General features: G+C 63.3%; 51 protein-coding genes (2 of these 51 running past the window's edge). 28 read left to right on the top strand and 23 right to left on the bottom strand.

Translation table 11 applies throughout. The features are described from left to right. The 4 genes from AC0KWY_RS05510 to AC0KWY_RS05495 form a co-directional block, all read left to right on the top strand. Positions 1-481: the final stretch of a methyl-accepting chemotaxis protein gene (locus AC0KWY_RS05510; protein WP_474028638.1), read on the top strand. It extends 1148 nt beyond the left edge of the window; 481 of the gene's 1629 nt are visible here — the last part of the coding sequence; its start codon lies off the left edge, out of view; it ends in the stop codon at positions 479-481. 87 nt (positions 482-568) lie between these two features. Then, positions 569-1309: a DUF4124 domain-containing protein gene (locus AC0KWY_RS05505; protein ID WP_474028637.1), complete on the top strand. Its 741-nt coding sequence runs from the start codon at positions 569-571 to the stop codon at positions 1307-1309. Between the two features lie 73 nt (positions 1310-1382). Continuing rightward, the gene (locus tag AC0KWY_RS05500) at positions 1383-1949 is read left to right on the top strand and encodes a putative metalloprotease CJM1_0395 family protein (protein ID WP_474028636.1); all 567 of its coding nucleotides are present in this window, start codon (positions 1383-1385) and stop codon (positions 1947-1949) included. Positions 1950-1969: 20 nt separating this feature from the next. Further along, entirely contained in the window at positions 1970-2722 is a 753-nt protein-coding gene (locus AC0KWY_RS05495; protein ID WP_474028635.1) for an SIR2 family NAD-dependent protein deacylase, read from the top strand. Between the two features lie 45 nt (positions 2723-2767). Here AC0KWY_RS05495 and AC0KWY_RS05490 read toward each other — a convergent pair whose 3' ends face one another. Beyond that, positions 2768-3580, bottom strand: a complete 813-nt coding sequence (locus AC0KWY_RS05490) for an inositol monophosphatase family protein (RefSeq protein WP_474028634.1) — start codon at positions 3578-3580, stop codon at positions 2768-2770. Between the two features lie 78 nt (positions 3581-3658). On the opposite strand from AC0KWY_RS05490, the gene AC0KWY_RS05485 reads away from it, so the two are divergent. Continuing rightward, a complete protein-coding gene (locus AC0KWY_RS05485) occupies positions 3659-4420 on the top strand; it encodes an RNA methyltransferase (RefSeq protein ID WP_474028633.1) in 762 nt (253 codons plus the stop codon). Positions 4421-4534: 114 nt separating this feature from the next. Here AC0KWY_RS05485 and AC0KWY_RS05480 read toward each other — a convergent pair whose 3' ends face one another. Genes AC0KWY_RS05480 through mnmH form a run of 3 tightly spaced genes read right to left on the bottom strand, consistent with a single transcriptional unit; the run spans position 4535 to position 6385 of the window. Further along, positions 4535-4984: a YaiI/YqxD family protein gene (locus AC0KWY_RS05480; protein ID WP_465221447.1), complete on the bottom strand. Its 450-nt coding sequence runs from the start codon at positions 4982-4984 to the stop codon at positions 4535-4537. A 1-nt stretch (position 4985) separates the two neighbouring features. Continuing rightward, positions 4986-5285: a hypothetical protein gene (locus AC0KWY_RS05475; protein WP_474028632.1), complete on the bottom strand. Its 300-nt coding sequence runs from the start codon at positions 5283-5285 to the stop codon at positions 4986-4988. Next, complete coding sequence (mnmH, locus tag AC0KWY_RS05470; protein ID WP_474028631.1) at positions 5282-6385, bottom strand: tRNA 2-selenouridine(34) synthase MnmH; 1104 nt, start codon at positions 6383-6385, stop codon at positions 5282-5284. The genes AC0KWY_RS05475 and mnmH overlap by 4 nt, the downstream gene beginning before the upstream one ends. Before the next feature lie 62 nt (positions 6386-6447). Between mnmH and selD the strand changes: the two genes are divergently transcribed. Next, entirely contained in the window at positions 6448-7503 is a 1056-nt protein-coding gene (selD, locus tag AC0KWY_RS05465; RefSeq protein ID WP_474028630.1) for a selenide, water dikinase SelD, read from the top strand. Positions 7504-7521: 18 nt separating this feature from the next. Here the strand turns inward: selD and asd are convergent, their stop codons facing one another. The 11 genes from asd to rlmF all read right to left on the bottom strand — a co-directional run bounded on the left by asd (position 7522) and on the right by rlmF (position 19280). Beyond that, the gene (gene asd / locus AC0KWY_RS05460; RefSeq protein ID WP_474028629.1) at positions 7522-8376 is read right to left on the bottom strand and encodes an archaetidylserine decarboxylase; all 855 of its coding nucleotides are present in this window, start codon (positions 8374-8376) and stop codon (positions 7522-7524) included. Positions 8377-8464: 88 nt separating this feature from the next. Then, entirely contained in the window at positions 8465-9499 is a 1035-nt protein-coding gene (locus tag AC0KWY_RS05455) for an LLM class flavin-dependent oxidoreductase (protein ID WP_474028628.1), read from the bottom strand. Further along, on the bottom strand, positions 9463-10194 hold the full coding sequence (locus tag AC0KWY_RS05450) for a class I SAM-dependent methyltransferase (protein WP_474028627.1): 732 nt from the start codon (positions 10192-10194) through the stop codon (positions 9463-9465). The genes AC0KWY_RS05455 and AC0KWY_RS05450 overlap by 37 nt, the downstream gene beginning before the upstream one ends. Positions 10195-10458: 264 nt before the next feature. Continuing rightward, on the bottom strand, positions 10459-11730 hold the full coding sequence (locus AC0KWY_RS05445) for a three-Cys-motif partner protein TcmP (RefSeq protein WP_474028626.1): 1272 nt from the start codon (positions 11728-11730) through the stop codon (positions 10459-10461). A gap of 33 nt (positions 11731-11763) precedes the next feature. Continuing rightward, positions 11764-12501 carry a DUF5131 family protein gene (locus AC0KWY_RS05440; protein WP_474028625.1) on the bottom strand — a complete coding sequence of 246 codons (738 nt, stop codon included), beginning with the start codon at positions 12499-12501 and terminating at the stop codon, positions 11764-11766. Between the two features lie 12 nt (positions 12502-12513). Next, on the bottom strand, positions 12514-13089 hold the full coding sequence (locus tag AC0KWY_RS05435) for a LexA family protein (protein WP_474028624.1): 576 nt from the start codon (positions 13087-13089) through the stop codon (positions 12514-12516). Positions 13090-13406: 317 nt separating this feature from the next. Then, positions 13407-14978, bottom strand: a complete 1572-nt coding sequence (locus tag AC0KWY_RS05430) for a Fic family protein (RefSeq protein WP_474028623.1) — start codon at positions 14976-14978, stop codon at positions 13407-13409. 208 nt (positions 14979-15186) lie between these two features. Next, the gene (locus tag AC0KWY_RS05425; protein WP_474028622.1) at positions 15187-16674 is read right to left on the bottom strand and encodes an amidase; all 1488 of its coding nucleotides are present in this window, start codon (positions 16672-16674) and stop codon (positions 15187-15189) included. 41 nt (positions 16675-16715) lie between these two features. Then, positions 16716-17201, bottom strand: a complete 486-nt coding sequence (locus AC0KWY_RS05420; protein WP_474028621.1) for a DUF2867 domain-containing protein — start codon at positions 17199-17201, stop codon at positions 16716-16718. A gap of 94 nt (positions 17202-17295) precedes the next feature. Next, a complete protein-coding gene (locus tag AC0KWY_RS05415; RefSeq protein ID WP_474028620.1) occupies positions 17296-18129 on the bottom strand; it encodes a helix-turn-helix domain-containing protein in 834 nt (277 codons plus the stop codon). Positions 18130-18290: 161 nt separating this feature from the next. After that, positions 18291-19280: a 23S rRNA (adenine(1618)-N(6))-methyltransferase RlmF gene (gene rlmF / locus AC0KWY_RS05410; RefSeq protein WP_474028619.1), complete on the bottom strand. Its 990-nt coding sequence runs from the start codon at positions 19278-19280 to the stop codon at positions 18291-18293. Positions 19281-19440: 160 nt separating this feature from the next. On the opposite strand from rlmF, the gene AC0KWY_RS05405 reads away from it, so the two are divergent. Next, the gene (locus tag AC0KWY_RS05405; protein ID WP_474028618.1) at positions 19441-21138 is read left to right on the top strand and encodes an AAA family ATPase; all 1698 of its coding nucleotides are present in this window, start codon (positions 19441-19443) and stop codon (positions 21136-21138) included. Between the two features lie 16 nt (positions 21139-21154). Here the strand turns inward: AC0KWY_RS05405 and AC0KWY_RS05400 are convergent, their stop codons facing one another. After that, positions 21155-23659, bottom strand: a complete 2505-nt coding sequence (locus AC0KWY_RS05400; protein ID WP_474028617.1) for a cache domain-containing protein — start codon at positions 23657-23659, stop codon at positions 21155-21157. A gap of 250 nt (positions 23660-23909) precedes the next feature. On the opposite strand from AC0KWY_RS05400, the gene hmuQ reads away from it, so the two are divergent. Beyond that, complete coding sequence (gene hmuQ / locus AC0KWY_RS05395) at positions 23910-24215, top strand: heme-degrading protein HmuQ (protein ID WP_416692335.1); 306 nt, start codon at positions 23910-23912, stop codon at positions 24213-24215. Positions 24216-24260: 45 nt separating this feature from the next. On the opposite strand, the gene AC0KWY_RS05390 is transcribed toward hmuQ, so the two are convergent. Then, positions 24261-25418 carry an NnrS family protein gene (locus AC0KWY_RS05390; RefSeq protein WP_474028616.1) on the bottom strand — a complete coding sequence of 386 codons (1158 nt, stop codon included), beginning with the start codon at positions 25416-25418 and terminating at the stop codon, positions 24261-24263. 167 nt (positions 25419-25585) lie between these two features. On the opposite strand from AC0KWY_RS05390, the gene AC0KWY_RS05385 reads away from it, so the two are divergent. The 4 genes from AC0KWY_RS05385 to AC0KWY_RS05370 all read left to right on the top strand — a co-directional run bounded on the left by AC0KWY_RS05385 (position 25586) and on the right by AC0KWY_RS05370 (position 29125). Continuing rightward, entirely contained in the window at positions 25586-26842 is a 1257-nt protein-coding gene (locus AC0KWY_RS05385) for a nitronate monooxygenase (protein WP_474028615.1), read from the top strand. Positions 26843-26921: 79 nt separating this feature from the next. Further along, positions 26922-28136, top strand: a complete 1215-nt coding sequence (locus AC0KWY_RS05380) for a hypothetical protein (protein WP_474028614.1) — start codon at positions 26922-26924, stop codon at positions 28134-28136. Positions 28137-28140: 4 nt separating this feature from the next. Next, positions 28141-28572, top strand: a complete 432-nt coding sequence (locus AC0KWY_RS05375) for a hypothetical protein (RefSeq protein ID WP_474028613.1) — start codon at positions 28141-28143, stop codon at positions 28570-28572. A 112-nt stretch (positions 28573-28684) separates the two neighbouring features. Beyond that, the gene (locus AC0KWY_RS05370; protein WP_474028612.1) at positions 28685-29125 is read left to right on the top strand and encodes a CBS domain-containing protein; all 441 of its coding nucleotides are present in this window, start codon (positions 28685-28687) and stop codon (positions 29123-29125) included. Here AC0KWY_RS05370 and AC0KWY_RS05365 read toward each other — a convergent pair. The 3 genes from AC0KWY_RS05365 to AC0KWY_RS05355 all read right to left on the bottom strand — a co-directional run bounded on the left by AC0KWY_RS05365 (position 29119) and on the right by AC0KWY_RS05355 (position 31896). Beyond that, the gene (locus AC0KWY_RS05365; RefSeq protein WP_474028611.1) at positions 29119-29859 is read right to left on the bottom strand and encodes a tRNA pseudouridine(65) synthase TruC; all 741 of its coding nucleotides are present in this window, start codon (positions 29857-29859) and stop codon (positions 29119-29121) included. The two genes, AC0KWY_RS05370 and AC0KWY_RS05365, sit on opposite strands and share 7 nt — an antisense overlap. After that, a complete protein-coding gene (locus AC0KWY_RS05360; protein WP_474028610.1) occupies positions 29852-30835 on the bottom strand; it encodes an HpcH/HpaI aldolase/citrate lyase family protein in 984 nt (327 codons plus the stop codon). Before AC0KWY_RS05360 ends, AC0KWY_RS05365 begins: the two co-directional genes overlap by 8 nt. A gap of 68 nt (positions 30836-30903) precedes the next feature. Beyond that, on the bottom strand, positions 30904-31896 hold the full coding sequence (locus tag AC0KWY_RS05355) for a malate dehydrogenase (RefSeq protein ID WP_474028609.1): 993 nt from the start codon (positions 31894-31896) through the stop codon (positions 30904-30906). Positions 31897-32093: 197 nt separating this feature from the next. Between AC0KWY_RS05355 and AC0KWY_RS05350 the strand changes: the two genes are divergently transcribed. The 10 genes from AC0KWY_RS05350 to lpdA all read left to right on the top strand — a co-directional run bounded on the left by AC0KWY_RS05350 (position 32094) and on the right by lpdA (position 43582). Further along, positions 32094-32849: a GntR family transcriptional regulator gene (locus tag AC0KWY_RS05350; RefSeq protein WP_474028608.1), complete on the top strand. Its 756-nt coding sequence runs from the start codon at positions 32094-32096 to the stop codon at positions 32847-32849. Between the two features lie 120 nt (positions 32850-32969). Then, the gene (sdhC, locus tag AC0KWY_RS05345; protein WP_474028607.1) at positions 32970-33368 is read left to right on the top strand and encodes a succinate dehydrogenase, cytochrome b556 subunit; all 399 of its coding nucleotides are present in this window, start codon (positions 32970-32972) and stop codon (positions 33366-33368) included. Then, a complete protein-coding gene (sdhD, locus tag AC0KWY_RS05340; protein ID WP_474028606.1) occupies positions 33365-33712 on the top strand; it encodes a succinate dehydrogenase, hydrophobic membrane anchor protein in 348 nt (115 codons plus the stop codon). Before sdhC ends, sdhD begins: the two co-directional genes overlap by 4 nt. A gap of 2 nt (positions 33713-33714) precedes the next feature. Continuing rightward, entirely contained in the window at positions 33715-35499 is a 1785-nt protein-coding gene (gene sdhA, locus AC0KWY_RS05335) for a succinate dehydrogenase flavoprotein subunit (RefSeq protein WP_474028605.1), read from the top strand. An 11-nt stretch (positions 35500-35510) separates the two neighbouring features. Beyond that, positions 35511-36221: a succinate dehydrogenase iron-sulfur subunit gene (locus AC0KWY_RS05330; RefSeq protein WP_474028604.1), complete on the top strand. Its 711-nt coding sequence runs from the start codon at positions 35511-35513 to the stop codon at positions 36219-36221. Continuing rightward, a complete protein-coding gene (locus tag AC0KWY_RS05325; protein ID WP_474028603.1) occupies positions 36221-36463 on the top strand; it encodes an FAD assembly factor SdhE in 243 nt (80 codons plus the stop codon). Before AC0KWY_RS05330 ends, AC0KWY_RS05325 begins: the two co-directional genes overlap by 1 nt. A 113-nt stretch (positions 36464-36576) precedes the next feature. Beyond that, positions 36577-37875: a citrate synthase gene (gene gltA / locus AC0KWY_RS05320; protein WP_474028602.1), complete on the top strand. Its 1299-nt coding sequence runs from the start codon at positions 36577-36579 to the stop codon at positions 37873-37875. A gap of 105 nt (positions 37876-37980) precedes the next feature. Continuing rightward, positions 37981-40821, top strand: coding sequence for a 2-oxoglutarate dehydrogenase E1 component (locus AC0KWY_RS05315; RefSeq protein ID WP_474028601.1), 2841 nt, complete (start codon positions 37981-37983; stop codon positions 40819-40821). Between the two features lie 25 nt (positions 40822-40846). Next, a complete protein-coding gene (gene odhB / locus AC0KWY_RS05310) occupies positions 40847-42085 on the top strand; it encodes a 2-oxoglutarate dehydrogenase complex dihydrolipoyllysine-residue succinyltransferase (RefSeq protein ID WP_474028600.1) in 1239 nt (412 codons plus the stop codon). A 75-nt stretch (positions 42086-42160) separates the two neighbouring features. Next, entirely contained in the window at positions 42161-43582 is a 1422-nt protein-coding gene (gene lpdA, locus AC0KWY_RS05305) for a dihydrolipoyl dehydrogenase (RefSeq protein WP_474028599.1), read from the top strand. Between the two features lie 112 nt (positions 43583-43694). Here the strand turns inward: lpdA and AC0KWY_RS05300 are convergent, their stop codons facing one another. Further along, positions 43695-44195, bottom strand: a complete 501-nt coding sequence (locus tag AC0KWY_RS05300) for a hypothetical protein (protein WP_474028598.1) — start codon at positions 44193-44195, stop codon at positions 43695-43697. Between the two features lie 571 nt (positions 44196-44766). Here AC0KWY_RS05300 and AC0KWY_RS05295 point away from each other — a divergent pair. The 3 genes from AC0KWY_RS05295 (at position 44767) to AC0KWY_RS05285 (ending at position 49913) form a co-directional block, all read left to right on the top strand. Beyond that, positions 44767-47538: an SUMF1/EgtB/PvdO family nonheme iron enzyme gene (locus AC0KWY_RS05295; RefSeq protein WP_474028597.1), complete on the top strand. Its 2772-nt coding sequence runs from the start codon at positions 44767-44769 to the stop codon at positions 47536-47538. A 445-nt stretch (positions 47539-47983) separates the two neighbouring features. After that, the gene (zapE, locus tag AC0KWY_RS05290) at positions 47984-49102 is read left to right on the top strand and encodes a cell division protein ZapE (protein ID WP_474028596.1); all 1119 of its coding nucleotides are present in this window, start codon (positions 47984-47986) and stop codon (positions 49100-49102) included. Between the two features lie 10 nt (positions 49103-49112). Further along, positions 49113-49913: a secretin N-terminal domain-containing protein gene (locus tag AC0KWY_RS05285; protein WP_474028595.1), complete on the top strand. Its 801-nt coding sequence runs from the start codon at positions 49113-49115 to the stop codon at positions 49911-49913. Between the two features lie 48 nt (positions 49914-49961). Here AC0KWY_RS05285 and AC0KWY_RS05280 read toward each other — a convergent pair whose 3' ends face one another. Next, entirely contained in the window at positions 49962-50618 is a 657-nt protein-coding gene (locus AC0KWY_RS05280) for an acetate uptake transporter (protein ID WP_474028594.1), read from the bottom strand. Between the two features lie 367 nt (positions 50619-50985). On the opposite strand from AC0KWY_RS05280, the gene AC0KWY_RS05275 reads away from it, so the two are divergent. From AC0KWY_RS05275 to AC0KWY_RS05265, 3 genes are read left to right on the top strand one after another with little or no spacing between them, the layout of a single operon-like run. Beyond that, the gene (locus AC0KWY_RS05275) at positions 50986-52974 is read left to right on the top strand and encodes a TonB-dependent receptor plug domain-containing protein (protein ID WP_474028593.1); all 1989 of its coding nucleotides are present in this window, start codon (positions 50986-50988) and stop codon (positions 52972-52974) included. Beyond that, complete coding sequence (locus AC0KWY_RS05270; RefSeq protein WP_474028592.1) at positions 52974-53492, top strand: YfiR family protein; 519 nt, start codon at positions 52974-52976, stop codon at positions 53490-53492. The genes AC0KWY_RS05275 and AC0KWY_RS05270 overlap by 1 nt, the downstream gene beginning before the upstream one ends. Next, a complete protein-coding gene (locus AC0KWY_RS05265) occupies positions 53489-55849 on the top strand; it encodes an ATP-binding protein (protein WP_474028591.1) in 2361 nt (786 codons plus the stop codon). Before AC0KWY_RS05270 ends, AC0KWY_RS05265 begins: the two co-directional genes overlap by 4 nt. Positions 55850-55895: 46 nt before the next feature. On the opposite strand, the gene AC0KWY_RS05260 is transcribed toward AC0KWY_RS05265, so the two are convergent. Then, positions 55896-57101, bottom strand: the 3' portion of a protein-coding gene (locus AC0KWY_RS05260; RefSeq protein ID WP_474028590.1) for an O-acetylhomoserine aminocarboxypropyltransferase/cysteine synthase family protein. 78 nt of this gene lie beyond the right edge of the window; only the last 1206 of its 1284 coding nucleotides appear in the window; the start codon falls outside the window, past its right edge; its stop codon occupies positions 55896-55898.

Genomic DNA, 57101 nt, shown 5'->3' with positions numbered 1-57101 from the left:
CGATCAGACCAACCTGCTTGCCCTCAACGCCGCCATCGAGGCGGCGCGGGCCGGCGAGCAGGGGCGGGGCTTCGCCGTCGTCGCCGACGAAGTGCGCAAGCTGGCCGAACGGACGGCGACGGCGACGCGCGAGATTGAAGGCAAGATCAATTCGATCAAGAAAAACGCCGAGTTCGCCGCGCAGCAGATGCAGGTGGCGCTGCGCGACGCCGATCAGGGCACCGGACTGGGCGGCCAGGCCGGCGAGGCGATCGACACCATCCGCGACGCCGCCAAGGAAGCCGCCGTCGTCTTCGCCGACGTGGCGGGCGGCATTGCCGAACAGTCGGCCGCCGGGCAGACCATCGCCAGTGGCGTCGAGCAGGTGGCGCACACCGCGGAAGCCGGCTCGGCGGTGGCCAACGCCACCCTGGCCGCAACCCGCAGCCTGGAGGCCTGCTCGGCCGGGATGCGGCAGCGGATCGAACAGTTCCGGGTCTGAGCGCGCGACTATAATATTTCGCATCCGTGGGCCCGTCCGTTGTCATGCCGGACGTGGCTGCTCAACACCACCGATCCGGAGCGACCGATGCTGCGCGAAACCCGCCTCTCCTTGCTGCTGCTATCCCTTCTGCTGGCCAGCCCGCTCGCCGCTGCCCAGGCCTACAAGTGCCGGACGGCGGACGGTCGCACGGTGTTCTACGAGCGCCCCTGCGAAGGGGCCGAACGCACGCTGAAGGCGGTGCCCGGCGAAACGATCAGCGAGGAGCGCCAGGCCCAGGCGCGCGAGGCGCACCAGCGGCGCCAGCTTGAACTGCAGCGACTCGAGGAAGAAGCCGCCGCCAAGCCGCCGCTGACGGCGAACGCCGTGCCGCCGGCAACGGGGGAGGGGGCGAGCGCCGAGCAGCGCAAGGAATGCGGCGAACTGGCCCGCAATGCCCGCCTGACGGCCGCCCAGCAGGCCGCGCTGGGAGAAATCTGCGCCCGGCCGCCGCGCGATGCTGGCGGTTTCGCGTCCTGTCGCAAGCAGATTCTCGACACCATCGACGCCGACCGCAATGCGTTGATCGCCTCGACCTGCACCGGCGACCCCGAAGCCGGGCAACGCGTGCTGGCGGCGGCCCGCCCGGCGGGGCGCCAAAGCTCGCGTCCGTTGATCGTCTCGCCGCCGCCGCATCGGCCGCCGCAGAATCACCAGAACCCGCGCGACTGCAGCAAGGGCGGTTGCGGCGAGCCACCGGCCAAGCCGGCCGCGGCGCCGGCAATCAATCTCGGCGCGGGTGGGGGCAAGAACTGCCGCATGCAGGGCAACCAGATTCTCTGCAACTGAACGAAAGCTTTGGTTTTTGCCCTTGGCTGGCCTATCATGAAAACAGCCAGTTGTATTCCATCGTGTTGATTTTATGACGATTTCAGGGGTTTCTTCCGCTGTTTCGAGTTATCCGACCTACGGCGAACGCCCTGGCCGGGAAGAGACGCGGGCGATCGGCAAGGCGCGTGCCGACGAGGCCGCCGGCCAGTTGAGCACGGAAGACCTGGCGCTGGTCGATGAACTGAAGCAGACCGACCGCAAGGTGCGCCAGCACGAGATGGCGCACATGGCGGCCGGCGGCGGGATGATCACCTCCGGTGCCAGCTACACCTACGAACGCGGGCCCGACGGCCAGAGCTATGCGGTGGCCGGCGAGGTTGGTATCGACACCTCGACGGGCAAGACGCCGCAGGAAACCATCGAGCGGGCGCGGCGCATCCGCGCCGCGGCGATGGCGCCGGCCGACCCCTCCGGACAGGACCGGGCGGTGGCGGCGCAGGCCTCGCAGATGGAGCAGCAGGCCCGGGCAGAGCTGGCGCAGCAGCAGTTTTCCGGCAACGAAAATGGCGAGCCGGACAGTCAGCGGCAGCGTCTGCAGGCGGCTTATGGCAATCCGTCATCGACAGACCGCGGGCCGCGGCTGGATACTTACGCCTGAATCGCTTTCAGGGAGTTGTCATGATCGAAGCAATCGCCGCCCAGCTGGCGCGGGCGCGGCGCGTCCTGTTCATCACCGGCGCCGGCATTTCCGCCGATTCCGGCCTGCCCACCTATCGCGGCACCGGCGGCCTCTACGACGGTCGCCATACCGAGGAAGGCATCTCGATCGAGCGCGCGCTGTCCGGGCCGATGTTCCGCAGCCGCCCGGAAATCACCTGGAAATACCTGGCGCAGATCGAGGAAACCTGCCGCGGCGCGCAACCGAACGCGGCGCACGCCGCCATCGTTTACCTCGAACGCCGTCTGCCCTACGTGCTGACGCTGACCCAGAACGTCGACGGGCTGCACCGGGCGGCGGGCAGCGAGGAGGTGATCGAGATCCACGGCGGCCTGCACGAACTGTATTGCCCGCGCTGCGGTTTCGCCGAGGCGATCGAGACGCTGGCCGGTCGCCAGTTGCCGCCGCCCTGTCCGGATTGCGGGGCGATCCTGCGCCCGGCGGTGGTGCTGTTCGACGAGGCGCTGCCGGTGGCCGCGCTGGAACGGCTCGACGCGGCGCTCGACGAAGGCTTCGACATGGTGTTCACGATCGGCACCTCGGCGACCTTTCCCTACATCGTGCAGCCGGTGGTGATGGCCTTGCAGGACGGCGTGCCGACCGTCGAGATCAACCCGGTGCGCACGCCTTTGAGCGAGCACGTCGATTTCTACCTGCCGCTGGGCGCGGCGGCGGCGATGTCGGCGATCGTCGACGCCTTCGAGCGGACATGAAAAAAGCGCCCGGCGGGCGCTTTTTTCGGGGATGTCGGCGGGGAATCAGCCGCGCACCGATTCCGGCAGCTTTTCCTCGATCAGCTTGAGCAGCGGCAGGAAAACCTTGGGCGTGCCGGCGATGACGTTGCCGGTTTCCAGGTAGTTGGCTTCGCCGCGCAGGTCGCTGACCAGGCCGCCGGCTTCGGAAATCAGCAGGGCGCCGGCCGCCATGTCCCACGGTGCGAGGCCGAATTCCCAGAAGCCGTCGTAACGGCCGCAGGCGACGTAGGCGAGGTCGAGCGAGGCGGCGCCGGGGCGGCGCTGGCCTGCGGTCTTCTGCGCCAGCTCCTTGAAGATCGAGAGGTAGAGGTCGATCTTGTCGAATTCGCGGTAGGGGAAGCCGGTGCCGATCAGCGCTTCGCCGAGGCGGATGCGCTTGGAGACGCGGATGCGACGCTCGTTGAGGAAGGCGCCGCTGCCCTTGGAGGCGGTGAACAGCTCGTTGCGGTTGGGGTCGAAGATGACCGCGTGTTCCAGCACGTTGCCGCGCGCCAGCGCGATCGATACCGCGTATTGCGGCAGGCCGTGGATGAAGTTGGTGGTGCCGTCGAGCGGATCGATGATCCACTGGTATTCGCTGTCGCCGCCAGCCTTGGCCGGGGAGACGCCGGACTCCTCTGCTAGAATCCCGTACGCCGGATAGGCATCCACCAGGGTTTCGATGATCGCGGCTTCGGCGGCCTTGTCGACTTCGGTGACGAAATCGTTCGGTTGCTTGCTGGCGACCTTGAGCGAATCGAGGTCGTTGGAAGCGCGGTTGATGATCTGGCCGGCGCGACGCGCGGCCTTGACGGCGATATTGATGGCTGGATGCATGGCTTTGAAAGAGCGATCGGGCGTTCCGCGGCTGGTCGGCCGTCCGATTCAAATTTAGGAAAGCGCGAATTTTACACCATGAAACCGGAAGTCCTGCTGTCCCGTATCCGCATCGTGCTCTGTCGTCCCAGCCACCCGGGCAATATCGGCGCGGCGGCACGGGCGATGAAGACGATGGGCTTGTCCGACCTGCGCCTGGTGACGCCGAAGCAGTTTCCCGACCCGGAAGCCGACACCCGGGCGACGGGTGCCGTCGATCTGCTGCAGCAGGCTCGCGTCGTCGATACGCTGGCCGAGGCGCTGCAGGGGACGGTGCTGGCGGTGGCGCTGTCGGCGCGCCGGCGCGATCTCGGGCCGCCGGTCGGCACGCCGCGCGAGACCGTTGCCCGCTTGCTCGCCGCCGCGGCCGGGGGCGACGTCGCGCTGGTCTTCGGTAACGAGACCTCCGGCCTGGCCAACGAAGAAGTCCTGCAATGCCAGGCGGCGGTGACCATCCCGACCAACCCGGAATTCAGTTCGCTCAACCTCGGCGCCGCCGTCCAGCTCCTTTGCTACGAATGTCGCATGGCCGCCTTTGCCGGCGCCGCGCCGTTGACCGGCGACGGGGCAACGCCGTTCGCCTCGCCGCCGGCAACGCACGACGAGGTCGAAGGCTTCTACGGCCACCTGGAAGCGGTGATGACCGCCAGCGGCTTCTTCAACCCGCAGCAGCCGGGCCGCCTGCTGCCCAAGCTGCGCCGCCTGTTCGGCCGCGTCGGGCTGGAAAAGGACGAAGTCAACATCCTGCGGGGCATCCTGTCGGCAACGCAGAAGCCGACCGGGCACGGGCGCAAGGACTGAGTCCGGCGTGGCGGACGGTCGAGGAAGCGTCCGCTGACATTTGACGCAACGGGCTGGACCTGGCGTGTAACTGGCGCCAGTTTCCCGTCCGTCAACGCGGGCGGGCCGCGGCGCTCAACCCGGAATCTTCGCCAGGAAACGGTCGAGCTGGTTGGCGAAGGCCTGCCGGTCGGCCTGGCTGAAGGCCGCCGGGCCACCGGTTTCGATGCCGGCGGCGCGCAGGCCTTCCATGAAGTCGCGCATGTTCAGGCGTTCGCGGATGGTCGCCGTGGTGTACAACTCGCCACGCGGATTGAGTGCCTGCGCGCCGCGTTCGATGACCAATGCGGCGAGCGGGATGTCGGCAGTGATGACGAGATCGCCGGGCGCCACCTGGCTGACGATGTGGGCATCGGCAACGTCGAAACCATGGGCGACCTGGATGGCGCGGATGAATTTCGACGGCGGCGTGCGCAGCATCTGGTTGGCGACCAGCGTGGTGCGGATCTGTCGGCGCTCGGCGGCGCGGAAAATGATTTCCTTGATCACGCCGGGGCAGGCATCGGCATCGACCCAGATCTGGATTTCAGCCATGGAAGGCCCTCCAGGCAGCGAGCGCGAAGCAGGCGATCATCAGGTAGCCGGCCAGCCCGCCGTAGAGCATCTGGCGGTCGCCCTGGCGGCCGAGCGCCAGCATCTCGGTGACCGGTACGCGGCGGCCGTAGCGCGCCTGCCCGGCTTCGCCGACGCGCAGCGAAAAGAGGGCGGCGCCGACGCCGAGTGCGATCAGCAGCGGTACCGGTGTCGTCGTCCAGGCAATCCAGCCGAGCACGGTAAACAGGATGGCGAGGCTGAGGCCGCGCATGGCGAGCTGAACGGGTTTCATGCCGTGGTGGTCTCCGGTTCGTGGGCGGCGAGGAGGCTGGCAGCGAGCCCGTCGATGCCGGCGGTGTCGAGGCTGGCGGCGGGCAGCGGCTGGTGCGTCGCGGCGCCGTAGTCGCGGGCACGGGCGCGCGCATAGAGCGGATCGTAATGGTGTTCGAGCAGCGAATCGGTGAGGCCGGCGAAATCGCCGTCGTCGATCTGCCGGTGCCAGCCGGCGATGCGCGCTGCGCCGAGCAGCGGGTGGAGGGTGTCGAGGTTGGCCTTGAGCGCCGCGCCGTCGGCGGTGAAATAGTCATAGTCGCGCAGCAGGTAGGCGACGCGCGTCGCTCGCTCGGCGACGATGTCGCAGCAGGGGCCGGCCTGCATCGCCGCGAACAGCGCGGCAGGCAGGCGCAGGCTGCCGATCTTGCGCGATTCGGCTTCGATGAACAGCGGGCGGGCCGGATCGAAACGGCGTAGCGTGTCCCAGATTTGCGTCTCGAACCATTTCTGCGACGGTTGCGGCTGGCCGGGCAGGCGGCCGAGCACCGATCCCTTGTGGCAGGCCAGTCCTTCGAGGTCGAGCGTCTGCGCGCCGCGCGCCGCCAGCGCCTGTAGCACGCGCGTCTTGGCCGAGCCGGTGGGGCCGTCGAGAACGACATAACGGAAGCGGCCGGGCAGGGTTTCCAGGTCGTCGAGCACCTGCTGGCGGAAACGCTTGTAGCCGCCTTCGAGCTGGCAGGCGTCCCAGCCGACCGAGCGGAAGACGGTGGTCATCGCGCCCGAGCGCATGCCGCCGCGCCAGCAGACGATCAGCGGCCGCCAGTTCTTGGCGCGGTCGAGGAAGTGGTCGCGCAGGTGGCGGGCGATGTTTTCGGAAACGTAGGCGGCGCCAAGCTTCTTGGCGGTGAATGGCGACACCTGCTTGTACAGGGTGCCGATCTCGGCGCGTTGCGCGTCGTCGAGCACCGGACAGGAAATCGCGCCGGGCAGGTGGTCGTCGGCGAACTCCGCCGGCGAACGGACGTCAATGATGGTATCGAAGCCGGCCGCTTCGTCGAGTGTGGCGATCCCCTTGCGGGAGCGCTGAAATTCCTGGCCGGCGGTGGGCGCCTGCGACATCTTCCGTTATCCTTCGCGGCGTTCGAAAAAAAACGGCATTTTAACCAGCCTCGGTGCGGAATATGGAAAACCCAGACAATACCCCGGCCTTGCGCCTGACCAGCTTTGCCCACGGCGGCGGCTGCGGCTGCAAGATTTCGCCGGCCGTGCTCAACCAGATCCTGGCCCACGTCGGCCCCGGCGTGATTCCGCCGCAACTGCTGGTCGGCATCGAATCGTCCGACGACGCCGCCGTCTATCAGTTGAACGAGCGGCAGGCGATCGTCGCCACCACCGACTTCTTCACGCCCATCGTCGACGACCCCTACGACTTCGGCCGCATCGCCGCCACCAACGCGCTGTCCGACGTCTATGCCATGGGCGGCACGCCGATCCTGGCGCTGGCGCTGGTCGGCATGCCGCTCGACAAGCTGCCGCTGGAGGTCATCGGCCGCATCATCGAAGGCGGCGCCAGCGTCTGCCGGGAAGCCGGCATTCCGGTCGCCGGCGGCCATTCGATCGACGTCGTCGAACCGATCTACGGTCTGGTCGCGCTCGGCATCGTCGATCCGGCCAAGGTGCGCAAGAACGCCGCGGCGCAGGCCGGCGACGTGCTGGTCCTGGGCAAGCCGCTCGGCATCGGCGTCCTCTCGGCGGCGCTCAAGCAAGGCAAGCTTTCGGCCGACGGCTACGCCGAGATGCTGCGCTGGACGACGCTGCTCAACACGCCGGGACCGGCGCTGGCGGAAATCGACGGCGTGCATGCGCTGACCGACGTCACCGGTTTCGGGCTGGCCGGCCACCTGCTGGAAATCTGTCGCGGCTCTCGGCTCGGCGCTGAAGTGAATTTTGCCGAGCTGCCGCTGCTCGCCAGCGCCGTCGCCTTCGCCCGCGACGGCGTGGCCACCGGCGCGTCGACGCGCAACTGGCAGAGCTACGGCAGCGAAGTGACGCTGCCGGCCGATTTCCCGCTCTGGCAGCAGAAGTTGCTGACCGATCCGCAGACCTCCGGCGGCCTGCTGGTCAGTTGCGCGGCGGACGCGGTCGATGCCGTGCTCGCCTGTTTCCGGGAAAAGGGTTTTGCCGAAGCGACGGTGATCGGCCGCATGCTCGAGGGCAGCGGCCTGCGCGTCGGCTGAGCGCCGCTCGGGCGCCGCTTACGGCGTCAGCGCGCTGGCCATCGCTTCGCCCATGCGCACCGGGCGCGTCGGCGCCCAGTCCGGGTTGAAGGCGAGGCGGCCCTTGGGGAAGAGCAGGACGACCGTCGAGCCTAGCAGGAAACGGCCCATTTCCTGGCCACGGTCGAGGCGGACCAGGGTCTCGCCGTCGTAGCGCCATTCGCGCACGACGCCCGGGCGCGGCGGATTGACCGTGCCGTGCCAGACCGTCGCCATGCTGCCGACGATGGTGGCGCCGACCAGCACCAGCGCGAACGGGCCGGCGGCGGTATCGAAGATGCAGACGACGCGCTCGTTGCGCGCGAACAGCCCGGGCACGCCGCGCGCCGTCGTCGGATTGACCGAGAACAGCGCGCCCGGCACGTGGATCATGCGGCTCAGGCGGCCGGCGCAGGGCATGTGGATGCGGTGGTAATCGCGCGGGCTGAGGTAGAGCGTCGCGAAACTGCCGTTCTCGAACTGCGCCGCCAGCTCGCGGTCGCCGCCGAGCAGCGCGGTGGTCGAATAATTGTGGCCCTTGGCCTGGAAAATCTGGTCGCGCTCGATGGCGCCGAACTGGCTGATCGCGCCGTCGACCGGGCACAGGAAATCGGCCTCGGCCAGCGGCCGGGCGCCGTCTTTCAGCGGCCGGGTGAAGAATTCGTTGAAGCTCTTGTAGGCGGCCGGATCGGGATTGGCCGCCTCGTCCATGTTCACGCCGTAGCGCTGGATGAAGCGGCGGATCAGCGCGGTCGTCGCCTTGCCGGCTTCGGCACTGGCCAGGCGGCCGGCAAATCGGGTCAGCGCCAGCTTTGGCAGGAGGTACTGGGGCAGGACGGCGAGGCGATCGGACACATGACGAACCTGTGATGAAGAACCGGCGATTATACGGGCTCGCCGCGTGCTGCCCAAATATTGGGCTGAATCTGCGTTGAATCTGGGCTCAGTCGGGCAGATGCGGTCGCACCTGCTCGGCAAACAGCGTCAGCGCGCGGCGGTTGGCCTCCGGCTCGTAAGCGGCGGGTTTGAGGAGCAGCACGCAGGGGCCCAACTGCTCGCGCAGCGCCAGGCATTGCTCGACGCAGGCGGCCGGGTCGCCGACGATGGCGTTGTCGAGCAGCGCCGCGTCGTCGTAGGCGGTGGCCGGCTGGTGGAAGGGCTGCACCGGCTGGGCGGCGGGGATGCGCTGGATCGCCCGGCGCATGTTGGCGCCAAAATCGCGGATGAAGGGCAGGGCGGTGGCGCGCGCCTTGCCGTGCTCGGGATCGCAGAGGAAATAGCGGGCCAGCACGTAGGGCGGGCTGCGCTCCGGGCGCAGGGCGCGAAAGGCATCGAGCAACGCCTTGATCCGCGCCACCGGCGCCGCCGACGGCCCCATCAGCCCGTAACCGCGCTGCGCGGCGAGCGCCAGGCTGTCGTCCGCCAGGCTGGCCAGCCAGATCGGCGGCCGGCGCGGCGGCCGGGGAAAGACCGACAGATCGTCGTAACGGTAATGCGTGCCGTGGTGGTCGACGTTGGTCTCGGCAAAAATCTTCTCCAGCAGGTCCAGGCCTTCGAACATGCGCGCCCGGCTCTCGTCGTGGCTGACGCCGAAATGGCGGAACTGGTCGGGAAACGGCCCGCCCTTGCCGATCCCCAGCAACAGCCGGCCGCCCGACAAGGCATCGACGGTGGCGACGTCCTCGGCGACGCGCAGCGGATCGTGAAACGGCAGCAGCACGGTGCCGGCGCCCAGCCGGATGCGCTCGGTACGCGCCGCCAGATGGGCGAGCAGCGCAAAGATCGAGGCGCTGACGCTGAACGCGTTGAAATGGTGTTCGGTCAGCCAGACCTCGTCGAAACCCAGACGCTCGGCATGCAGCACGGTTTCCACCGACTCGTGCAGCGCCCGCGTCGAATCGCCGAACGGATTTTCGAAGTTGGCGAACAGCGCGTAGCCGCTCATGCCGCCACCGCCGGCTTGCGGAAGACGATCCACGTTCCTTCGTCATCGTGACGCACCTCGCCGGCAATCGCCAGTTCGCCAAGCAGGCGGGCGAAATGCTCGGGCGGGTTGCGCTGGCCGCGCTCCTTGCGGGCGCGGTTCCAATCGCCATCCGCCGCCTTCGCGGCGAGGATTTCCTCGCGCAGTTCCCGGTTGCCGAAACCGCCGCCGACCCAGGCCCACCCGCCGGGGCGCAGGACGCGATGGATTTCGCGCAGGCCGGCGGCCTGGTCTGTCCAGAAATAGATCGACCCCCGGCTGACCACCAGATCGACCGAATCGTCGGCAAAATCCAGTTGCTCGGCACAACCCGCGCGCGCCTCGACCCGCTCGCCAAGACCATGCTCGGCAATGTTCTCGAACGCCAGCGCCACGCACTCGGCCTGCGGATCGACCACCGTCACGCGCAACTCGCTGGCCTGCGCAATGCGGATGCCAAGCATCCCCGGCCCGCCCCCAAGATCAATGCAATGCCCCTGCCGCACCCCCGTGCGGCTGACAATCTGCCCGGCAATCACCGGATAAATCTTGCGAAACAGCCCCTTCATCGTGTTCTCGTTATAACTGCGCGCGTCGAAAACCTGCATGCCGGACTCCTGAAAATGAGCAGGCGCCGTTCGGAATAACAGCGCCATAGGGTTCGTCATCACCGGAAGCGAAGCCTGTGCCATGTGCATGAAGTAAATCAAGTCAATGACTTGGCGTTGATTTGTGCTTTCGCTATGTTGTGTTGTCTACAGCGAATGTTGGGTTTGTGTCGTGGTGTGGAAGCGGTGATGTAAGGGGGCGTATATGGCCGCGCGGACCTTGCGCAACTCATTCGGCATGGCTCAGAGAGCCGTTCCAGTTAGCAGTTCGGTCAGCTGACCGGTATCAGAGAATTTCCCGATATTGCCAACGCTCGAGGTACATATGTGGAGCAAAGTGGAACATGACCTTTGATTTAACCAAGCCTAAATGAACAAGCTTTTTTGCCTCGGCGCAATGATATGGTCAGTATCTCGAATCCGACCGGGCGCTTTTCTCTGGCTGCCATCGGCACCCACGATTTCAACTTCGTTGCGATCCATCAGAAAACCCAAGGCGTCTCGGTATACATCAGCCGATGCAGGTGAAAGATTGCATGTCGTCGCGAACATTTCGCCAAATGTGACGCCATCTGGATCTGGATATACGAGATGAGGTATCTGGCTCGCCAGGGCTTCAATGCTTAGTTGTTTCGCATCCTCATCGAAACAGAAACCTCTCTGCCCGGTGAAATCCTCATCATGCTTTGGCACATATCCCAAGGCCGTGAACATGTCCATGCCCGCACCACCATAGTGAATGAAATTGGTGTTTTTCTCCCAATGGATGCGCGTCATGACATCACGCGCACGTGCTTTCTGCGAAAAGTGTATGAGCCAGTAATCGCCATGCCCCTTGGCAGAGCGAATGAAGAACAGCGTGTAATATTTCGCTCCGCAACTTTCAACGAGATCCTTGTACAGACAGGATTGAATGAACAAACGCCAATCAGATTCTTTCTGTTTGATATCTTCGATTTTACGGCCTCGCAAGGCATCGGGAGTGCCGATCTTGTTTAGCAGGTTTTGCGTAACATTGCCATCATCGGAAACATAGTTCAGAAGGGCGTCAACTGCGAAAGTAAGAATTACCTCGCTACCAGGCAATTGACGAATAAGCTTGCGGATAAGCGTTGTTGGCACTTGGGAGTAGCCATACTGGTCGAGCAGGAAGATGGCCCGACTGGCGCGAGGACTTTTTTTGCGCACATGTTCGATTATTGCATCCGCTTGTGAATCGAAGTCTGCGTTTCGAAGATGGATATCGCTACCAAATCGGTGGCCATGCCCACGATTTTTCATCTCGTTCTGAAGAAGGGTTGCAGCCCCTTGGTCTTTCTCGATGAAGAAAAAATCGAGGTCGAGATTTACAGGCTTTTGGCGATTTCGATTCACTAGGAATTCGGCTTCCTTTGCCGCTTCCAGCATAATGAACGGCGAGCCTACGAGGATTTCCCCTGTGGCTGCATGCCGGTAAGCTCCCCCGCCCGCGAAACCATCAATTAGCGCTAATTTAAATTCTTCTTGGCGGGGGCTGGAAATTAGGGTCTGGATATATGCAGAGAGATATGCCCTAAGGATTTCATGTTTGGCAATGCTGTGCTGCTGAATATCTGGGTAGTTCTCTCCTGGCGCCCATTGATAGTGAACCTCGCTCACATGCCCCTCCCCATTTTTTCATCACCATTTAACTTAGAGCGAGGCAGGCATCTGGTCCCAAGTTCTACCGTTCAACTCCCGACCATTTTGCTTCTTTGCTCGCTTTTTGCCATCAGCTCCCCATCCTCCCCACTGCTTGAAGAAGAAGGCTACCTCTGCCTCTTCGCATTGTACGCGAATATCATCGGCCCATTCTTTTTGCATGGGTCTGGCTTTAGGACCTGATTCGCCTCCGACAATCACCCAGTGAATGTCTTTAAGGTTGATTTCGCCTAAATGCTCTAACAAAGGCTCAATCGAAAGAAAGCGAATTTTTGCACCTACGCTTCGGAGATGATCGATTCTTGGAAGGCCGTATTTTTGATCTTCCACCGATACTCCGAGCCATGCATTGGATGGCACGGGGCGCTGGGCGAAAAACTCAGCCATGCGATCAGCGCGTTTGGTCAAGATTTGGTAAGTGTGCTGAGGTGTATTCGCAATCGTCTCAAAGATTTTTTCGATGTAATCGAATGGAACATCCTCATGAAAAACGTCAGACATTGAGTTCACGAAGTAGACAGTTTTTGTCTTGCGTCGCAGTGGCTCCTCCAGACGGCTTGGTAGCAGAGTTAGTTCAAATCCGTTTTCGTATCCTCTTGTTCCCATGGCCTGTAGACGCATCGCCATAGATTCGGCATAGCAGTGCTTACATCCAGGAGAAATCTTGGAGCACCCGACTGTCGGATTCCAGGTCTGTTCTGTCCATTCGATGCGACTATTAGTAGCCATAACGCTCTTCCTTCAATACTTCCTAATACTTCCGACAACACGACCATACAGATTTAGGTCGCCTATTGGTCGTATCTCATCAAACTCATTGTTCGCGGGCTTCAAGTAGTAGCCGCGCTTGTCTTTTGCCAAATACTTCACCGTAAAGTCACCGTCCACCCTAGCGACGACGATATCGCCGATGCTGGCTGGAACACTTTTCTTCACTACAACAATGTCACCAGGCAACAGTCCGGCATCCTTCATGGAGTCACCCCGAATATCCATTAGCACCGTGACAGAAGGATTGTCGATCAAGTAAGCGTCGATCTCCAATCCTTCGACCGGAATATCGTTGGCTGGTTGCGGTATGCCGGCTCGAACCGAGTCAACGACGGGACGTTCAAAAAATAGTTTCCCTGGTTGTAGACGGCGATTCGGACTTGAGTCGAGATATCCCGCATCCTTCATTCGCGCAGCAAATGCTGCAACTGCGGAAGTGGTGTTCAAGCCTACGATAGCGGCAATCCCGCTAAACGAAGGAAGAACACGATGCTCGGCGTAATAGTCGCGCAGCTTTGCCAAATACTCTAGGTCACGATTCCTCATGACATCCTTATATCGTATATTCGCTCGATATTCAAGAGTATTTACGACTGATTGATCTTTTTCTCAACTCGAAAAGGCAGCGTCCCTCGGTACACTCCTTTTGTCCTTCATCTGGGCAAGGAGCGGTTATTGGCCCCAATAAGCGGTCGAGCGGCAGTTGGGGCATTTCCGTCGGATGCAGAGTGCCGCCCAGTTCACGTTCATCCATCACATTGAACGGCAGCTTCGCTCAAAAATCCGTCGCAGGATTATCGAGTTGACGAGCACCTCATCAGGGGCTTACAACCGCGTCCGCTCAACCAACATCTTCATCCCCATCACCCCAGCAAACCCGGCTTCGCCGCCCGGACAACCTGCGTCGCGATGAACCCGGCGAATGCCGTCAGGTCGTCGTTTGCGCTGGCTGATTCAAGGGCGCGCATGTATTCGTCGCGGTCGTCGACGCGGATGACCGTCCACGGGTAGCCGCCGCCGGCCAGCAGGAGGTTCATGGTGAATCGTGCTGTGCGGCCGTTGCCGTCCATGTACGGATGGACGAAGCCGAATAGCCAGTGGCCGAGTACGGCGCGCACGAAGGCATCGGTTTCGGCGGTCAGGCATTCGCACAGAGCCGTCATGCCGTCGAGGACGGCGTCGTGGTGTGGTGGCGAGTGCAGCGAGCCGCGCAGGAAGACGTGCTGGCGGCGATAGCCGACGAGGTCGGCGACGGTGAGGATGCCGGCATCGACCGATGGCCCGAAGAGTTTCTGGTACCAGGTCTGGTGCTGGGTGGCGAACAGCCGGGCCGAGAGGCCGGGGTCCGCGGTGCGCTGCGCGTAAGCCTGCGCTGCGGCATCGCGTACCAGTTCGAAGGCGTCCAGGTAGCCCCTGGCGGCCATCGCCGCCACCTGTTTTTGATCGGCCGCGTCGCTGACCGGGTCCCAGGCTTCATCGGCGACCTTGCGGATCAGTTCGGGGGTGACCCGGTAACGCTCGATGGACAGCGAGTGGTAGGCGTCGTCGGTGCGGATGGCTTGCACTCGGGCGAGGTAATCGGCGGGGCTGAGGTCGAGAACAGCGTTGTCCGGCCGGCAGGCGATCACGCTTTCCCGGTGTTGTTCCCACAGCGCGCGGATGCGGGCGTAGAGCGGCGAGTGCCCCGCTTGCCCGAGGGGGTAGATCGGTGTGGCGGAAAACGGGGTTTCGTCGGTCTTGAGCTGGATGCCCAGGCCGGCAAGCTGGCTTAGTACCGCGTCGGCGAAATCGCCTCGCTGGACTTGCCGGTACGCGGAAAGAATGCGGGCCAGGCCGGCGCGGTTAACGTCGACCAGCGCGGCCAGCGGGCCGGGGTCCTGCAACTGCGCCATGACGATCTGGATTTCGCGGCCGTGCGTGGCGAAATGGCGGGGCGGCAGGCTGACCAGGCAAAGCGGGATGCTCATGCAGCGCAGGCCGTCGACGGCCTGCGTCTGGCTTTCCGTCGGAAAGGTCGATTTGCCGGGGAACATGGCGATCGTGTGGCCGAAGGCAAGTTCCTGCACCTGGCTCTGGCTGGAGGCGAGCATGACGTTGACCGTGGCCGGGATCACGGTTTGCCGGGCGTGCCGCAGCAGCGAATGCTCGGCGGTCAGGCAATAGCCGGTGGCAAAGCGTTCGCCGAGATAGCGTGCCAGGTATTCCCAGAAGTTTGCGTAGAACGGGGTGGTGTCGCCGGCTTCAGCCGTCGGGTCGGAGACGAAATACCAGCCCTTGAGGATTTCGCGCAGATAGCCGGTTTCCAGCAGCAGCACGCGATTGGCGTTGGTCAGTTGCGGCCCGCGCACTACGCCCCGGTCGGCGCCGAGTACGCCGTGCAGTTCGCTCAGGGCGCGGGCGAGTTTTTGTCGGGGTGTGAGTCGAGGTCGCGCCATGGGTGAACTGCCGGGTTGTGATTGATCGCCATGTTTTGCTGAAAATAATCTACATGTTCAGTTGAAATTAATCAACATGTTTTGATTGATTTTATTCGCGATTCATCACGCCAGGCCGGTGCAGGCTATCAGTTTTCGCTCGGCAGAACTTCTCCACTCCCAGCGGCGATTCCCTCGGCTTTTGCCCACCGTTTGCGCCGCCTGCTGCTTACTGTGACACGCCCGAGGGGCTTCTCTCTAGCAGCAGCGGCGACGTGGCCGAGGCGGGAAGTAGTGCCTCGATGCGCCGGGCAAGCGCAAGCAGCCGGGTTTCCTGCCAGCGTCGACCGACGATCTGCAGGCCGACCGGCAAGCCGTCGATCACCCCGGCCGGCAGGCTGACGACGGGGCTGCCGGTGAGCGAGAACGGGGCGGTGAGGCCGATGCTGGCTTCGATGTAAGAGACCGCCTGGCCATCGACATCGATGTTCGGAGGAGGGCGAAAGCGGGCGGGCGGGAAAGCCGGGTAGGCCACGGTAGTGGCCACCGGGCAGAGCAGGGCGTCGTAATCGGCGAGGAAATTTTCCAGCGCGCCGATCAGGCGTTCGCGCCGGTCGAGCGCGGCGTTGTAGGCTGCCAGTCCGGCGCCGACGCCGGCGGTGAAGGCCCGGCTGAGCGTCAACTGCGCAGGCAGCAGGCGGCTGCCAAAGCGCAGGAAATGGCGTTCCAGCATCGACATGCCGAGGCCGATCTCGGCGCCGGCTACGGTACCGAAGCTTCGCCAGACATCGTCGATCGGAAAGTCAGCTGGCCAGGCGCGCTCAACGTGGTGCCCGGCGGCTTGCAGGCGGCCGATGGCGGCGGCCAGTCCGCTACGGGTCCGCTGACACAGCGGCAGGTTGCCGAATTGGTCCCACCAGGCGAGACGCAAGGGACGCTCGGGCAGCGGCGATGCGGCGACCGGTAGCGGGGCGACTTCGTGGTCGACGCCGTCCGGTCCGGCCAGAATGGGGAAGCCCAGTTCCAGGTCTGCCACCGAGCGGGCGAGCAGGCCGAAGGAAAGCAGGTGGCGGACGCTGCGCGGCTGGCCCGGCAGGTGGGGAATATGGCCGGTGCGCGGGATGCGGTTCTCGCTTGCCTTCAGGCCGGCGACGCCGCAGTAGGCGGCCGGGATGCGGATCGATCCGGCGATGTCGCTGCCGGCTTCGAGCAGGGAAAAGCCCATGGCAATGGCGGCGGCGCTGCCTCCCGAACTGCCGCCCGGCGTACGCTCCGGCGCCCAAGGGTTGCGCGTCGGGCCGAACAGCGGGCTCCAGCATTGCGGGTCGCCGGCCAGTTGCGACAGGTTGCTCTTGCCGAGCAGGATGGCGCCGGCGGCCCTGAGGCGGGCGACGACGGTGGCATCGGCTGTCGGCACATGATCGCGCAGGGGCGGGTGGCTGCTGGTGGTGCGCAGGCCGGCGGTGGCAAAGGCATCCTTGACCGAGATCGGCAGGCCGAACAAGGGCTGTTCGGCAGGAAAGCCATGCGTCGTCAGATATCGGTCGCAACGCGCTGCGCTGGCCCGGGCGCTGGCCAGATCGAGGGTAACGAGGGCGTTGATCGCCGGGTTATGGCGTTCGATGCGGGCGATGCATTCTTCCAGTAGCGTCGACGGCAGTGTTTCGCCCTGTCTGAGGGCGGTGAGGGCGGCGCTGGCGCTGGGCGGGAATTTCATTTTTTGGCTTTTTTCCCGGTTGACCGTGGAATCCCCGGCGTTCATGGCTTGACGGCAGCATTCAGGCGGGCGGCCATGCGGCGGAACATCGCGCCGGCGATCAGATGGTGCCAGGGTTTGACCAGCGCCAGGTACAGGCGGCCAAAACGGTTGTGCGGGCGGACGAGCGTGCAGCCCCAGAGAGCGCCGTCGTGGCAGAACATGCTGATGCGAAAGTCGAGATGCCGGTCGTCCTCGCCGAGGATGGCTTCAAGCTGATCGAGGTGAATGACGCGAAAGAGTCCGATGCGCTGGCCGACGACGTAGGGCGGGCCGACTTCGGCCAGCGTTCCGGTCTTCAGGCCGAACGGCGCGACGAGCCCGTTGCGCAGGCGCATCAGGGCATCAACCCAGGGTGGCGCGGCGTGGGCAAAGGCGTCGAGCAACTGGCTGGCGTCGGGCGCGCCGGCCAGCGGTACGCGCCGGCAATCCTGGAAGGGGTAGCGCTCGGCATCCTTGGCAAGACGGGAAATGGACGGCAGGGACATGGCAGGCTCCGGCAATGATGTTGGCGGGACTGTAGTCCAGGCGCGTCGCCAGCGTCTTGAACCGAAACGACATTGCCGGGCGTCATCCGCCGGCTCATCCGGCAAAGAGCCGGCCGATTTCCGCAGCGTTGAGGTGGTAGGGCCAGAGTTCCGGGTTGCCGTTACCCAGGCGCCGTCCGAGTTCGCCTGGCGTATGGCCGGTGTAGCGGCGGAAATCGCGGTGCAGGTGCGACTGGTCGGCGTAGCCGCCACCGTAGGCGGCATCGACCCAGTTCGGCGCTTGCCGCCGGCCGAATACGACCTCGCGCACGAGCCGGCTCCAGCGAAACTGCTGGCGGAATGCGCGCAGGCTTTGTCCGGTGCTGCTGCGGAAGCGGCGTTCAAATTGCCGCTCGCTCAGCGTGAAAGCCGCGGCAATCTCGGCCAGGGGGCGAAACAGCCACGCCTCTGGCAACTGCAGGTCGGGTTGGCGATGAGTGTGGGCGGCATGACAGCGGAGCAGTTGCCTTTCCAGTGTTTCCTGGCGCCGGGCGGCTTGAGTGTTCTCGCGCAGCCCGTCGCTCAGCGCTTCGGCCAATCCCGCCGGCAGCAGGTCTTCCAGCGCGACATTCCGGTCGAGTAGGCTGCCGGCAGAAGGCCCGAAGAGGCGAGGCAACAGTCCGGAGCGAACGGCGAGCAGCAGCATCTCGGTGTCCGGCTCGGCCCTGACGCGGTGAACGCCGGTTGTCGCACCCGCCAGGAAGACCACCGGCATCTGCTGCCAGCACCCATTCTCATCGGCGACGCTGAGCCCGCCGCTGGCCGAGCAGACCAGGGTCGGTTGCAAGGTCGCGGGCAACTGATACGGGCCTCCCGGCAGGCGAATCTGCAGCAACTCCCCGAACAGGGGGCGCAAGGCGGGCGTCAGGGGGGCCAGGTTGTGATGCATCGCCAGACTCGGAAAGGGGATATTTGCTACGCATTTTGAATGCAGTCCTGAGCGGCAGGCAAGTGATCCTCTTGTCAGGGCGCCATTCGGCCTGTATCTGCTTGGGCGGGCGAAATCGCCAAACCGCGGAACGGCGTCGGAAGCAAATCCGTCAGCGCGTCCTAGTCGGCAGGGGCGGTGTCTGTCGGGGTTGCTGTGGAGACCGTGTCGGTGGCCAGCGACCACCGTTCCCGCCGCCACTTCTCCCGCTCGCCGTTGGCGCAGAAGGTCCAGGCGACGATGCGGCTTTGTTTCTGGCCCTGGGTCATCGGCAGGATGCGCGATTCGACGACCTTGGCCTTTTTCAGCGCGGCTTCGATGTGCACCAGATTGTCGGCTTTCGAGAGCAGCGAGGTGAACCACAGCACGCGCTTGGGAATCTGCGTGCTTTGCTCGATCATCGATTTGACGAAGGCGCGTTCGCCGCCGTTGCACCAGAGTTCGGTGCCGCCGCCGCCGAAGTTGAGGCGCGGCTGGGTGCTGCCCTTTTTGGCGCCGGGTTTGCCCAGGTTGTTCCATTTGCGCTGGCTGACCGCCAGCACTTCGTCGGGCGAGTTGTGGAAGGGCGGGTTGCACAGCGAGACGTCGAAGCTTTCGCCGCTGCGCAGCAGGCCGGTGAAGATATTGTCCCAGACCGTTTGGTGGCGCAGTTCGATGCTGCCGGCGAGTTCCGGGTTCTTGGCGAGGATTTTCTGGGCGTTGGCGAGCGCCGCTTCGTCGATGTCGACGCCGAGGAAGGACCAGCCGTATTCGGCGTGGCCGATCAGCGGATAGACCAGGTTGGCGCCGGTGCCGATGTCGAGCGCGCGCACACCGGGGCCGGTCGGGACGGTTTTCTTGTTGCAGGTGGCGAGCAGGTCGGCCAGCGCGTGCAGGTAGTCGGCGCGGCCGGGGATGGGCGGGCACAGGTAGCCTTCCGGAATCTCCCAGCCCTTGACGCCGTAGTGGTGCATGAGTAGCGCGCGGTTGAGCGCCTTGACCGCCGCCGGGTTGGCGAAGTCGATGGTCGGCTCGCCGGCCGGCGTGGTCTTCAGGTATTTGGCGAGCGCGGCCGAGGTCGCGGTGAGGGCGGCGAGGTCGTAGCCGTCGGCATTCTTGTTGCGCGGGTGCATGGTGATTTTTCCGGGAACGGGGCGCGATTGTCCCACGTGTTGCAGGTGCGACAAAATCGTCGGCGCGCAAGCGCATGATTTTTCTGGTGTTTGGCGGGCGAGCGGCAAGGCATGAAACTGGCTTGACGAAGCGACAAGCCAATCTCCGGGGAATCCGCCGATGAAGTTGTCGATCGAACGCCGCCACATTGAACCGCTGCTCGAAGCCTTTCCGCGCCTGGTGCACTTGCGCGAGCAATTGCGTTTCGGCAACCGGGTCGAGGTTTCCTTCGCCCAACTGGAAGCCGCCGAACTGGACCTGTTGCAGGCGCAGTACGCGGCCGGCGACCGCGAGTTGCGCGCCCAGGCGGCACAGATTGCGACGCTGCGCGCGGCGCTGGCCGAGACCGGGCATCGCTTTGAAGCGGAGGAGCTGGAAATGGCGGTGCCGGCCATCGCGCGCTACCTGGCCGACGGCAGCGAACGCGGCTGGCTGTTTTCGGCGGCGATCACTGGCAAGCCGCTGGCCTGGGTGGTGGCGCGGCTCGATTACACGCCGCCGTCGGAGGAGGAAACGGGCAAGATTTTCCTCGAACTGCGGGCCAATTCGCGGGCGAAGATGGCGACGGCGACCTTGCGCATTTCCGGCCCCGACATCGCCGGCCACACGGTGGCCGAAATCCTCGCCGGCAAGGGCTTCGTCAAGGAAACGCCGGCCTTGCTCGCGGCTTACGAGGAGGGCGCGGCGCGCTATTTCGAGTGGCGGGCGCAGTACGGCGCGCAGTTTTCCGGCAGCGGCACCGGCTGGTTCGCCGAGAACCCGACGGCGACGCACCGCGACACCGATTATTCGCGCAAGGACCAGATCGTCCTCTCGTCCACCGGTTCGCCGGCGCGCCTGGTCAACGACGAGGGCATCCTCGGCGAGCGCGTGCTGGCGATGGACGCCACCGGTGACATCCTGGCCAAGTTCGTCCGCCGCGTGCAGCGCAACTCGCGCCTGTCCGGCAAGGAGGAGGCGGAAGTCGAGGAAACCCGCGACGGCATCGCCAAGGGCTTGTTCACCGAGCTGCCGGTGCATTTCTTCATCCTGATGTTCCACCTCGACCTGCACCATTACGTCTGGGTCCATGTGGACGACATCGCGCCCTACGCCTACCAGCCGGAACTCAAGGACAAGCTGGTGCTGCCGCCGGAGCAGACCGACCTGATCGACATCCTGACCGCCGAGATGGACGTGCTGATGGACGACATCGTTGCCGGCAAGTCGGGCGGCACGACGGTGCTCTGCGCCGGGCCACCGGGGGTGGGCAAGACGCTGACCGCCGAGGTGTACTCGGAAATCATCCGCCGCCCGCTCTACCGCGTGCATTCCGGCCAGCTCGGCCTGAACGTGGCGGAGATGGAGAAGACGCTGAAGGAAGTCCTGACCCGCGCCCAGCGTTGGGGCGCGGTGATGCTGATCGACGAGGCCGATGTGTACATCAAGCGGCGCGACGACAACATCACGATGAACGCCGTGGTCGGCGTCTTTCTGCGCGTGCTGGAGTATTTCAACGGGCTGCTGTTCCTGACGACCAACCGCGTTGATGACATCGACGAGGCGATCGTCTCGCGCTGCATCGCGCTGATCCGCTTCCATCCGCCGAGCCGCGACGACCGCCGGAAAATCTGGGGGGTGATGGCGGGGCAGTTCGGGCTGGCCGTCGACGCGGCGCTGCTCGAACGCCTGCCCGACATCTTCCCGCAGGCCTCCGGGCGCGACATCAAGGGACTGGCCAAGCTGGTCGCCAAGTACTGCAGCCAGAAACAGGTGGCGGCGGGCGAGGCGGTGTTCCGGCGCTGCTCGATGTTCCGGGCGCTGGAGCAGGCGGAGTAGCGTTGGCGGGCCGGGCTCAGGCCCCGGGTTTGCTCAACCAGCGCAGCAGGGTTTCGTACAGGTGGTCGGGGGCGACCGGTTTGCCGAGGTGGTCGTTCATCCCCGCGTCAAGGCAGGCCTGGCGATCTTCGGCAAAGGCATTGGCCGTCATCGCCAGGATCGGCGTATCGGCGTGGGCGGGCAGGGTGCGGATGGCGCGCGTCGCGTCGATGCCGTTCAGGCAGGGCATCTGCATGTCCATCAGGATCAGCGCGTATGAGTGTTGCCGGGCAAGGTCGACGGCCTGACTGCCATCGACGGCAATATCCACGCACAGCCCGACGTCTTCCAGCAGGCCGCAAGAGACTTCGCGGTTGATCGGCTCGTCTTCCGCCAGCAGGATGCGCTGGCCAGCGAATTCCGTCTGCAGGCGGGTTTCGGCCTGCGTCAGCGGCGGGCTGGCGGGCTGGCTCGGGGGCGGCAGGCGGGTTTCCGTGTCGTGCTGGAGGTTGACGGTAAACCAGAAGCTGCTGCCGCTGCCCGGCTGGCTGGTCACGCCGATTTCCCCGCCCATCATCTCGACCAGGCGCTTGCTGATGGCCAGCCCGAGTCCGGTGCCGCCATATTTGCGCGTCATCGAGCCATCGGCCTGTTCGAAGGCCGTGAACAGGCGTTGCTGGTCTTCTGGGGTGATCCCGATGCCGGTGTCGGCGACTTCGAAGCGCAGCCGGACGCGGTCGGGGAGATCGTCGATCCGCCGCAGGCGCAGGTCGATGCTGCCCCGCTCAGTGAATTTGACGGCGTTGCCGAGCAGGTTGAGAAGTACCTGACCGAGGCGCAAAGGATCGCCGATCAGCACCAGGCGGGCGATTTCCGGCGGCAGTTCGGTACGCAGCGCGATTCCTTTCTCCTTCGCCTTGTGATCAAGCAGGGAGATGATCTTTTCCAGGACTTCGCCGAGGCGGAAATGCGTCGTTTCCAGCGTCAAGCGTTCGGCCTCGATCTTGGAGATGTCGAGAATGTCGTTGATGACGGCGAGTAGATGCTGCGATGCCTGCTCGATCTTGCCCAGATAATCGCCGAGTTGCGGTTCGCTGCTGCGCCGCCTGGCCTGTGCCGCCATGCCCATGATGGCATTCATCGGCGTGCGCAGTTCATGGCTCATGTTGGCGAGGAAGGTGCTCTTGGCGCGACTTGCCGCCTCGGCCGCTTCCTTGGCCAGATTGAGGTCGCGGGTGCGCGATTCGACGATTTTTTCGAGCTGCTCCTGGTACTCGCGCAAGGTTTCCTCCGCCTTGCGCCGGCGCGTGATCATGCGGTTGGCGCCTTCCGCCAGTTCGCGGAATTCCGCGATGTCGAGCGAGGCGAGCGGCATCTCGGTCTGGTCGTCGGCGCTGCGACTGAAGAAACCGGAAAATTCCGCGATCATCGCCCGCGTCCGCACGTTCAGCCGGCCGGCCAACCCAAAGGCGGCCAACCAGAGCAGGAACAGGATGCCGCAGATCTTGGCGATGTTCCAGAGCAGCTCGTTGCGCGCCCGCTGGCGGGCTTCGGCAACCAGATTGTCGATATCGTCGATATAGACGCCGGTGCCGATGTACCACTTCCACATGGGCAGGCCGCGGGCATAACTGATCTTCGGCGCCGGGCGTTGTCCGTCGATCTTCGGCATCAGGTAATTGACGAAACCGCTGCCTTGTTGCGCCAGGCGAATCAGTTCCTGGACGATCATGACGCCGTTCGGGTCGCTTACCGCCAGCATGTTCTTGCCGGTGCCGGGGCCGGACAAGGCCACGCCGCTCCAGTCTCCGGCGAAAAGATAGGCGTCGCCGTCGTAGCGGATGCGGCGGATCCAGTCGAGTGCCTCACGCTGCAGATCGCCTTCGGTGTCCTCCAGGTATTCGCCGGTGCCGATCAACCAGTCAAAAGGGGCAAAGTGCTTCACATAGGCCAGCTTGGCGTGTTCCTTCCCCGGGGCGCCCGGTTTGCTCCAGGTGTAGGGGTAGAACCCCTCGCCATCCTTCCTGACCAGGTCCACCATGTCGCGGATGACCGGGGCGCCGCGGGTGTCGCGCAGGTCGAGCAGGTTTTTCTGCTCGAGTTCCGGGCAGGCGGCGCACAGCATTTCCATGCCATCGAGCCGGGTGGCGAAGTAGTAGCCGCGTCCGTCGAGAAAACGGATCGGGCGCAAGGCTTCGCGCACCATGTCCTGCAGTTCGGCGGGCGCCAGTTTGTTCTTGTAGCGGTCGTACAGGTGGGTGGCCAGGCGATGCGCTTCCAGCGTCCGCTCGCGAATGATGCGCCGCGTCCGCTCCTCGGTCTGGCCGCGCATGAACTCGAGATAGGCCGCCGCCGCGTTGACTTCCTGTTGCATGCGCGCCTTGCGCTCGGCGAGCAGACGCTCGCTCATCGCCGCGACATCGGCGTTGAAAGCGAGAATTTCCTGGGCGATCCACAGGCTGCCGATCAGCACGCAAGCCAGCGTCGATACCAGCAGCATGTTGGCGAGCAGAATCCGACTCAGGGTCTTGCGGGGTTTCATCGGTGCGGGAAAACGGTCGGGGTTCTTGGCAAAGTGGCAGCAGTTTAAGCACTAAAGACCATGTTTGCCACGCTGTTTTACCGGCGCGCCAGCCTGCCCGCCGAGGCCGCAGGCAGCGCCTCCCGGGGCTCCGGCAATGCCTTGTAGAATTGCCGGAGGCGGCTTCGTCACTGTTGCGGACCTTTCGGGCTGAATCCGTTTGGCGCGAGGGTACGGTCGCTAATTCCATTTGAATCGGGAGCTTCCATCCATGTTTCTCGCCATGAACCGTTTCCGCATCGCCCTCGGCAAGGAGGACGATTTCGTCGCCCACTGGCGCAACCGCAACAGCTACCTGCACGAGGTGCCGGGTTTCGTTTCCTTCAACCTGCTGCGCGGCGACAGCAACGACGAGCGCACGCTGTTCGCCTCGCACACGGTCTGGGAATCGGAGCAGGCCTTCGCCGACTGGACGAAGTCGGACGCCTTTCGCAAGGCGCACATGCAGGCCGGCCAGTCGCCGCGCGATTTCTATCTCGGCCCGCCGCAACTGGAACTGTTCGAAGCCGTGCTTTGATTAGGGCGTGTTCACGGTAAGCCGCCCGCTGCTTACTGTGACGCCCTAGTGTTCGCGGCCGTCGATGCGCGGCGCCAGCAGGAGCGGCACGTAGCGCCAGGCGAGCAGGCCAAAGGCGAGCAGCCAGCAGAGGGCGGCGGCGTCTATCCACAGCAGGTAGTGCGTCGGTGCCAGTTGCGGCAGCAGGGTGCGGATCGCCAGCGCCGCCAGCATCAGGTAGAGCACGCCGCGGTCGGCGGCGTCGAAGCTCACCTTGCGCCCGGTGTGTCCCTTGGCGATGCGCACGATCATCGCCGGGATGACGCAGCCCATCGCCCCGAAGGTGAACAGGTGGGTGGGCAGGGTGCCGACCCAGGCCGGGCCGAAGAAATATTCCCAGGCGTGCAGCAGCAATTGCCCGGCGATCGCCAGGTAGCCGACGAACATGATGCCGATGTCGATCCGGCGCAGCGCCCGCAGCGGCTGCCAGAACGGCAGGCGGACCAGGAGCAGGGCGGCGAGCGTCAGCGCCAGCCCGGCAGCCAGTGCGCCGGGCAGCCAGGGGGTGGCCACCAGCAGCAGGCCGAGCCCCTTGATCGCCAGGTCGAGCCGGGCGTCGCGCCGGATTTCGACCTGGAAGGCGGCGCGCATGAACTGGCTCAGCGTGCGTTCGAGCATGACCAGGAAGGCGAGCCGGAACAGGGCCAAGGTCATCATCGTGCCGGCGGTGAAATCGCCGTGCAGCAGCAGTGTCTTGGCGACGATGAAGACCGGCAGCAGGACGATGAAGAACAGGTTGTCGCGGTAGCTGTCCTGGTTGCGGTGGCGGATCAGCGTCCACAGCAGCAGGGCGACGATGCTGCCGAGGAAGAGCTGTTCGCCGAGCAGGCGCAGCGCCACCGGCCAGCCCGCGCCGAGCAGCAGGGCGGTGCGTTCGAGCAGCCAGGCAACGCTGAGGAAGATGAGCCGGCCGCCGTGGTGGCCGCGCACATTGACCCAGTTCTTGGTGGCGGTGAGCAGGAAGCCGCCGAGAATCGCCCAGCCGAAACCGTAGAACATCTCGTGGGCGTGCCAGCGCAGCGGGTCGACCGGACTCGCGGCAAGACCGGCATGGCCGCCGAAGACCAGCACCCAGGCGGCCGGCAGGAGGGCGCCGGCGAGCATGCCGAGGAGGAAGAAGGGGCGGAAGCCGACCCGCCAGAGAGGATGGGAAGCAAGGGACATGATGCGGGTACCGGTGGGGAAAGCGTCGCAACTTTACCAAGCGGCAGGGGGGCGTTCTTTGATTTATCCGATGGTGGCGAGCAGGCGCCGGGACATTGGCGTAAAATCCCCGACTTGCCCGTCGACGAGGGGAATGAATTGCGACGGGTTGTTTTCCAAGGATAAAGATGAAGCGTGTGGATGATTTCCGCTTGCGATTCGGCAAGCACGAGCTGGTTCCGATCATGATTGGCGGCATGGGCGTCGATATCTCGACTGCCGATCTGGCACTGGAGGCGGCCCGGCTTGGCGGTGTCGGCCATATCTCGGATGCGATGATCAACACCGTCTCCGATCGTCGCTACGACACCAAGCACGTCAAGGAAAAGCTTGCGCTGTACAAGTACAACGTGAACAACGAGGACAAGTCGTCGGTCAAGTTCGACCTCGGCCGCCTCGAAGAAGCCACCCGCCTGCACGTCGAGGCGACGATGACGCGCAAGCAGGGTAGCGGCATGGTCTTCATCAACTGCATGGAAAAGCTGACCATGAACGCGCCGCGCGAGACCCTCAAGGTCCGCATGTCGGCCGCGCTCGACGCCGGCATCGACGGCATCACGCTGGCCGCCGGCCTGCACCTCGGCTCGTTCGCGCTGATCGAGGATCACCCGCGCTTTCGCGATGCCAAGCTGGGCATCATCGTCTCGTCCGTGCGCGCCCTGCAACTCTTCCTGAAGAAAAGCGCGCGCACCAACCGCCTGCCCGATTTCATCGTCGTCGAAGGCCCGCTCGCCGGCGGTCACCTCGGCTTCGGCATGGACTGGGCGCAGTACGACCTGGCGACCATCGTCGCCGAGGTGATGCTCTACCTGAAGAACGAACATCTGGACATTCCGGTGATTCCGGCCGGCGGCATCTTCACCGGCACCGATGCGGCACAGTTCCTCGACGCCGGCGCCGCCGCCGTGCAGGTGGCGACGCGTTTCACAGTGGCCGAGGAATGCGGCCTGCCGGCAGCGGCCAAGCAGGAGTATTTCAAGGCGACCGAGGGCGACATCGAGGTCAACCAGATTTCGCCGACCGGTTACCCGATGCGCATGATCAAGTCCAGCCCCGGCATCGGCGACGGCATCCGCCCGAACTGCGAAGCCTACGGCTACCTGCTCGACGCCGCCGGCAAGTGTTCCTACATCACCGCCTACAACCGCGAAGTGGCGTTGCATCCGGAAGCGCGCAAGGTCAAGGTGATGGACAAGACCTGCCTGTGCACGCACATGCGCAATTTCGAAATCTGGACCTGCGGTCAATTGACCTGGCGTCTGAAGGACACCTCGCACAAGCTGGCCGACGGCAGCTACCAGATGCTGAGTGCCGAGCACATCTTCAAGGATTACCAGTTCAGTACCGACAACCAGATCGCCCTGCCGGCGGTCGTCCAGGCTTGAGGTTGGTCACTCCGGCGGCGCGCCGCCGGGTTCTCGAGTAACGAGCGGGCCGTTAGCCGGCCGGGAGATTTCGCCAGACATGTGCATGCTGAAACGCAGCAATCGATCAGGTGCCGGCCGCCGTGCCGCGGTTGTCCTGGCAGCCTGCCTGCAGGTGTTTGCTGCAGGCAGTGTCCAGGCGGAAGATACGGGGAATTTCACCCTTCGCGGTTTCGGTACCCTGGGCGCCGTGCGCACGACGACCGACGATGTCGAATTCGTCCGCGACCTGTCGCAGGCGCGCGGGGCCACCGACGAATGGACGGCGAAGACCGACAGCGTGCTCGGCCTGCAGGCCGACTGGCAGGCGACGCCGCAATGGCTGGTGGCGGTGCAGGCGATCAGCCGCTACGACCAGCAGCGCAGTTTCCGGCCCCAGTGGGCCTGGGCCTTCGTCAAGTACGAGCCGACGCCGAACCTCAGTCTGCGCGCCGGCCGCCTGGGCACCGAGTTCTTCATGCTGGCCGATTCGCGCTGGGTCGGTTATTCCTTCCTGACCGTGCGGCCGCCCGGCGATTATTTCTGGTATCTGCCGTTCTACAGCATCCATGGCGGCGATGTCGCGCTGACCCTGCCGGTCGGCGAAGGCATCGTCCGCGGCAAGGTGTTTTACGGCCTGTCGCGGGGAAGCATTCCGCTGAGCGACGAACAATGGGACATCCGCAACTCGCCGATGGCCGGCGGTTATCTGGAATATCAGTCCGGTCCCTGGCAGGTGCGCGGCAGCTACGCCAACATCCGCTTCGAGCACGATCTGCCGTTGGCGCCGGTGCTGGCGAGAAAGGGGCTGGCGCTGGCGGCGGCGGATGCCGACTACCTGAAGGCGCGTGGCACCCGGACCCACTACTACTCTTTCGGTGTCGTCTATGACCGCGGCCCCGTTCAGGCGCAGTTGATGGTCAATCACATCGAACAGGGTTCGCATGCCTTTGAAAGCTCGGATGCCGCCTATCTGTTATTCGGTTACCGGCTCGGCGACTGGACGCCCTACCTGGGCTATTCGGCGGTGCGTTCGCATCGGCGCGGCCTGTCGGCGAGCGCAGTGGTGAATTACGTGATGGCGGATTCCCATGCCGACCAGGATACCGTTTTTGCCGGGGTGCGCTGGGATCTTGCCCGCAACGTGGCGCTCAAGGCGCAGTGGGACGGCGTGCGTGGCTCGGCGTCGTCGCTCTTTCCCTACCGGCGCGACGACCGGGTAAACTGGGACGGGCGGATGAACGTCTTTTCGATGAGTCTGGACTTCGTTTTCTGAACGCATGATCGGACGCTGCCTGAGATTCCTGCTGATTACCGCACTCTGCCTGGGCTGCGGCGTGGCGATGGCCGAACTGGTCGTCGTCGTCAACGCGCGCAGCGGGGTGGCGGCGATGACGCGCAACGAAGTCATCAACATCTTTTTCGGGCGCAATCGCCAGTTCTTCAACGGCACCGAGGTGCAGCCGGTCGACCTGGTCGACGGCAACCCGCAACGCGCGCAGTTCTACCGGCTGCTGGTCGGCAAGGATCTGTCCGAAATCAACGCCTACTGGTCGCGGCAGATTTTCACCGGGCGCATGCAGGCGCCGCCGCGCGTCGATAGCTCCGAAGATGTTCTCAAATGGGTGGCGGCGCGCCCCGGCGGCATCGGTTTCGTCGAGTTGAGCCGGGCCGACGCACGCGTCCGCGTGGTCTACGAACTGAAGCCCTGAACGGCTTGCAGTCGGCTTCATAAAATCACAATATGGCAGCGGCAGACTGGCGTTGGCCACGCGCCGGCCGGTGACACGACGTCCCGGACCCATAACGATGAGGAGACCCGAAATGACTGCACGCCCCTTGCTTGAAATCATTGCCGACCGTCCGCTGGTGACGGCGGCACCGGAGACCACGGTACGCGACGCCTGCCGCCTGATGGCTGGAAAACGGATCGGCGCCCTGCTGATCGTCGACGGCGGGCGGACCGTCGGCATCTTCACCGAGCGCGACGCGCTCAACAAGGTGCTGGCCGGTGCGCTCGATCCCGACAGCACGCCGCTCTCCGCGGTGATGGTGCGCGACCCGCAGTGCATCGGCGCCGACAAGCCGCTGGCGTACGCCTTGCTGCTGATGGCCGAGGGCGGTTTCCGGCATGTGCCGGTGGTCGACGCCAGCGGCCGGGCGATCGGCATGGTTTCGGCGCGCGACGCGCTGGGTCGCGACCTGGTGCAACTCGAACACGATATCGAACGCCTGGAAGCGCTGGAGAACTCGATCGGCTACTGAGCCGGCTGGCCGCCGGGCCAGCCGAAGCGTTCGAGTAGGGCGGCGAACTCGCCGCCCGGCGCGGCATCGATGACAATCTCTCGGGCTTCGACGGGGTGCCGGAAGGCAAGGTGGGTGCACGCCAGCAGCAGCCGATGGCAGCCGAAGGCCTCGGCGAAGTAGCGGTTGTGGCGGCCCTTGCCGTGGGTCGCGTCACCGATGATCGGGTGGGCGATGTGCTTGAGGTGGCGGCGCAACTGGTGCTTGCGGCCGGTAACCGGGGTCAGTTCGAGCAGCGCGTAGCGGCTGCTCGGGTAGCGGTTGACGGCGACCGCTAGTTCGATCGTCGCCAGCCGCCGGTAGTGGGTCAGCGCCGGCTGCGCTTCCTGGCTGCTGCGCTCGCCCTGGAATTCGTAATCGTCGCGCTGCCGGGTCAGCGGGTGGTCTATGCTGCCGTTTTCCGGCGGATGGCCACGGACCACCGCCAGGTAACGCTTGGCAACCGTGCCGTCGGCGAACTGGCGGCCGAGCGCGCTGGCGATCTCTGCAGAAAGACCAAAGAGCAGCACGCCCGAAGTGCCGCGGTCGAGGCGGTGCGCCGGCCAGACTTTCCGGCCGATCTGGTCGCGCAGCAGCTGGATCGCGAAGCGCGTCTCGTGGCGGTCGATTTCCGAGCGATGGACGAGCAGGTTGGCCGGCTTGTCGATGACGACGATGTGCTCGTCGCGGAAAAGGATTGGTAGTTGCTCAGGCAAAGAAGCGTTGCCGGGCGGCGTCGGGCAGGTCCATGCCAGTGACGTGGGCGCGCTCGAGCAATTCCCAGTAGTAGCGGTAGGATGCGCGGTCGTGCAGCTTGCCGGCGTGCTGGATCGGGCCCCAGTCCTTGTCCTGGGCGGCGCTCAGGATTTCCGTGGCAGCTTCGACCTCGGAGAAGTCGGGACGCATCGCCTCGACGATCGGCCGGATCTGGTTCGGGTGGATGCTCCACATGCGCAGGTAGCCGAACTCGCGGCGGGCGCGCAGCGCGTCGTTGCGGATGGTCTCGATGTCCTTCAGTTCGGTGGTCACGTTGTGCGCGGGGACGACGCCGCTGGCCAGCGCGGCGGCGCTGATCTCGCACTTGGCGCGGGCGACCAGCGGATGCTCGAACTGGCCGGGGCTCTTCATTGCGCTGCCGGGGATCGCGCCGTGATGGCCGGAAACGAAATCCATCAGGCCGAAGTCGAGCGATTCGACGCCGGGCAGGGCGGCGATTTCCCAGACCTCGCGCAGCGCGCCGTGGGTCTCGATCAGCACATGCACCGGAATCCGCCGTTCGACGCCGCTGGCGCGCTCGATCTCGCGCAGCGCTTCGAGTTGCGTCTGGACATCGCCGACCCCGCAGGGTTTGGGCAGGGTGATGAAGGGCAGCCGGTTGCCGGCGCCGCCGACCAGGATTTCGAGGTCGGTCCGCCAGTGGCTATGGGTGACGTCGTGAATGCGTGCGCCGACGCGGTTGAACTGGTTGTCCGCGCTGTTGATGACCTCCACCACCATCGCGGCGTGTTCGCGTTCGGCGCCGGCGTGGGCACCGTCCTCGCAGTCGCAGGTGATGTCGAAGATCGGCCCGAGTTCCTGCTGCAGTTGCAGGGCCTTGCGCATCAGCTTTTCCGAGCCCGCGTAATGATCGACGGCGGGCAGGATGGGGAAGGGCTTTTCGCCCGCGAACAGGACGTGCTTGGGATGGCGCATGAAGGTCGTCGTACGAATGAAAAAGGCCGCGGTATTTTACCGCGGCCCTTGCTTGGTGCTGAAAGCGATTACAGCATGCCGGCAACGGCGGCGCGCTCGTCTTCCAGTTCCTTCAGGGTGATGGCGATTTTGCCCTTCGAGTATTCGTCGATTTCCAGGCCCTTGATCAGGGTGAAGGAACCGTTCTTGCACTCGCACGGCAGACCGAAGACCAGGCCTTCCGGGATGCCGTAGCCGTTGTCGGCCGGTGCCGGGATACCCATCGTGACCCACTCGGAAGAACCGAGCACCCAGTCACGGATGTGGTCGATCGCGGCGTTGGCGGCGGAAGCGGCGGACGACAGGCCACGGGCGTCGATGATCGCGGCGCCGCGCTTGCCGACGGTCGGCAGGAAGACGTCGTTGTTCCAGGCGGCGTCATTGATGATGTTCTTGACGCTGTCGCCGTTCGAGGTGACGAAGCGGTAGTCGGCGTACATCGACGGCGAGTGGTTGCCCCAGACGACCAGTTGCTTCAGCGACGAGACCGGGCGGCCGGACTTCTGGGCCAGTTGGGTCAGCGCGCGGTTGTGGTCGAGGCGCAGCATGCCGTGGTAGTTGTTCGGGTTGGTGCGGCCAACCTTGATCGCCGCCGAGCGGGCGATGTAGGCGTTGGTGTTGCAGGGGTTGCCGACGACCAGCACGCGGACGTCTTCCTTGGCGTTCTCGGCGATGGCCTTGCCCTGGACGGTGAAGATCGCGCCGTTGGCGGTCAGCAGATCGGCGCGTTCCATGCCGGGGCCGCGCGGACGGGCGCCGACCAGCAGGCAGACGTCGGCGTCCTTGAAGGCGACGTTCGGGTCGTCGGTGGCGACCATGCCGGCGAGCAGCGGGAAGGCGCAGTCGTCGAGTTCCATCATCACGCCTTGCACGGCCTTCTGGGCTTGCGGCAGGTCGAGCAGTTGCAGGATGACCGGCTGGTCCTTGCCGAGCATTTCGCCGGAAGCAATGCGGAACAGCAGGCTATAACCGATCTGACCGGCGGCGCCGGTCACGGCAACGCGCATGGGGGCTTTGGACATGTATCGCTCCTGAATATAAAGCAGCTTGGTTGAATTATTTGTCGATTCCGGGAGCCGACGGATGTTCCTTGCGTCGGATCGGCTAACGGAATTCGCGATGTTAGAAGCTCGAACTTACCGTGTCAATTGATTCATGTGTCTTATATAAGACAACTTTTGGTGGACGCTGTTGCCGAATTGTGCTGAAATCGAGGCCCATGACCCGAGAGACCCTGCGTTCCGTTGCCCGCGCATCCGCGCCGACCTTCAGCCCGTTGTACCGCCAGATCAAGGATTTTCTGATCGGCTGTCTCGAGCGTGGCGAGTGGCGTCCGGGCGACGTGATTCCCAGCGAGGGCGAGTTGGCGCAGCGCTTCAACGTCAGCCAGGGCACGGTGCGCAAGGCCATCGACGAGATGGCGGCGGAGAACCTGCTGGTCCGCCGGCAGGGCAAGGGGACCTTTGTTTCTACCCACAGCGACCCGCGCGCCTACTACCGCTTCCTGCGGCTGATGCCGAATGACGGTGTTGCCGTGCCTTCGGTCAGCGAGCCTTTTTACTGCCAGGTGGTGCCCGCGCAGCCCGAAGTGGCGTCGGTGTTCGGTCTGGCGCCGGGCAGCCCGGTGGTGCACATCAAGCGTTTGTTGCGTTTTGGTGGCGAAAAGGTGGTTTTCGACCAGATTTTCCTGCAGGCGGAGTTTTTTCCGGGGCTGACGCTCGACTTGCTGCGTGCCGGCGAGCGTTCGCTGTACAGCCTGCTGGAGAGTGACTTCGGTGTGCGCATGATCAGCGCCGAAGAACATCTGCGCGCCGTCGCGGCTGACGACGAGTGCGCGGCGCTGCTCGGTGTGCAGTGTGGCGAGCCCTTGCTGCTGGTCGAGCGGACCGCCTACACCTACGGCAATCGGCCGGTGGAATGGCGCAAGGGTCTGTACTGCACGCGCAATCATTATTACCGAAACGAGCTGGGGTGATGCCGAAACTGCTGCAAAGGCCGCCAACTGGCGCATCGGGGCTCGTTTGACTGTATAATTACGGTTCTTTTCAAACCACATACAAGCGGGAATCCGCACTCTTCGCGAGGGAATATCTTCATGGCAGAGATGATGATAAAGAAGGAGCGTCCAAGAAATTTGGACCTGGCTTCGCTGCGTAGTTACAAATTGCCGCTTCCGGGCAAGGTTTCGATCTTCCACCGGGTTAGCGGAGCGGGGCTGTTCCTGATGTTGCCGGTCATCCTCTGGCTCTTTCAGGCCAGTGTGACCTCGCCGGAGACTTTTGCGGTCTTTCAGGGGTTGGTGGCTTCCTGGCCGGTCAAGCTGGTTCTGGCTGGTCTGATCTGGGCCTATGCGCATCATTTCTGCGCCGGCATTCGCTTCCTGTTGATGGACGTCCATGTCGGCGTCGAAAAGCCGCAGGCACGCAAGTCCGCCGCTGCCGTGTTCGCGGTCAGCATTCCGCTGAGCATCATTCTGTGGGGGGTTCTGCTGTGATCAACCGTATCGTTGTCGGTGCCCATTACGGCCTCAAGGACTGGATCGCCCAGCGCGCAACGGCTGTCATCATGGCCGTCTATTCGGTCATTCTGGCGGTCGTGCTGCTGGTCTTCCGTCCGTCCACCTTTGAAGCCTGGCAGGCGGTTTTTGCCAATGGCGTCATCAAGTTCTTCACCTTCCTGTTCTTCGTCAGCCTGGTCTACCACGTCTGGATCGGCGTACGTGACATCTGGATGGACTACATCAAGTCGGTCGGCCTGCGCTTGACCCTGCATGTCCTGACCATTGCCGCGCTGGTGGGTTACGCCGCGTGGGCTGCTGCGATTCTCTGGAGGCTGTAAGCGTGAGTATTCCTGTTCTGAAATTCGATGCGGTCATCGTCGGTGCCGGTGGTGCCGGTCTGCGTTCCGCGATCCAGTTGTCCGAAGCCGGCCTGAAGACGGCCGTCCTGTCCAAGGTCTTCCCGACCCGTTCCCATACCGTCGCCGCCCAGGGTGGTGTTGCCGCCTCGCTCGGCAACTCCGAGGAAGATCACTGGCACTGGCACATGTACGATACCGTCAAGGGTTCCGACTGGCTCGGCGACCAGGACGCGATCGAATTCATGGTGCGCAAGGCCAACGAGTGCGTCGTCGAGCTCGAACACTACGGCATGCCGTTCGACCGTACCGACGATGGCAAGATCTATCAGCGTCCGTTCGGCGGCCACATGTCGAACTTCGGCGAGAAGCCGGTACGCCGCTCCTGTGCTGCCGCCGACCGTACCGGTCACGCCATGCTGCACGCGATGTACCAGCGCAACGTCAAGGCCAACACCCAGTTCTTCGTCGAATGGATGGCGCTCGACCTGATCCGTGATGCTGATGGTCATGTCGTCGGCGTCACGGCGATGGAAATGGAGACCGGCCAGGTCGTCATCTTCCACACCCGCGCCACCATTTTCGCCACCGGCGGTGCCGGCCGTATCTTCTACTCTTCGACCAACGCCTTCATCAACACCGGTGACGGCCTGGGCATGGCGGCGCGTGCCGGCATCCCGCTCGAAGACATGGAATTCTGGCAGTTCCACCCGACCGGCGTCGCCGGTGCCGGCGTGCTGATCACCGAAGGCGTCCGCGGCGAAGGCGGCATTCTGCGCAATGCCAACAAGGAACGCTTCATGGAGCGCTACGCGCCGAACGCCAAGGATCTGGCGTCGCGTGACGTGGTTTCCCGCGCCATGACCACCGAAATCAACGAAGGCCGCGGTTGTGGCGTCAACAAGGACTACGTCCTGCTCGACATCACCCACCTCGACCCGAACACCATCATGAAGCGTCTGCCGGGCATCCGCGAAATCGGTCTGCAGTTCGCCGGTGTCGATTGCATCAAGGAGCCGCTGCCGGTCGTGCCGACCTGCCATTACCAGATGGGCGGCATCCCGACGCATTACTCCGGTCGTGTCGTGGTCACCCAGAATGGCGACTACAACACCGTCGTGCCGGGCTTCTACGCCGCCGGTGAATGCGCCTGTGCTTCGGTGCATGGCGCCAACCGCCTCGGTACCAACTCGCTGCTCGACCTGCTGGTCTTCGGCAAGTCGGCCGGTGATTCCGCCGTGGAAGACCTCAAGGCCGGCAATGCGCATCGCGACCTGCCGAAGGATGCCGCCGAGAAGTCGTTGTCCCGCATCTCCGCCATCGACAACCGCAAGGGCGGTGCCAATGTGCACGAAACCCGTCTGGCGATGCAGCGCACGATGCAGAACCATGCCGGTGTGTTCCGTTTTGGCGACCTGCTCAAGAGTGGCGTCGAGAAGATCCTCGAAGTCGAGAAGGCAGCTCGCGAGCTCGAGATCAAGGACAAGTCGATGGCCTGGAACACGGCCCGTACCGAAGCCCTCGAAATGGAAAACCTGATCGAAGTGGCCAAGGCGACGATGCTCTCCGCCGAAGCCCGCAAGGAATCGCGCGGCGCTCACGTCCGCGACGATGCGCCGGATACTCCGGAATTCCCGAATGGCCGTAACGATGCCGAGTGGCTCAAGCACACGCTGTTCAATCCGGACGACAACTCGATCACCTACAAGCCGGTCACCATGCAGCCGCTGACCGTCGAACCCATCGCGCTGAAGACGCGTTCGTACTAACGGAGAAGAACATGAGCAAACGCATGGTTCAATTCAGCATCTACCGCTACGATCCGGACAAGGACGACGCGCCTTACATGCAGGACATCTCGGTCGAACTCGAGCCGACCGATCGCAAGCTGCTGGATGCGCTGACCAAGTTGAAGGCCAAGGACGACACGCTGTCCTATCGTCGTTCCTGCCGTGAAGGCGTCTGCGGTTCCGACGCCATGAACATCAACGGCAAGAACGGCCTGGCCTGTCTGACCGACATCGACGAACTGAAGCAGCCCATCGTGCTGCGTCCGCTGCCCGGCCTGCCGGTCATCCGCGACCTGATCGTCAACATGACCCAGTTCTTCAAGCAGTACCATTCGATCAAGCCCTACCTGATCAACAACGATCCGGCGCCGGAGCGCGAGCGCCTGCAGTCGCCGGAAGATCGCGAAGAGCTGAACGGTCTCTACGAGTGCATCCTGTGCGCCTGCTGCTCGACGTCGTGCCCGTCGTTCTGGTGGAACCCGGACAAGTTCGTCGGTCCGGCCGGTCTGCTCGCGGCCTACCGCTTCATCGCCGATACGCGCGACCAGGCGACCAACGAGCGTCTCGACAACCTCGATGATCCGTATCGCCTGTTCCGTTGCCACACCATCATGAACTGTGTTGACGTTTGCCCGAAGGGTCTGAACCCGACCAAGGCGATCGGCAAGATCAAGGACCTGATGGTTCGCCGCGCCGTCTGATGGAAAGAGCCGACTACGAACGCCTGCGCTGGCGTTGCATCCGCCGTGCCCTGCTCGAACTGGACATCGCGCTGACGCGTTTCCTGGATAACGGGTTCGCCAAGCTGTCGGAAGAGCAGCAGCAGGTGTTCGTGGAAATGGCCGACATGGAAGACCACGATCTCTGGTACCTGATCAGTGGTCAGACGGAATGCGAGGATCCGCGCTATCTGCCGATCCTGGCGGCGATACGCGAGAGTTAACAGAAACTTACAGCGGCCCCAAGTAAGTCTTAAGTAAGGTTGATGCACTAAGTTGTGACATTGACCAAATTTTGGCAGTGCAGTGATAACCAACACCTGACAAGGGAAAAACCATGACGACCGAACGCAAGGCAACCCTGAGCATCGACGGACTAGCACCTGTCGATTTCCCGATCATGACCCCGACGCATGGCAATGATTGCGTAGACATCCGCACCCTGGGCGGCAAGACGGGCTTGTTCACCTATGACTCCGGTTTCCTGTCGACCGCGAGCTGCCGTTCCAAGATCACTTTCATTGACGGTGACAAGGGCGAGCTGCTCTATCGCGGCTACCCGATCGAGCAACTGGCCGAGAACTGCAACTTCCTGGAAGTCGCCTATCTGCTGAAGAATGGTCAACTGCCGGATGCCGCCCAGAAGGTGAATTTCGAAAACACCATCAAGAAGCACACGATGGTGCACGACCAGCTCACCCGTTTCTACAACGGTTTCCGTCGCGATGCTCACCCGATGGCCGTCATGGTCGGTGTGGTCGGTGCCTTGTCCGCTTTCTATCACGAAGCGATGGACTACTCGGATGCCGAACACCGCAACATCAGCTTCAACCGCATCGTCGCCAAGCTGCCGACGATCGTCGCCATGGCGTACAAGTACAACCGCGGCATGCCGTTCATGTACCCGGACAACGAACTCGATTACACCGCCAACTTCATGCGCATGATGTTCGGCTCGCCGTGCGAGAAGTACGTGCCGAATCCGGTTCTGGTCCGTGCCCTGGACGTCATCTTCACGCTGCACGCCGACCACGAGCAGAATGCTTCGACGTCAACCGTCCGTCTCGCCGGTTCGTCGGGCGCCAACCCGTTCGCCTGCATCTCGGCCGGCATCGCCTGCCTGTGGGGCCCGGCGCACGGCGGTGCGAACGAAGCCTGCCTGCAAATGCTGGAAGAAATCGGCGACGTCTCGCGCGTCGGCGAGTACATCAAGCGTGCCAAGGACAAGAACGATTCCTTCAAGCTGATGGGCTTCGGTCACCGCGTCTACAAGAACTTCGACCCGCGCGCCAAGCTGATGCGCAAGGTGTGCAACGAAGTGCTGTCGGAACTGGGTCTGGAAAACGATCGCCTGTTCAAGCTGGCGATGGAACTGGAAAAGATCGCTTTGGAAGACGAATACTTCGTCGAGAAGAAGCTCTACCCGAACGTCAACTTCTACTCCGGCATCGTCCAGAAGGCGATTGGCATCCCGACCGAGATGTTCACCTGCATCTTCGCGCTGGCCCGTTCGGTCGGCTGGATGACGCAGTGGGAAGAAATGATCTCCGATCCGGAATACAAGATCGGCCGCCCGCGGCAGTTGTACGTCGGTGCAGCCAAGCGCGATGTGGTACCGCTTGCCCAACGCGGCTGATGCAATAAACGGGCGGCTGCGGGCCGCCCTTTTTTACATGCGGAGCATCACCGGTGCGCGCCAAACGCGCACCGCAGGAAAATAAAACCCATCCAGGGGACGCCTATGACTACGATGAATGACAAGTTCGACAGCTCGCTTTACTTTGGCGGTAACGCGCCCTTTGTCGAAGAAGTATACGAAAGCTACCTGAATGATCCGACTTCCGTTTCTCCGGAATGGCGGGATTATTTCGATCGCCTGGCCCAGATGCCGGGTTTCGTGGCGCGCGATGTGGCGCATGCGCCGGTCGTTGCTGCCTTCGCCGAACTGGCGAAAGAGGGCGGTTTCAAGCAAAGCGCGCCGGTTTCGTCTTCCACCGAGCATCGCAAGCAATCCGCGGTCGGCCAGTTGGTCACCGCCTATCGCTCGCTTGGCACCCGTTGGGCCGATCTCGATCCGCTCAAGCGCCTGCCGCGCCCGAAACTCGATGAACTGGAGCCGTCCTTCTACGGTTTCACCGACGCCGACCTGAAGCAGACCTTCAACGTCGGCTCGCTCAAGGGCCTGCCGGAAAACGCCAAGCTCAGCGACATTCTCGAAACGCTGAAGCAGACCTACTGCGGCACGATCGGCGTCGAGTACATGTACATGACCGACTACAACGAGAAGCGCTGGCTGCAGGAAAAGCTGGAGAACATCCGTTCCCGTCCGTCCTACACGGCCGAGCAGAAAAAGCGCTTGCTCGAGCGCCTGACCGCCGCCGAAACGCTCGAACGTTACCTGCATACCAAGTACGTCGGCCAGAAGCGCTTCTCGCTCGAAGGCGGCGAATCGCTGATCGTCGCCATGGACGAAGCGATCCGCACCGGCGGCGCCAATGGCGTTGACGAAGTGGTCGTCGGCATGGCCCACCGCGGTCGTTTGAACGTGCTGGTCAATACCCTGGGCAAGGCGCCGTCGATGCTCTTCGCCGAATTCGAAGGCAAGAAGAAGAGCGATCTCACCGCCGGCGACGTCAAGTATCACCTCGGTTACTCGTCCGACGTTGCCACCCCGGGCGGCCCCTGCCACCTGACGCTGGCCTTCAACCCGTCGCACCTGGAAATCGTCAACCCGGTGGTGGCTGGCTCTGTCTACGCGCGCCAGGTCCGGCGCGGCGAGGGCAGCAAGTCCAAGGTGCTGCCCATCCTGGTCCACGGCGACGCCGCCGTCGCCGGTCAGGGCGTCAACCAGGAAATGCTGAACTTCTCGCAGACCCGCGGCTACGGTGTCGGTGGCGTGCTGCACATCGTCGTCAACAACCAGGTCGGTTTCACCACTTCCGACCCGCGCGATTACCGCTCCGGTCACTACTGCACCGACATCTTCAAGATGGTCGATGCACCGATCTTCCACGTCAATGGTGACGATCCGGAAGCCGTCGCGCTGGTTACCCAACTGGCCATCGAGTACCGTCAGACCTTCCAGAAGGATGTCGTCGTCGACATCATCTGCTTCCGCAAGCTCGGCCACAACGAGCAGGACGAGCCGATGGTCACGCAGCCGCTGATGTACAAGATCATCGCCAAGCACCCGGGCACCCGCAAGCTCTACGGCGACAAGCTGATCGCCGAAGGCGTGTTGCCGAACGACGGTCCGGATCAGATGATCGCCGAATACCGCGCCCACCTGGACAAGGGCGAGTTGCTCTACAACCCGGTGCTGGCAGGGTACAAGCACCCGATGACGATCGATTGGACGCCGTTCCTGACCAAGGACTACATCGAGACCTGCGACACCACCGTGCCGAAGGCCGAACTGCAGCGCCTGGCGCAGCGTCTGTCGACGATGCCGGAAGGCTTCACGCTGCATTCGCGGGTCAAGAAGATCGTCGAGGATCGCGCGGCGATGGGCGAAGGCAAGCTGCCGGTTGACTGGGGTATGGCCGAGAATCTGGCCTATGCTTCGTTGCTGGTTTCCGGCTACGGCGTGCGTATTTCCGGTGAGGACGTTGGTCGCGGTACCTTCTTCCACCGTCACGCTGCCTTCCACGACCAGAATCGCACCAGCTGGGATGCCGGTACCTACCATCCGCTGAAGAACCTGCAGGAAAAGCAGGCCGGTTTCCAGTGCTACGATTCGGTACTGTCGGAAGAGGCCGTACTGGCGTTCGATTACGGTTATGCCTCGGCCAATCCGTATGAGCTGGTGATCTGGGAAGCCCAGTTCGGCGACTTCGTCAACGGCGCCCAGGTTGTCATCGACCAGTTCATCACCTCCGGTGAAGCCAAGTGGGGCCGCGCCTGCGGTCTGGTCATGCTGCTGCCGCACGGTTACGAAGGCCAGGGCCCGGAGCATTCCTCGGCCCGTCTCGAGCGCTTCATGAACCAGTGCGCCGAAATGAACATGGAAGTTTGCGTCCCGACCACGGCCGCCCAGGTTTTCCACATGCTGCGCCGGCAGGGCGTACGCATGCAGCGCAAGCCGTTGGTCGTGATGTCGCCGAAATCGCTGCTGCGCCACAAGGATGCCGCTTCGTCGCTCGACGAACTGGCCAACGGCGAATTCCAGCGCGTCATCGGCGAAGTCGATGAAATCGACGCCAAGAAGGTCAAGCGTGTTGTGCTGTGCTGCGGCAAGGTTTATTACGACCTGGTCAACGCACGTCGTGAGAAGCAGATCAAGGATATCGCCATCGTCCGTATCGAACAGCTTTATCCGTTCCCCTCGGGTTCGCTGGCCAAGGAATTGGCCAAGTATCCGAAGGCGACGGAAATCGTCTGGGCGCAGGAAGAACCGCGCAACCAGGGTGCCTGGTACTGGTTCGCCTCGCGTCATCATCTGGACAGCGGCCTCGACGCCAAGCAGAAGCTGCTGCTGGTTGCGCGTCCCGCCTCGCCGTCGCCGGCGGTGGGTTATCTGGCCAAGCACAACGAACAGCAGAAGGCACTGATCGAGTCCGCGCTGGGCAAGATCGACTACTAATAACGAAAGCAGAGTGGAGTCACCCATGAGCATCATTGAAGTCCAAGTTCCGCAACTGTCCGAGTCAGTCGCCGAAGGCACGCTGGCGTCCTGGAAGAAGAAGATCGGCGAAGCGGTTGCCCGCGACGAAATCCTGATCGACATCGAAACCGACAAGGTCGTCCTCGAAGTGCCGTCGCCGGCGGCTGGCGTTCTCGTCGAAATCATCAAGGCCGATGGCGATACCGTCGTCTCCGGTGAGCTGATCGCCAAGATCGACACCGCCGCCACTGCCGGCGCCGTCGCTCCGGCTGCCGAAGCGCCGAAGGCTGCCGCACCCGCCGCCGCCCCGGCGCCGGCTGCTGCCGCCCCGGCCGGTACTGCCAGCCCGTCGGCCCGCAAGATCCTCGACGAGAAGGGCATTGCTGCTGCCGACGTCGCCGGTTCCGGTCGTGGCGGTCGCGTCACCAAGGAAGATGCCGTCGCCGCCCAGGCCAAGCCGGTTGCCGCTGCTGGTCCGGTCGTCGCCGCCAAGTCTTCCGCCGCCTCGCTGCCGGTGCCGCCGTCCGGCGTCGCGCTGGGCGACCGCAGCGAAGAGCGCGTGCCGATGACCCGTCTGCGTGCCCGCATCGCTGAGCGCCTGCTCGAATCGCAATCGACCAACGCCATCCTGACCACGTTCAACGAAGTGAACATGGCCCCGGTCATGGCGCTGCGCAAGCAATATGGCGAGAAGTTCGAGAAGACCCACGGCGTCCGCCTCGGCTTCATGGGCTTCTTCGTCAAGGCTGCGGTTGCCGCGCTGCAGAAGTTCCCGATCCTGAACGCTTCGGTCGACGGTAACGACATCGTTTACCACGGCTACATCGACATCGGCATCGCCGTTGGTTCGCCGCGCGGCCTGGTTGTGCCGATCATCCGCAACGCCGACCAGATGTCGATCGCCGATATCGAAAAGAAGATCGCCGAATTCGGCAACAAGGCCAAGGACGGCAAACTGTCGATCGAAGACCTGACCGGCGGTACCTTCTCGATCTCCAACGGCGGCATCTTCGGTTCGATGATGTCAACGCCGATCATCAACCCGCCGCAGTCCGCGATCCTCGGCATCCACGCGACCAAGGACCGTGCCGTCGTCGAAAACGGCCAGGTCGTCGTGCGTCCGATCAACTACCTGGCGATGTCCTACGATCACCGCATCATCGACGGTCGCGAAGCCGTCCTCGGTCTGGTGACCATGAAGGAAGCGCTGGAAGATCCGGCCCGCCTGCTGCTCGGCGTCTAAATCAGCATCGCCGGCGCCAGTGTTCCCGCACGGGCGCTGGCGCCTTTGCACATCTGAAATCTGAAAGGTTGATCCATGTCCAAGCAATTTGACGTGCTCGTTATCGGTGGCGGTCCCGGCGGCTATGTCGCCGCCATCCGCGCCGCCCAGCTCGGCTTCAACACCGCCTGCGCCGAATCCAACGCCTACGCCGACCCGAAGGGCGAACCCCGCCTCGGCGGCACCTGCCTGAACGTCGGCTGCATCCCGTCGAAGGCGCTGCTGCGCTCTTCCGAACTGTACGAAGAAGCCAACCACAGCTTCGCCATGCACGGCATCTCGGCCAAGGGCGTTGCCATCGACGTGCCGACCATGGTCGGCCGCAAGAACACCATCGTCACCCAGCTGACCGGCGGCATCCGCGGTCTGTTCAAGAAGAACAAGGTGACCGGCCTGAACGGCCACGCCAGCTTCGCCGGCAAGGAAGGTGAACTGTACAAGGTCAAGGTCGGCGAAGAAGAAGTCCTGGCCAAGCACGTGATCATCGCCACCGGCTCCAAGCCGCGCCACCTCGACGGCATCCCGGTCGATAACAAGGTGATCTGCGACAACGTCGGCGCGCTCGATTTCGACGCCGCGCCGAAGCGCCTGGGCGTCATCGGCGCCGGCGTCATCGGTCTGGAAATGGGCTCGGTCTGGCGCCGTCTCGGCACCGACGTGACCGTCCTCGAAGCCGCCCCGGATTTCCTCCCCTTCGTTGATCAGGACATCGCCAAGGAAGCGCTCAAGCTGTTCATCAAGCAGGGCCTCAAGATCACCACCGGCATCAAGCTGGGCAAGGTCTCAGTCGCCAAGAAGGGCGTCACCGTCGAGTACGAAGACAAGGACGGCGCCAAGAAGCTCGAATGCGACAAGCTGATCGTCTCGGTCGGCCGCATTCCGAACACCGACGGTCTGAACGGTGATGCCGTCGGCCTCAAGATCAACGAGCGCGGTCAGGTCGAAGTCAACGGCCACTGCCAGACCAACCTGCCCAACGTCTGGGCGGTCGGCGACGTCGTGCGCGGTCCGATGCTGGCGCACAAGGCCTCCGAAGAAGGCGTCATGGTCGCCGAGCTGATCGCCGGCCAGTCCGGTCACTGCGACTTCAACACCATTCCGGGCGTCGTCTACACCCATCCGGAAATCGCCTGGGTCGGCAAGACCGAGCAGCAGCTCAAGGCCGAAGGCATCGCCTACAAGCCGGGCAAGGTGCCCTTCCTGGCCAGCGGCCGGGCGCTCGGCCACGGCGACGCCAGCGGCTTCGTCAAGGTCCTGGCCGATGCCAAGACCGACCGCATCCTCGGCGTGCACATCATCGGCAACAACGCCTCCGAACTGATCGCCGAAGCCGTCGTCACGATGGAATTCGCCGGCGCTTCCGAAGACCTCGGCCGCATCTGCCACGCCCACCCGACGCTGTCGGAAATCGTGCACGAAGCCGCGCTGGCCTGCGACAAGCGCTCGCTGCACTTCTAAGCAGTTTCGTTTCCTCTGACAAAGGCGGGATGTGCGAATAGCACATTCCGCTTTTTTTCATTGTTCCGGCAGCGACAGTGAATGATCGGTTGCAGTTTTCGCGTGTCGACCGTCAGGCGATGGCCGGGGACGACAGCCAGCGACGCGATCGCTGCAGTAGCAGGCCTGTCAGCAGGAGGCAGGCGGCATAGCCGGCAAGCAAGCCCCAGAACGTTGCGACGCCGTGAGCCAGCGGTTTGGCGACGCCAAGGAAACTGCCATGAATCAGCGAACCGAGCGAGATGGCGTACATCGCTAGGCGCCGTTGGTCCAGGCTGCTGCGGCTGTAGTGGCGGAGCAGCCTGGAATTCAGGCTCCACAGCGTGATCAGGATGACTTTCGTCCACAGCTTGGGATTGTCGAAATAGGGCATGCCCTTGAGTGCGACGCCGATGGCGATGATCAGCAGGCCGGAAAGCCACAGATGGAGCTCGCCGTTCAGGATCAACGGCCGGATCAATCGCCTTTCCGTCGCCATCCCCCGCAGACGGCACAGTGCCAGGAAGACTCCGGTGAGCGACGCGAACAGGGCGGCCAGGTGATAGAAAACCGCCAGGGTGACGAGGAGTTCCATGATCGATCCGCCGGGAACATGCGAAACCATGATTCAATCCGATTGCCATGACGCGCTGATGACGCTCATATTAATGCAGAGAGAACTGCGCTCCTGAAATGCAGAGAGAACTGCGCTCCTGAAATGCAGCAGGGGAGAGGCCGCCTTCTTGTCGTTGTCGCTGTTGAATAGAGCTTGTCCGCAAGCCTTGGCGGCAAAAACGCGCCGGCGCGCTTCATGGACTTGCCAAATATGGCTCCATCATTCACATTGGCAGGCGGGGCGGAGCAGCTTGCGGCGGGGCCTGGAGCAACAAAGCGGACAATCTGCGCTGCGCGATCCGCAACAGGAACCACCCCGACAACCGCAACAACTACATAGGTTTTCGCTTGGTGTTGGGTGTGTGAGTTCTCCATAGCAGGACGGCGCTGGTTCGGCAGATCGGCAGGTTTAAGGACCACCGACGGCCACCGGTGCTCAAGCTAGCTTGCGCCGCCCCGGATCGCGCGGGTTCGCCCGTCGGTCGAATAGCAAAACCGCCCCGCGTCCTGCCGCAAGGCACGGCGCTGGGTTTCTTGGTACAGGGGAACGCATGGCAAAGGGACAATTCGCTTTCGGGCATGGTCAATTGGCGCAGCAGCTAGCGATACGCTTGCGGCATCATTTCTCAGACGACAAGGCCGATGCCTCGCTGGTTATCGGAATTTTCGGTGAATGGGGCAGCGGCAAGAGCAATCTGCTGCAACTGGTGCACGAAGCGTTCAACGGCAAAGGAGAAAACGAAGCGGCTGATTCGGCACCTGTTGTCGTTGTCCCGTTCAATCCCTGGCGCTACGAAAAAGAAGAGCATCTGCTGGTTCCCTTGCTGAAAACCATGCAAAGGGAGGTCCTACGTTACGACGAAGCACATCAGTCCCGGCTGGAAAAGCTCGGGTGGACCAAGGAAAGCGCAAAGCGTATCGCCCGGTTTTTTGGCGTATCGGCACTGGCCTTTGCCAAGGCGCTCAAGGTTAGTGGCGAAATTCCCGGTGTGGGCTCTGCCGAGTTTTCCTTCAGCGATTTCATCGAAAAAGGGGCCGCGGCGTTCAAGGACAAACCCATTCCTCCCCAATTGCTCGACACCCTGGAAAGCTACTATTTCGAGTTCGAGCAAAAATTGCGCGACATTACCAGCGGCGCCAGTGGCGAAAAGCCAATCCATCTCCTCTTCCTCATTGACGATCTCGATCGCTGTCTGCCGGAAAAGGCGGTCGAGATGCTTGAATCGATCAAACTCTTCCTTGATGTCGAGGGCTGCGCCTTCGTGCTGGCGGTGGATGACGAAGTGGTCGAGCGCGGCATCATCCACCGCTATCGGGATTATGTGTTTCTGGGGGCGAATGGTGGCGGCGTCCACAAGCCGTTGGCCCAGATGCCGATTACCGGAGCGGAGTACCTAGAGAAGATCATTCATTTGCCGTTCCGTTTGCCTTTGCCCTCTAAGCGCGAAATTCGTGAATTTTTGAAAAATACGTACTGTGAGTTGTTTGGAGGGGCCCCTCTGTCAGAGGAAAATCGAACAGTGGGGCAAGAGACCCTCCAGATTGGACCGGAGGCCGAAAAACTTCTCCAACTGTTTGTGGATCATGTTCCACCGGTTCCCCGCAAACAGTCTCGTGTTGCTGAACTCTTGTTGTTGCAACTCGACATCGCCAAGGCTCGTGGTTGTGCACAGCGCATCAAGCTCCTGCCGCTGGCGAAATTGATTCTCTTCCAGCTATTTGCTCCGGATTTATATCGTTTCGGCAGGCGTAATAATGCTGGATTCATGAATAACCTGCAGGAGTGGGACAGCAAAGATCCCGACTGGGGGAGAAATATCCAGCATTTTGAAGAGAGTCTGGAAGCAAAGATCAAGGCGCTGCCGGATGAAACCTTGAGAATGAGCGAGCTTCGCCTGCTTGATCGACTCTATAAACCATTGATTCAGGTGCTGGAAAGTGCCGCGCAAAATCGTAGTGGGTTTGACCCGTTTCGGCTGATTCGCGAGATGCCATTTTCGAATGATGATCTTCAAAGCCTACCGCTCTACTATAGCTTCGTGCTGGAAGATATTGTGCTCGGATACATGGCTGTCACCGAAGTAGGCGGAGATGCTTTCAAAGGAACGGTGTCGGTACGACATACCCAGATGGTATCGAGACTAGTGAATCCCGCCGAGTTTCTTGATCTGTTGTTCAGTACATCTCCCGCCAATTGGCAGTCTGCGGTGTTGTTGCCAGAAATCGTCGGGAAGACGCTGGATGGAGCCGTTTTTTCTAGTGTACGTGCACGCTTGGACGAGAAGGCATTCGTGTCATTTCTGGAAAACCGGAAGTGGTTAAGTTTGCTGCTACCTTTGCTGAACGCCGAACAATTCAGTTGGTTTGCAAAAAAGTCCGATCTGGCGCATCTGCTTTCTGATGGCGAATGGGAAGAACGTGCGCTCTTGCTGAGAAGCATACGAGGCGAACAAAGACAAGAATTCCAAAAACAGGTTTCGTTGCTTCAGGAAGTTTTGCTTGTCAAGGCGCAGGCTGACAACCTGCCCATTTCGATTCGAGCGCGTGCCGGCCGTTTGCTTGGCGATTTAGGCTGGTTACCGGAAGATCTGGATTCAATGATCCAGATCAAGGCTGGCCCGTTTAAGCGAGGGGAAAAAAATAAAGAAGCCACCATCGACAACGACTACTGGATCGGTAAATACCCGGTCACCAATGCGCAGTTCCGGCGTTTTGTCGAAGCAGGGGGGTATCAGACCAAAGCTAATTGGTCGGACGAAGGCTGGGTTTGGCGGCAAAAGGACGAACTCTCATTTCCTCTCTATTGGGAGGACCGGAAATACGCCAGCCCGCTTTCACCGGTGGTGGGCGTCAGTTGCTACGAAGCCGAGGCTTACTGCCGGTGGAGCCAGTCGCAGATACGGGAAAATCCTCGTGCTTATGGTGTGCCGGCCGACCAAGCTGGTGCGCTGATCTGTCGTCTGCCCGGCAACGACGAATGGGAACGAGCAGCGCGTGGACAGGATGGAAGAAAGTATCCCTGGCCAGGTGAGTTTTCGGCCACCAAAGCGAATAGTGGAGAATCATGGGGGGCGGCGGATGGCGAAGACGTGAGGACAACGGTGGTCAACACCTTTCCGCAGGGAGAAAGTCCTGCCGGGCTTTTCGATTGCGCGGGGAATGTCTGGGAATGGACGGGTTCGCAAGCAGATGGCAAGGCTCGCTTTTTACGCGGCGGGGCCTGGAGTAGCAGCGCGATGGTCCTGCGCTGCGCAGTCCGCAACTGGTACCACCCCGACTTCCGCAACGACTACATCGGCTTTCGCTTAGCGTTGGGTGTGTGAGTTCTCCCTGGGTTTTCTGAATTCTATTTTCAGATTTCTGAACCAGAGTGGATATGGGCGATGACGCTAAAAGTGAGAGGAGAGCCGCCGTGCGGCGGCGGCAATAATTTTTATGTTCAGGATATTTGACGATCTGTTTCCGGCGGTGGTCGATTTCGCCAATCTTTACGCGGCCTGGGAAAAGGCTGCGCAGGGCAAGCGGCCCGCCGCGCGGCGGGCAGTTACGTTTCTATTTGCGCCTGAGTCACGATTTTCAGTTGCTGGATACGCGTCGCTTTGCGCATGCCTGCCATCTGGTGGAGGAGTGGGGCCGTCTTCTCGGTGCCTGGCGGGGCATGCTTGCAGAGCGTGCATCGTCGTTGGTGGCGGCGCCTGAACCGACCGACGACCCACCGGACCCGTTAATTTGCGAAAATAGCGGACCCGAGAACAACGACAACCGACGATGCCCCACAAGAAACTGAAAGTCTCCGCCACCGGCATGCTTGACGCCTACGATGCGCTGCTCGCCGAGCGTGGTTATGTCGCCGATGCGGCGCAGCGGAGGGCGGCGCAGGCCCTGCAGTCGCTCTATGTCAACCTGCTGTCGTTCAAGGTCGACCGGGGGAGCACGATCAAGCGTCTGCTGAAGCCGCCGAAGCCGCCGCGCGGCGTGTATTTCTGGGGTGGCGTCGGGCGCGGCAAGAGCTTCCTGATGGACTGTTTTTACGCTGCGGTGCCTTACCGGCGCAAGAAGCGGCTGCATTTCCATTCCTTCATGCAGCAGATCCATCGCGATCTCGACAAGTACAAGGGCGAGCCGGACCCGATGCTGAAGCTGGCTGCGGCGATCGCCCAGGACGTCCGGCTGCTCTGTTTCGACGAATTCCACGTCTCCGACATCGCCGACGCGATGATCCTCGGCCGCCTGCTCGAAGGCTTGTTCAGCCATGGTGTTATCCTGGTCATGACCTCGAATTACCCGCCGGACATGCTTTACCCCAACGGCCTGCACCGGGAGAGTTTCCTGCCGGCGATCGCCCTGCTCAAGAAGCATCTCGACGTGTTCGAGGTCGATGCCGGCGTCGATTACCGTCTGCGCGCGCTGGAGCAGGTCGAGATTTACCACCATCCGGCCGACGCCGCGGCCGAGCGCAAGATGCTCGACTATTTCCGCATGGTCGCTGGCGAGGATGGCGAGGAGGGCGGGGAAATCGAGGTGCTCGACCGGCAGATCGCCACCCTGCGCCGCGGCAACGGCGTCATCTGGTTCGATTTCCGCACCCTGTGCGGCGGTCCGCGCTCGCAGAACGACTACCTGGAAATTTCGCGCGGTTACCATACCGTGCTGCTATCGCACATCCCGCGGATGACCGTGCACCAGGCTTCGGAAGCCCGCCGCTTCACCTGGCTGGTGGACGTCTTCTACGACAACAAGGTCAAGCTGATCGCCACCGCCGATTGCGCCGCCGATGCGCTTTATACCGAGGGCACCCAGGCCAGCGAGTTCAAGCGTACAGTGAGCCGCCTGACCGAGATGAATTCCCGCGCCTATCTCGCCGAACCGCATATTGTCGCCCCTTGAGGAGAGCGCCATGAGACCCGCCCTGAAGTTCCTACTCGCCGTGTTCGTCACCTTGTGGGCCGGGATCGCCGCGGCGCAACTGGAAGTCATCGAACTCAGGAGCAAGACGGCCGACGAAGTCCTGCCCGTGCTGCTGCCGCTGGTCGAGCGCGGCGGTACCCTGAGCGGCTTGAACAACCAGTTGTTCCTGCGCGCCTCGCCGCGCAACCGGGAGGACATCAAGCGGGCGCTGGCGGCGATCGACAAGCCGGCGCGCCGGCTGATCATCCAGGTCGCTCACGACCGCAAGCGGATGAACGCCCAGCGCGAGGCGGAAGCCATCGGCCAGGTGGTGCTCGGCAGCAATAGCCGGGTCGAGGTCGAAGGCCGGGTCTGGGACACGCAGAGCCAGCGTGAGGAAAAGGCTGCGCAACGGGTGCAGACGGTCGAGGGCGGGCGGGCCTTCATCCAGGTCGGCCGTTCGCTGCCGGTACCGATGCGCATGGTGGCGGTCGGTCCGGGCGCCGCGGTGATCAACGAAGGTGTCGTCTATCGTGACATCGGCAGCGGTTTCTACGCGACGCCGCGGCTGGCCGGCGACCGCGTCACGCTGGAAATCTCGCAGCAGGCCGAACAGCTTGATGGCCGCCGTCCCGGCAGCATCGCCACGCAACGCCTGAGCACCACGGTCAGCGGCCGTCTCGGCGAATGGATCGAACTGGGCGGTACCGGCCAGCAAGCCGGCAGTCAGCGCGACGGTTCTTTCAGTGTCGGTACCGGGCAGACGCGCGAGCAGCGCGCGATCTGGCTGCGGGTCGAGGAAGTCGAATGAAAAACGGGCCGCAGATGCGGCCCGTTTGCTTTTTGCCGTTGTGGCGTCTCAGGCGGCAGCCTTGGTCGGCAGCGGGGTGACGACCGGCGCCGCGCCCTTGCTGATCAGGCCCAGCGGCTTGCCGAGCGGCAGCAGGGTGCGGCCGAAGAAGTTGTTCAGGAAGACGGCGCCGGCGGCGTAGAAGCCGAGCAGCGAAATGCCCAGTTCCGACCAGGCGGCAAGCGCCCCGAACAGTTCCTTGTTCACGCCGAGGATGGACAGCGCCAGCGACGGCAGCAGGACGTTGATCAGCACCAGGATGACGGCGAACACCTTGTTGGCTTCGAAGGCGGCGACCATGATGAAGAGCGAGAAGATGAAATAGCCGATGCAGGCGAAAGCGAGTTGTTTCGGGTCGGCATTGGCGCCGACGTCGCCCAGCCAGCCGAGGCTGATCGCCCAGTGCATGGCGACGGCGATCCAGAACAGGCCGTAGGCGCCGAGGACGATGGCGCCGAAATAGTTGTTCTTCTTGAAGTCGACCATCGACGCCCAGATCTGAGCGATCGAGCCGAGGAAGAGCGCCCACGGAATCAGGTAGGCGACGCCGCTGGTCCAGCCCATCTTGGCCGATGCGGCGACGAAGGTGACCATCGACAAACCGAATACCCCCAGCGCAGTGGGGTCGGACATGACGATCTTGGTTTCAGTGATTTGCTGTTGCATACGCGCTCCCTCGAATTGGTTTGGTTTTGTTGCACTGCGTCAAACGATCGTTTGGACGATCCGGGCTATTCTCGGTGGGTGCTTTCTTTTGCATATGATTTAAGTCAACACAAGGCGATTTATTTTAAAAATCATGTAGTTATGATTAATTAAATCTGTTATGCATGAGTTGATCGGTATTCTCCGGGCAAGCGGCGGGCCGTTTGCCCGTCGTTTACGGAAAAACAATTGCCGCGGCCAGCTCGCGCAGACTGGCCGCGAAATCAGGCTGGCTGGCGGCCAAATCAATCGGGGCCTGCCGGGGCGACTGGTTTTCAGCCGCCCAAGCAATACAATAGCGGTACTAAAACTATAAAAAGGAGCGGAAATGCGGTGGCTCAGGTTCGGTGCACGCTTGCCGGCACTGTTTTTTGCTGTTGCCGCGGCGACACCGGCAGCCGGGCAGCAGGCCGACGCGACGGCCTTGAGCCTTGAGGATCTGCTCGAGGTGACGATCGTCGGCGCGGCAAAATATCCGCAGAAGGGCAGCGAGGTCGCGGCCGCCGCCAGCGTCATCACGCGCGACGAGATCAAGGCTTTCGGCTGGCGGACGATAGACGAGGCGCTGGCCAGCCTGCCCGGCATCTATCTCTCCTATGACCGGCAATACAGCACCATCGGCACGCGTGGCATCGGCCTGCCCGGCGACTACCTGACGCGGGTCCTTGTCGCAGTCAATGGCAACCGCGTCAATGACACCCTCTACGATGGCGGAACGGTTGGCCGCGACTTGCCGATCGACATCGACCTGATCGAGCGCATCGAGTTCATCAGCGGTCCTGGCGGCGCTGTGTACGGCCAGAATGCGATGTTCGGCGTGGTCAACATCATTACCCGGGACGGTGCCAGCCTCGATGGTGGCGAAGCCTCGCTGGCCTGGGGGAAGCGGGGCGGGCAGCGCGAGGCCCGGGTCAGCTGGGGGCGCCGCCTGGACAACGGCATCGACGCCATGGTCTCGCTCTCCGGCCTGCGGGCTGATGGACAGACCCTGGGCATGGATTATCCCGGCGCCGGCCCGGGAGGCAGCGATCTGGCCGGCAGGGTTGCCGGCCAGGATGGCGAGCGCGACCGCGAGATCTTTGCCCGTCTCGCCCGCGGTCCTTGGTCGGCCGAGTTTGCCAGCGGCAAGCGGCGCAAGGCCGATCCGACGGCTTCCTTCTTTGGCGACGCGATGGCGAACGGGCAGTACCAGCGCGACCTCTACAGCCTGCTGCAGTTGCAGTACCGGCAGAGCTATCTGGATGACCGCCTGGAGGTCCTGGGGCGCCTGTTCCAGGGGCGTCAGCGCTATGACGGGATTTTCATCTATGGTGGCGTGCCCAACCTGTCCCGCGGCGAAAGCGACTGGTACGGCGGCGAACTGCGCCTGCTTCACACCGGCGTCGCCGGCCACAAGCTGATGCTGGGCGCCGAGTGGCAGAACAACCGGCGGATCGTGCAGAGCAACGACGACCCGGGAACGGTGGGGGTCGATACGCTGATCCGTGGCAGCGGCTTGCGCCGCGGTGTCTATTTCCAGGACGAATGGCAGTTCGCCGAGCGCTGGACGTCGATCCTCGGCCTGCGCGCCGACCGCAACGACGCTGCCGGCAACCAGATCAGCCCGCGTCTCGGCCTGATCTGGCAGGCTTCGCCGGCGAGCACGCTGAAACTGCTGTACGGGCGGGCCCATCGCGCGCCGAACGCCTACGAGCGCGATTACGACGATGCCGTCGCCCAGATCGCCAATCCCGGGCTGGGCGGCGAAACCGTCGATACTTACGAACTGGTTGCCGATCATCGGCTGGCCAGCGGCACCAGCCTGCGCACCTCGCTCTACCGCTGGCGTCTGCGCGACATCATCGCGCTGACCAGCGATCCGCTCAGTGGCCTGACGCAATACCGTTCCGGCGAACCGATCGAAGCACGCGGCGTCGAAGTGTCGATGGCCCGCCACTGGTCTTCCGGGATTCGTCTGCGCGGCAGCATTTCCTACCAGCACGTTGCTTACGAGGACGGGGGGGCGCTGGAGAATTCGCCGCGCTGGCTGGGCCGGCTCAATGTCGTCTATCCCTTGCCCTGGCATGGTCTGCGGCTGGGTTACGAGTACCGCGTCGAAAGCTCGCGGCGCACGCTCGACGGCACGAGCTTGGGCGGTTACAGCCTCTCGCATCTGAATCTCGGCGCCGAGGGCTGGATCCGCGGCGTCGACCTGTCGCTCGCGGTGCGCAACCTGTTCGACCGCCGTTACCGCCATCCCGCTGCCGACAGCAACTGGCAGGACGCCTTTGTCCAGGACGGACGCAGCATTCTGCTCAAGATGGATTTCCGCTTCTGATGCCTCGGTTGATCCACGCCCTTCTTGCCTTGACTCTCTGCCTGCCGGCGCCGTTCGCGCTCGGCCAGGGTTTTACCGAGTATCAGCTCAAGGCCGGCGTGCTGTACAACTTCATTGCTTTCACAACCTGGCCAGAACCCGTTTCCCGCGTGCTCAACCTGTGCATTTACGGCCCCGATCCTTTCGGTCGGGACATCGATTCCCTGCAAGGGCGCATGGTCGGCAGCAGCAGCCTGGCGATTCTGCGCGTCAGCAGCGTCGAGGCCCTCGATGCTTGTCAGGTGGTATTCGTCGGCCAGGCGGCCATCGGCAATCTGGCGCGCGTTGCCGAGCATCTGGGCAAGCGGCCGGTGCTGACGGTGGTCGAATCGGCGGGGAGCATTCCCCGTGGCGCCATCCTCAACATGGAAATGGTGCAGGGCAAGCTGGTGTTCCGGGCCAACCTCGGCGAGGCGCGCAGTCGTTCCCTGACCCTGAGCTCCAAATTGCTGCGTCTGGCCAGCGAGGTACTGCAATGAGCATGGAAGTGCGCCCGGCAATGCCCCTTGCCCAGCGACTGGCCGGGATCAATCGGCGCATCTTGGCGATTGTGCTCGGTTTGTTCGCGCTGATTGTCGTTGCCAGCAATTTCGTTCTCGGACTTTCCGCCTTGCTGCACGCGCAGCGCGGCCAGGCTGCGGTTCTGGCCGAGAATCTCAGCGCCAGCCTGGTATTTCGCAACGTTGACGACGCCGCATTGCTGCTGCGCTCACTCGAGCATGCGCCTCAGGTGCAGGCGGCCGTGGTCTACGACGATGCCGGACAGTCCTTCGCGAGTTACCGGAGCGTTGCCGTGGAAAAGCTGCCGGAGATGCCGGCAGTCGGCGAGAGCATCGATTATCTTGGCGCCCATGTCGAACTGCTGCAACCGATACAGTACAAGGGACAGTCGCTGGGCAGCCTTTACCTGCGTGCCAGCCTCGGCGCACTGTACTGGCAGATGCTGATCCAGGTACTGGTGATCGTCTGTGCGGCAACGCTTGCCTTGCTTTCCGGCCAGCATTTTCTGCGGCGCCTCAGTCGCAGCGCCTTGCATCCCCTGGCCGAGTTGACGCGCCTGATGGAGCAGGTCTCGCAGCGCGGCGACTTCGGCCTGCGCGCCGAGTCGAGCCGGATCCGGGAACTCGACACCCTGGCCGCCGGTTTCAACGTGATGCTCGACGAAATCCGCCAGCGTGACCAGAGCCTGCGCGAAAGCCGCGATTCCCTGGCACTGATGCTCAAGGAGCGAACCGTGGCGATGGAGCAGGCGCGCGTCGCCAGTTCCGCCAAGACCCGTTTTCTGGCCAACATGAGCCATGAAATACGGACTCCGCTCAACGCGATCATCGGCCTCACCGGCCTGATGCAACGGACGCCGCTCGATTTCGAACAGCGCGAGCGCTTGCGCAAGATCGAAGCCGCCGGGCAGCACCTGCTCACCGTGATCAACGACATCCTCGACCTGTCCAAGATCGAGGCCGGTCGCATGCAACTGGAGGAAACCGATTTCTCGCTCGACGACATCCTGTCCCAGGTGCGCACGCTGATCGCCGAGGCGGCGTACCGCAAGGGACTGACCGTCAGCACCGACGCCGGCGATGTGCCGCGCTGCCTGCGGGGCGATCCGACCCGTCTGCGCCAGGGCTTGCTCAACTTCGCCGGCAATGCGGTCAAATTCACCGAGCGCGGTGGCATCACCATCCGCAGCGTGCTCGTGGCGACCGAGGGCGCGGTGCTGCACGTCCGTTTCGAGGTCGAGGATAGCGGGATCGGTATTCCGCCGGAACGACAGGCGACGCTGTTCGAAGCCTTCGAGCAGGGCGATGCCTCGACGACTAGAAAGTATGGCGGCACCGGTCTTGGCCTGACCATCACCCGGCGCCTGGCGCAACTGATGGGAGGCGAGGTCGGCGTCGTCAGCGAGCCCGGCAAGGGAAGCCTGTTCTGGTTTTCGGCCAGGCTACGGGGCGGCGATCCGGCGGCGCTGGCCCGGGCTTTGCCGCAGTCGGCGGGGGCGGGTGATGAACTGTTGCAGCGCTTTGCCGGAGCCAGATTGCTGCTTGCCGAGGATAACGAGATCAACCGCGAAGTGGCGCTCGACATGCTCGAAGCGGTGGGCCTGAAAGGCGATGTCGCAGTCAATGGGCGCGAGGCCGTGGAAATGTTCCGGGCCGGCGATCACCACCTGATCCTGATGGACATGCAGATGCCGGAGATGGACGGCATCGAGGCGACCCGGGCGATTCGCCGCCTGCCCGGCGGCGCCGCGGTGCCGATCATCGCCATGACTGCCAACGCCTTCGAGGAAGACCGTCAACATTGCCTGGAAGCCGGCATGAGCGATTTCATCGCCAAGCCGGTCGCGCCGGAAACCCTGTATTCGGTTCTCCAGAAATGGTTGCCGGCAGCTGATATCCCCCCGGCGGCTGCGCCGGAAAAGCCGGCCACAGCCGCGGCCGGCGATGTTGGTCTGGACGCCAGGCTGGCCAGGATTGCCGACCTCGATCTGGACAAGGGACTGCAGGTCACACGCAACAAGCGCGATTTTCTGGCGCACCTGCTGCTCTCCTTCGTCCGTGTCCACGCCGACGATCCGGTACAACTGCGCCGGCTGCTTGCCGAGGGAAATCTGGCGGCGCTCGAGGCGCTGGCCCATTCGCTCAAGGGATCGCTGGCGACGATCGGAGTTGTCGGCATCAGTCTGCTTGCCGCCGAAGTGCAGTTTGCCGCGCGCAACGGCGATGCGGCAAAGGCAATTGCCTCGGCCGGCGTGCTCGGCGAGCGCCTGGTCCGCTTCGCTGGCGATGTCCACGCCGCGCTCGACGAGTGGGACGAGGCCGCCGCCAAAGCATGAAAAAACCCGGCCTGGGGCCGGGTTTCGCGTTCCTGCGCTACTGCGCTCAGGCGGCGTTGAGCGCCTGATCGAGATCGGCGATCAGGTCATCGACATGCTCGATGCCGACCGACAGGCGGATCATGTCTTCGGAAACGCCGGCCTTGGCCAGTTCTTCCGGCGACAGCTGGCGGTGCGTGGTCGACGCCGGGTGGCAGGCGAGCGTCTTGCAGTCGCCGATATTGACCAGGCGGGTGACCAGTTGCAGGGCATCCTGGAACTTGCCGCCGCCTTCGCGCCCACCGCAGTTCGTTCCTTTTACGCCGAAGTTGAGGATGCCGGAAGCGCGGCCGCCCATGTACTTCTGGACCAGCGCGTGGTCCTTGTGGTCGGGCAGGCCGGCGTAGTTGACCCAGCTGACCTTTGGATGGTTTTGCAGGAACTGGGCGATCTTCAGCGAGTTGTCGCAGATGCGGTCCATGCGCAGCGCCAGCGTTTCGATACCCTGCAGGATCAGGAAGGCGTTGAACGGGCTGATCGCGGCGCCCATGTTGCGCAGCGGCACGACGCGGGCGCGGCCGATATAGGCGGCGGCGCCGAGCGCTTCGGTATAGACGACGCCGTGATACGACACATCCGGCTCGTTGAGGCGCTTGAACTTCTGCTTGTGCTCGGCCCACGGGAACTTGCCGCTATCGACGATGATGCCGCCGATGGAGTTGCCGTGGCCGCCCAGGTACTTGGTCAGCGCATGGACGACGATGTCGGCGCCGTGCTCGAACGGGCGGCACAGGTAGGGCGACGGCACGGTGTTGTCGACGATGACCGGGACGCCGTGTTTGTGGGCGACCTCGGCGAGCTTCTCGAAATCGACGACGTTGCCGAGCGGGTTGCCGACCGATTCGCAGAAAACGGCCTTGGTTTTGGCGTCGATCAGTTTTTCGAAGGCATCCGGGTCGCGGTAGTCGGCGAAGCGCACTTCGATGCCGTACTGCGGTAGCGTGTGCGCGAACAGGTTGTAGGTGCCGCCGTACAGCGTGGACGAGGTGACGATGTTGTCGCCAGCCTCGGCGATCGTCTGGATCGAGGCGGTGATCGCCGCCATGCCGGAGGCCATGGCCAGCGCGGCAACGCCGCCTTCCATCGCGGCGACGCGCTTTTCCAGCACGTCCTGGGTCGGATTCATGATCCGCGTGTAGATGTTGCCAGCGACTTTGAGGTCGAACAGGTCGGCACCGTGCTGGGTGCTGTCGAAGGCGTAGGAGGTGGTCTG

The sequence above is a fragment of the Azonexus sp. MM2026_4 genome (assembly GCF_055901855.1).
The sequence above is the reverse complement of the archived record's forward strand: the minus strand, read 5'-3'. Positions and strand labels throughout refer to the sequence as shown.

Excerpts from the sequence above, each read along its gene's own strand:
- AC0KWY_RS05505 (WP_474028637.1), top strand. The coding sequence starts at position 569 with ATGCTGCGCGAAACCCGCCTCTCCTTGCTGCTGCTATCCCTTCTGCTG.
- AC0KWY_RS05500 (WP_474028636.1), top strand. The coding sequence starts at position 1,383 with ATGACGATTTCAGGGGTTTCTTCCGCTGTTTCGAGTTATCCGACCTAC.
- AC0KWY_RS05495 (WP_474028635.1), top strand. The coding sequence starts at position 1,970 with ATGATCGAAGCAATCGCCGCCCAGCTGGCGCGGGCGCGGCGCGTCCTG.
- AC0KWY_RS05490 (WP_474028634.1), bottom strand. The coding sequence starts at position 3,580 with ATGCATCCAGCCATCAATATCGCCGTCAAGGCCGCGCGTCGCGCCGGC.
- AC0KWY_RS05485 (WP_474028633.1), top strand. The coding sequence starts at position 3,659 with ATGAAACCGGAAGTCCTGCTGTCCCGTATCCGCATCGTGCTCTGTCGT.
- AC0KWY_RS05475 (WP_474028632.1), bottom strand. The coding sequence starts at position 5,285 with ATGAAACCCGTTCAGCTCGCCATGCGCGGCCTCAGCCTCGCCATCCTG.
- mnmH (WP_474028631.1), bottom strand. The coding sequence starts at position 6,385 with ATGTCGCAGGCGCCCACCGCCGGCCAGGAATTTCAGCGCTCCCGCAAG.
- selD (WP_474028630.1), top strand. The coding sequence starts at position 6,448 with ATGGAAAACCCAGACAATACCCCGGCCTTGCGCCTGACCAGCTTTGCC.
- AC0KWY_RS05440 (WP_474028625.1), bottom strand. The coding sequence starts at position 12,501 with ATGGCTACTAATAGTCGCATCGAATGGACAGAACAGACCTGGAATCCG.
- AC0KWY_RS05435 (WP_474028624.1), bottom strand. The coding sequence starts at position 13,089 with ATGAGGAATCGTGACCTAGAGTATTTGGCAAAGCTGCGCGACTATTAC.
- AC0KWY_RS05430 (WP_474028623.1), bottom strand. The coding sequence starts at position 14,978 with ATGGCGCGACCTCGACTCACACCCCGACAAAAACTCGCCCGCGCCCTG.
- AC0KWY_RS05425 (WP_474028622.1), bottom strand. The coding sequence starts at position 16,674 with ATGAAATTCCCGCCCAGCGCCAGCGCCGCCCTCACCGCCCTCAGACAG.
- AC0KWY_RS05420 (WP_474028621.1), bottom strand. The coding sequence starts at position 17,201 with ATGTCCCTGCCGTCCATTTCCCGTCTTGCCAAGGATGCCGAGCGCTAC.
- AC0KWY_RS05415 (WP_474028620.1), bottom strand. The coding sequence starts at position 18,129 with ATGCATCACAACCTGGCCCCCCTGACGCCCGCCTTGCGCCCCCTGTTC.
- rlmF (WP_474028619.1), bottom strand. The coding sequence starts at position 19,280 with ATGCACCCGCGCAACAAGAATGCCGACGGCTACGACCTCGCCGCCCTC.
- AC0KWY_RS05405 (WP_474028618.1), top strand. The coding sequence starts at position 19,441 with ATGAAGTTGTCGATCGAACGCCGCCACATTGAACCGCTGCTCGAAGCC.
- AC0KWY_RS05400 (WP_474028617.1), bottom strand. The coding sequence starts at position 23,659 with ATGAAACCCCGCAAGACCCTGAGTCGGATTCTGCTCGCCAACATGCTG.
- hmuQ (WP_416692335.1), top strand. The coding sequence starts at position 23,910 with ATGTTTCTCGCCATGAACCGTTTCCGCATCGCCCTCGGCAAGGAGGAC.
- AC0KWY_RS05390 (WP_474028616.1), bottom strand. The coding sequence starts at position 25,418 with ATGTCCCTTGCTTCCCATCCTCTCTGGCGGGTCGGCTTCCGCCCCTTC.
- AC0KWY_RS05385 (WP_474028615.1), top strand. The coding sequence starts at position 25,586 with ATGAAGCGTGTGGATGATTTCCGCTTGCGATTCGGCAAGCACGAGCTG.
- AC0KWY_RS05380 (WP_474028614.1), top strand. The coding sequence starts at position 26,922 with ATGTGCATGCTGAAACGCAGCAATCGATCAGGTGCCGGCCGCCGTGCC.
- AC0KWY_RS05375 (WP_474028613.1), top strand. The coding sequence starts at position 28,141 with ATGATCGGACGCTGCCTGAGATTCCTGCTGATTACCGCACTCTGCCTG.
- AC0KWY_RS05370 (WP_474028612.1), top strand. The coding sequence starts at position 28,685 with ATGACTGCACGCCCCTTGCTTGAAATCATTGCCGACCGTCCGCTGGTG.
- AC0KWY_RS05360 (WP_474028610.1), bottom strand. The coding sequence starts at position 30,835 with ATGCGCCATCCCAAGCACGTCCTGTTCGCGGGCGAAAAGCCCTTCCCC.
- AC0KWY_RS05355 (WP_474028609.1), bottom strand. The coding sequence starts at position 31,896 with ATGTCCAAAGCCCCCATGCGCGTTGCCGTGACCGGCGCCGCCGGTCAG.
- AC0KWY_RS05350 (WP_474028608.1), top strand. The coding sequence starts at position 32,094 with ATGACCCGAGAGACCCTGCGTTCCGTTGCCCGCGCATCCGCGCCGACC.
- sdhC (WP_474028607.1), top strand. The coding sequence starts at position 32,970 with ATGGCAGAGATGATGATAAAGAAGGAGCGTCCAAGAAATTTGGACCTG.
- AC0KWY_RS05330 (WP_474028604.1), top strand. The coding sequence starts at position 35,511 with ATGAGCAAACGCATGGTTCAATTCAGCATCTACCGCTACGATCCGGAC.
- AC0KWY_RS05325 (WP_474028603.1), top strand. The coding sequence starts at position 36,221 with ATGGAAAGAGCCGACTACGAACGCCTGCGCTGGCGTTGCATCCGCCGT.
- gltA (WP_474028602.1), top strand. The coding sequence starts at position 36,577 with ATGACGACCGAACGCAAGGCAACCCTGAGCATCGACGGACTAGCACCT.
- AC0KWY_RS05315 (WP_474028601.1), top strand. The coding sequence starts at position 37,981 with ATGACTACGATGAATGACAAGTTCGACAGCTCGCTTTACTTTGGCGGT.
- odhB (WP_474028600.1), top strand. The coding sequence starts at position 40,847 with ATGAGCATCATTGAAGTCCAAGTTCCGCAACTGTCCGAGTCAGTCGCC.
- lpdA (WP_474028599.1), top strand. The coding sequence starts at position 42,161 with ATGTCCAAGCAATTTGACGTGCTCGTTATCGGTGGCGGTCCCGGCGGC.
- AC0KWY_RS05300 (WP_474028598.1), bottom strand. The coding sequence starts at position 44,195 with ATGGAACTCCTCGTCACCCTGGCGGTTTTCTATCACCTGGCCGCCCTG.
- AC0KWY_RS05295 (WP_474028597.1), top strand. The coding sequence starts at position 44,767 with ATGGCAAAGGGACAATTCGCTTTCGGGCATGGTCAATTGGCGCAGCAG.
- zapE (WP_474028596.1), top strand. The coding sequence starts at position 47,984 with ATGCCCCACAAGAAACTGAAAGTCTCCGCCACCGGCATGCTTGACGCC.
- AC0KWY_RS05285 (WP_474028595.1), top strand. The coding sequence starts at position 49,113 with ATGAGACCCGCCCTGAAGTTCCTACTCGCCGTGTTCGTCACCTTGTGG.
- AC0KWY_RS05280 (WP_474028594.1), bottom strand. The coding sequence starts at position 50,618 with ATGCAACAGCAAATCACTGAAACCAAGATCGTCATGTCCGACCCCACT.
- AC0KWY_RS05275 (WP_474028593.1), top strand. The coding sequence starts at position 50,986 with ATGCGGTGGCTCAGGTTCGGTGCACGCTTGCCGGCACTGTTTTTTGCT.
- AC0KWY_RS05270 (WP_474028592.1), top strand. The coding sequence starts at position 52,974 with ATGCCTCGGTTGATCCACGCCCTTCTTGCCTTGACTCTCTGCCTGCCG.
- AC0KWY_RS05265 (WP_474028591.1), top strand. The coding sequence starts at position 53,489 with ATGAGCATGGAAGTGCGCCCGGCAATGCCCCTTGCCCAGCGACTGGCC.